Annotated in this window: 23 protein-coding genes (2 of these 23 only partly in view); 12 read left to right on the top strand and 11 right to left on the bottom strand. The window is 71.6% G+C overall.

Features of this window, described 5'->3' with window-relative positions:
* From ACFYWJ_RS09400 to ACFYWJ_RS09385, 4 genes are all read right to left on the bottom strand, one after another.
* Positions 1-31647, bottom strand: partial view of a non-ribosomal peptide synthase/polyketide synthase gene (locus ACFYWJ_RS09400; protein WP_355273621.1) — the 5' portion only. Its footprint begins 11961 nt before the window's first position; only the first 31647 of its 43608 coding nucleotides appear in the window; the start codon lies at positions 31645-31647; the stop codon falls past the left edge of the window.
* A 388-nt stretch (positions 31648-32035) separates the two neighbouring features.
* Positions 32036-32806, bottom strand: coding sequence for a precorrin-4 C(11)-methyltransferase (gene cobM / locus ACFYWJ_RS09395; RefSeq protein WP_355273624.1), 771 nt, complete (start codon positions 32804-32806; stop codon positions 32036-32038).
* A gap of 57 nt (positions 32807-32863) precedes the next feature.
* Entirely contained in the window at positions 32864-34315 is a 1452-nt protein-coding gene (locus ACFYWJ_RS09390; protein ID WP_355274627.1) for a DUF1254 domain-containing protein, read from the bottom strand.
* Positions 34316-34454: 139 nt separating this feature from the next.
* A complete protein-coding gene (locus tag ACFYWJ_RS09385) occupies positions 34455-37922 on the bottom strand; it encodes an Ig-like domain repeat protein (protein ID WP_355273625.1) in 3468 nt (1155 codons plus the stop codon).
* A 209-nt stretch (positions 37923-38131) separates the two neighbouring features.
* Here ACFYWJ_RS09385 and ACFYWJ_RS09380 point away from each other — a divergent pair, with 209 nt between their 5' ends.
* A complete protein-coding gene (locus ACFYWJ_RS09380; protein ID WP_355273628.1) occupies positions 38132-38863 on the top strand; it encodes a DUF3105 domain-containing protein in 732 nt (243 codons plus the stop codon).
* Here ACFYWJ_RS09380 and ACFYWJ_RS09375 read toward each other — a convergent pair.
* From ACFYWJ_RS09375 to ACFYWJ_RS09365, 3 genes are read right to left on the bottom strand one after another with little or no spacing between them, the layout of a single operon-like run.
* The gene (locus ACFYWJ_RS09375) at positions 38835-39260 is read right to left on the bottom strand and encodes a PPOX class F420-dependent oxidoreductase (protein ID WP_355273630.1); all 426 of its coding nucleotides are present in this window, start codon (positions 39258-39260) and stop codon (positions 38835-38837) included. The genes ACFYWJ_RS09380 and ACFYWJ_RS09375 overlap by 29 nt on opposite strands.
* A 51-nt stretch (positions 39261-39311) precedes the next feature.
* Entirely contained in the window at positions 39312-39929 is a 618-nt protein-coding gene (locus ACFYWJ_RS09370) for a response regulator transcription factor (RefSeq protein WP_355273633.1), read from the bottom strand.
* Positions 39926-41155, bottom strand: a complete 1230-nt coding sequence (locus tag ACFYWJ_RS09365; protein ID WP_355273635.1) for a sensor histidine kinase — start codon at positions 41153-41155, stop codon at positions 39926-39928. The genes ACFYWJ_RS09370 and ACFYWJ_RS09365 overlap by 4 nt, the downstream gene beginning before the upstream one ends.
* A gap of 129 nt (positions 41156-41284) precedes the next feature.
* Here ACFYWJ_RS09365 and ACFYWJ_RS09360 point away from each other — a divergent pair, with 129 nt between their 5' ends.
* Genes ACFYWJ_RS09360 through ACFYWJ_RS09350 form a run of 3 tightly spaced genes read left to right on the top strand, consistent with a single transcriptional unit; the run spans position 41285 to position 43502 of the window.
* Positions 41285-42337, top strand: coding sequence for an ABC transporter permease (locus ACFYWJ_RS09360; RefSeq protein WP_355273637.1), 1053 nt, complete (start codon positions 41285-41287; stop codon positions 42335-42337).
* Positions 42338-42348: 11 nt separating this feature from the next.
* Positions 42349-43059, top strand: a complete 711-nt coding sequence (locus ACFYWJ_RS09355) for an ABC transporter ATP-binding protein (RefSeq protein WP_355273638.1) — start codon at positions 42349-42351, stop codon at positions 43057-43059.
* A 50-nt stretch (positions 43060-43109) separates the two neighbouring features.
* Positions 43110-43502, top strand: a complete 393-nt coding sequence (locus ACFYWJ_RS09350) for an NYN domain-containing protein (protein WP_355273640.1) — start codon at positions 43110-43112, stop codon at positions 43500-43502.
* 20 nt (positions 43503-43522) lie between these two features.
* Here ACFYWJ_RS09350 and ACFYWJ_RS09345 read toward each other — a convergent pair whose 3' ends face one another.
* A complete protein-coding gene (locus ACFYWJ_RS09345; RefSeq protein WP_355274630.1) occupies positions 43523-44086 on the bottom strand; it encodes a helix-turn-helix domain-containing protein in 564 nt (187 codons plus the stop codon).
* 137 nt (positions 44087-44223) lie between these two features.
* Between ACFYWJ_RS09345 and ACFYWJ_RS09340 the strand changes: the two genes are divergently transcribed.
* From ACFYWJ_RS09340 to ACFYWJ_RS09305, 8 genes are all read left to right on the top strand, one after another.
* Entirely contained in the window at positions 44224-45831 is a 1608-nt protein-coding gene (locus ACFYWJ_RS09340) for a carboxyl transferase domain-containing protein (RefSeq protein ID WP_355273643.1), read from the top strand.
* A 5-nt stretch (positions 45832-45836) separates the two neighbouring features.
* Positions 45837-47876 (top strand): acetyl/propionyl/methylcrotonyl-CoA carboxylase subunit alpha, encoded by a 2040-nt coding sequence (locus tag ACFYWJ_RS09335; protein ID WP_355273645.1) that lies wholly within the window; start codon positions 45837-45839, stop codon positions 47874-47876.
* Complete coding sequence (locus ACFYWJ_RS09330; protein ID WP_355273648.1) at positions 47873-49033, top strand: acyl-CoA dehydrogenase family protein; 1161 nt, start codon at positions 47873-47875, stop codon at positions 49031-49033. The genes ACFYWJ_RS09335 and ACFYWJ_RS09330 overlap by 4 nt, the downstream gene beginning before the upstream one ends.
* Positions 49030-49509 carry a MaoC family dehydratase gene (locus tag ACFYWJ_RS09325; RefSeq protein ID WP_355273651.1) on the top strand — a complete coding sequence of 160 codons (480 nt, stop codon included), beginning with the start codon at positions 49030-49032 and terminating at the stop codon, positions 49507-49509. Before ACFYWJ_RS09330 ends, ACFYWJ_RS09325 begins: the two co-directional genes overlap by 4 nt.
* A gap of 71 nt (positions 49510-49580) precedes the next feature.
* Complete coding sequence (locus ACFYWJ_RS09320) at positions 49581-50420, top strand: CoA ester lyase (RefSeq protein ID WP_355273654.1); 840 nt, start codon at positions 49581-49583, stop codon at positions 50418-50420.
* Between the two features lie 97 nt (positions 50421-50517).
* Positions 50518-52461, top strand: a complete 1944-nt coding sequence (locus tag ACFYWJ_RS09315) for an acetoacetate--CoA ligase (RefSeq protein ID WP_355273657.1) — start codon at positions 50518-50520, stop codon at positions 52459-52461.
* A 12-nt stretch (positions 52462-52473) separates the two neighbouring features.
* Positions 52474-53700 (top strand): TetR/AcrR family transcriptional regulator, encoded by a 1227-nt coding sequence (locus tag ACFYWJ_RS09310; protein WP_355273659.1) that lies wholly within the window; start codon positions 52474-52476, stop codon positions 53698-53700.
* 114 nt (positions 53701-53814) lie between these two features.
* Positions 53815-55212, top strand: coding sequence for a DUF1254 domain-containing protein (locus tag ACFYWJ_RS09305; RefSeq protein WP_355273662.1), 1398 nt, complete (start codon positions 53815-53817; stop codon positions 55210-55212).
* A gap of 9 nt (positions 55213-55221) precedes the next feature.
* On the opposite strand, the gene ACFYWJ_RS09300 is transcribed toward ACFYWJ_RS09305, so the two are convergent.
* The 3 genes in view from ACFYWJ_RS09300 to ACFYWJ_RS09290 are tightly spaced (at most 27 nt apart) and all read right to left on the bottom strand, a layout consistent with a single transcriptional unit that may run on beyond the window.
* Complete coding sequence (locus ACFYWJ_RS09300) at positions 55222-56085, bottom strand: hypothetical protein (RefSeq protein WP_355273664.1); 864 nt, start codon at positions 56083-56085, stop codon at positions 55222-55224.
* Between the two features lie 24 nt (positions 56086-56109).
* Positions 56110-56325 carry an MbtH family protein gene (locus ACFYWJ_RS09295; protein ID WP_218719668.1) on the bottom strand — a complete coding sequence of 72 codons (216 nt, stop codon included), beginning with the start codon at positions 56323-56325 and terminating at the stop codon, positions 56110-56112.
* A gap of 27 nt (positions 56326-56352) precedes the next feature.
* Positions 56353-57671, bottom strand: the 3' end of a protein-coding gene (locus tag ACFYWJ_RS09290) for an AMP-binding protein (RefSeq protein WP_355273667.1). The gene runs 1780 nt beyond the window's last position; the window shows 1319 of its 3099 coding nt (coding positions 1781-3099); the start codon falls outside the window, past its right edge; the stop codon is at positions 56353-56355.

The following is a 57671-nucleotide window of genomic DNA, read 5'->3' as shown; positions in this document are numbered from 1 at the left end:
CTGGACCGTCGCCTCGTCGAACAGGTCGATGGCGTAACCGAATTCGGTGACCAGCTGGGCCGGTGCGCCGTCGTCGGTGTAGCGGTCGTAGAGGGTGACGTGCAGGTCGGTCTTGGCCAGCTGCGAGTCGTAGTCGACCGCGCTGACGGTCAGGCCGGGCAGTTCGAAGGTGGTGTCGGCCAGGTTCTGGAACGACAGGCCCACCTGGAACAGCGGGTTGCGCGCGGTCGAGCGCACCGGGTTGAGCACCTCGACCAGGCGCTCGAACGGCACGTCGGCGTTGGCGAAGGCCTCCAGGTCGCGTTCGCGCACGTCGGCGAGCAGTTCGGCGAAGGTGGCGCCGGAGTCGACGGCGGTCCGGAACACCAGGGTGTTGACGAACATGCCGATCAGGTCGTCGAGTTCGCGCTCGCCACGGCCCGCGATCGGCGTGCCGACGGCGATGTCGTCGGTGCCGGACAGGCGCGCGAGCAGCACCGCGAGGGCGGCGTGCACGACCATGAACAGCGAGGCGTTGTTGGCCCTGGCCAGTTCGTGCAGCGCGGCGTGGCGCTGCGGGTCGATCTCGAAGCGGATCGCCTTGCCCTGGAACGACTGCGCGGGCGGGCGCGGCCGGTCGGCGGGCAGTTCGAGCTGGTCGGGCAGGCCGGCCAGCGCCTTGCTCCAGTACGCGACCTGCTTGGCGGCCAGCGATTCCGGATCGCTCTCGTCGCCGAGGACCTCGCGCTGCCACAGCGCGTAGTCGGCGTACTGCACCGGCAGCGGCGCCCACTGCGGGGCCTCACCCTGCACGCGGGCCACGTAGGCGGCCATGATGTCGCGGGCCAGCGGGCCCATCGACGAGCCGTCGGCGGAGACGTGGTGCACGGTGAACGCGAGCACGTGGTCGGTGGCGTTCAGTTCGAACAGCGCGACCTTGAGCGGCACCTCTTCGGTGACGTCGAAGGTGGTCATCGCGAAGTCGATGACGGTGCCGAGCAGGTCTGCCTCGGCGACGGCGATGTGGTGCACGACGGCGCGGCTCTGCGCGATCGGCAGGATCACCTGGTGCGGGCCGTCGGCCGAGCGCGGGTAGGTGGTGCGCAGCATCTCGTGCCGGGCGAACACGTCGCCGATGGCCTGCTCGAGCGCGGGCACGTCGAGCTCGCCGGTGAGGCGGACGGCCAGCGGGATGTTGTCCACGGCCGAGGTCGAGGTGTCGAACTGGTTGAGGAACCAGTAGCGCTGCTGGGCGGGCGAGAGCGGGATGATCGCGGGCCGCTCCCCCGCCGTCAGGCGCGGGCGGGCGCGGCCGGAGCCCGCGTTGTGCTCGGCGCGGGCGGCGAGCGCGGACACGGTCGACGCCTCGAACAGGTCGCGCACCGAGAGCTGGGTGTCCAGGGCCGCGCCGATGCGGGCGGTGACCTGGGTGGCCAGCAGCGAGTTGCCGCCGAGTTCGAAGAAGTCGTCGTCGGCGCCGACCCGGGTCACCCCGAGCACGTCGCCGAAGGTGCCCGCCACGATCTCCTCGATCGGGGTCGAGGGCGCGCGGAACACCTTGGCCTCGAACACCGGCGCGGGCAGCGCCTTGCGATCGAGCTTGCCGGAGGCGTTGAGCGGGAAGGCGTCCAGGATCACGTACGCGGTCGGCACCATGTAGCCCGGCAGCGCGCCGCCGAGTTCGGTGCGCACGGCGTCGAGGTCGACGCTCGCCCCCGCGGCCGGGATCACATAGCCGACCAGCTGGTCGCCCAGCCGCTCGTCGGAACGGACAACGACCACCGACTGGGCGATCTGCGGCAGCGCGGTCAGCGCCGACTCGATCTCACCGAGTTCGATGCGCAGACCACGCAGCTTCACCTGGAAATCGGTGCGGCCCAGGTACTCCAGCTCGCCGTCGGCGGTCCAGGTCACGAGGTCACCCGTGCGGTACATGCGGGTGCCCTCGGCGCCGAACGGGTCGGCGACGAAGCGGTCCGCGGTCAGGTCGGGGCGGGCAACATAGCCGCGCGCCAGCTGGACACCGGCCAGGTACAGCTCGCCGGGCACGCCGACGGGCACCGGGTGCAGGCGCGAATCCAGCACGTACACCTGGGTGTTGAAGACCGGGGCGCCGATCGGCACCGAGGTGGTGTCGGCGTCGGTGACCTCGTGGAAGGTGACGTCGACCGCGGCCTCGGTGGGACCGTACAGGTTGTGCAGGGCCGCGCCGGTGAGCGCGCGCAGGCGCTGGGCGGTCGGCGCGGGCAGCGCCTCACCGGAGGCGAACACCAGGCGCAGGCTGCTCGCGGTGGCGGTGCCGTCGGCCAGTGCCACGGCGGCGGTCTCGGCCAGCTCGGCCACGAACACCGACATCATCGACGGCACGAAGTGCGCGGTGGTGACGCCCTCGGCATCGATGATCGCGGCCAGGTAGGCCGGGTCACGATGACCGTCGGGCTTGGCGACGACCAGACGCGCGCCGATCTGCAAGGGCCAGAAGAACTCCCACACCGACACGTCGAAGGTGGCAGGCGTCTTCTGCAGGACGACATCGGCCTCGGTCAGGCCGTACGCCGACTGCATCCACACCAGGCGGTTGACGATCGCGCCGTGACTGACCGCCACACCCTTCGGGCGACCGGTCGACCCCGACGTGAAGATCACGTACGCGGTGTTCTCCGGCCGCAGCGGCGCGCTGCGCTCGGCATCGGTGACCGGAGCGGCGGAGTAACCCGCCAGGTCCAGGCTCTCGATGTGCAGCGCGGTGGTGGTACCCGCGTCGAATTCGTCGGCGGCCGTGGTCAGCACGCACACCGGGGCGGCGGTCTCGAGCACGTAGTGGGTGCGCTCGGCCGGGTGGTCGGGGTCGAGCGGCACGTACGCGCCACCGGCCACGCTCACCGCGTACATGCCGATCACCAGGTCGAGCGAGCGGCGCATGCCGAGCGCGACCATGGTGTCCGGGCCGACGCCCTGGGCGATCAGGTGCCGGGCCAGGCGGTTCACCTTCGCGGCGAACTCGCCGTAGGACAGACTCGTCCCCTCGAAGGTGAGGGCGATCTCGTTCGGGCTGGTCAGGGCCCGCGCCTCGAACATCGACACCAGCGTCGCGGCCTGGTCGACCGGGTGCGCGGTGGCGTTCCAGCCGGTGACCACCTGGCGGTATTCGGCCGGGGCCAGCAGGTCGACCTCGCCGATGGCGCGCTCGGGCGCCGCGACGACCGCGGTCAGCATCCGCACCAGGCGCTGCGCGAGCGCGGCGATGGTGTCGGCGTCGAACATGTCGGTGGCGTAGGCGAATTCGGCGAGCATGCCGTCGGCGGAACCGTCCGCGCGATGCCGGTCGGCCAGGTTCAGGTGCAGATCGAACTTGGCGGTGACCACGTCCAGCGGCACGCCGGCGACCTCGAGGCCGGGCAGCTCGAAGGCCGCCTCACCGGTGTTCTGGAACGACAGCATCACCTGGAACAGCGGGTGCCGCGCCTGCGAGCGGGCCGGGTTGAGGATCTCCACCAGGCGCTCGAACGGCAGGTCGGCGTGGCCGAAGGCGGCCAGGTCGCTCTCCCTGGTCTGCGCGAGCAGGGCGGTGAACGGCTGGGCCGGGTCGACCGCGCTGCGCAGCACCAGCGTGTTGACGAACATGCCGATCGCGTCGTCGAGGACCGCTTCACCACGGCCCGCGACGGCGGTGCCGATGGCGATGTCGTCGTTGCCGGACAGGCGGGCCAGCAGCGCCGCGAAGGCGGCGTGCACGACCATGAAGAGGCTGGCGCCGTGTTCGCGGGCCAGCACGTTCAGGCTCGCCGCCAGCGCCGGATCGATCGAGAACTCGTGCACGCCACCGCGGTTGGAGGCCACGGCCGGACGCGGCCGGTCGGCAGGCAGGTCGAGCTGATCGGGCAGGCCGGCCAGGTGCTGCGACCAGTACGCGACCTGCTGGGCGATCATCGAGGACGCGTCGTCCTCGGCGCCGAGGGTCTCGCGCTGCCACAGCGCGAAGTCGGCGTACTGCACCGGCAGCGGCGCCCAGCCCGGCGCCTCACCGCGCGAGCGCGCGGCGTAGGCGATCATCACGTCGCGGGCCAGCGGGCGCACCGACCAGCCGTCGCCGGAGATGTGGTGCACGACGAAGACGAGCACGTGGGTGTCGGGGTGCGAGCCGTCCATGGACCCGGCGACGCGCAGCAGCGCGGCGCGCACCGGCACCTCGGCGGTGACGTCGAACCCGGCCAGCACCAGTTCGCTGATCCGGTCGCGGATCTCGTCCTCGCCGACCGTGATCGGGGTGAGCGCGATCGGCACCTGGCCCGCGGGCAGCACGACCTGCACGCCCTGGCCCTCGGCGGTCTCGGGGTAGACGGTGCGCAGCACCTCGTGCCGGTCGACCACGTCGGCGACGGCCTGGCGCAGGGCGTCGATGTCGAGGTCGCCGGTCAGGCGGACGGCGAGCGGGATGTTGTTGACCCCGGTCGCGCTGTCGAAGCGGTTGAGGAACCACATGCGCTGCTGGGCCAGCGAGAGCGGGATCTGCTCCGGCCGCGGCCCGGCGACGAGCTCGCGGCGGCTGCCGCTGCCCGCGTGCGATTCCACCTTGGCGGCCAGCGCGGCGACCGACGGCGCCTCGAACAGCACGCGCACGGGGACGCGGGTGTCGAGCGCGGCGCCGAGGCGGGCGACCACCTGGGTGGCGATCAGCGAGTTGCCGCCCAGGTCGAAGAAGTCGTCGTCCAGGCCGACGGCGCGGTCCCCGGACAGGCCGAGCACCTCGGCGAAGGTGGCGGCGACGATCTCCTCGATCGGCGTGCTCGGCGCGCGGAACTCGCGCGCCTCGAACACCGGATCGGGCAGCGCCCGGCGATCCAGCTTGCCGTTGGCGCTCAGCGGCATCTCGTCGAGCACGACGAACGCGGCCGGGACCATGTACGACGGCAGCTGCGCGGCCAGATGCGCACGCAGCGCGTCGATCTCGGTGGTAGCACCGGCGGCGGGCACGACGTAGCCGACGAGCTGATCACCCGTGCGGGCATCCGAGCGGACGACCACGACCGACTGCCCGACGCTCTCGTGCGCGGTGAGCGCGGCTTCGATCTCGCCGAGCTCGATGCGCAGACCGCGCAGCTTGACCTGGAAGTCGGTGCGGCCGAGGTAGGTGATGACACCCTGCTCGTCGCGGCGCACCAGGTCACCGGTTCGGTACATGCGCTGACCGTCGGTGCCGAACGGGTCGGCGACGAAGCGGTCGGCGGTCAGATCGGCGCGGCCGAAGTAACCGCGCGCCAGCTGCGCGCCGGCCAGGTACAGCTCACCGGCGACCCCGGCGGCGACCGGGTGCAGCCGCGAATCCAGCACGTAGGCCTGCGAATTCCAGACCGGCGCGCCGATCGGGACGGCGCCGTCGACCCGATCGGCGACCGGGCCGTGCGTCGCGTGGACGGTGAACTCGGTGGGGCCGTACAGGTTGAACAGGGCCGCGTCGCTCACCTTGCGCAGCGCGGCGACCGCGTCTCCGGTGAAGGCCTCACCGGCGATCAGCAGCGCGCGCAGCGAGGACAGAGCTCCGCCCGCGAGAGCGGTGGCATCGACGCTGCCTGCGAAAACGGTGAGCATCGAGGGCACGAACGAGGTCATCGTGACGCGCTGCGCCGCGATGACATCGGCGAGGTACTGCGGGTCGCGGTGACCGTCCGGGCTCGCCACGACGAGCCGGCCGCCGGTGCTGAGCGGGCCGAACAGCTCCCACACCGACACGTCGAAGGTGGCCGGGGTCTTGAACAGCACCACGTCGTCGGCGCCGATGCCGTATTCGCCGGTGATCCAGCGGATCTGGTTGACGACGGCGGCGTGCGACACCGCGACGCCCTTGGGCCGACCGGTCGAACCGGAGGTGAAGATGACGTAGGCCGGATGCTGCGGACGCAGCGGCGCGATGCGCTCGGCATCGGTGACCGGGGCGTCGGCGTAGGCCGCCAGCTCGATGCTGTCGATGGCCAGCGTCGGCAGCTCACCCGCGTCGAAACCGTCGCGCGCCGTGGTGAGGACGACCACCGGGGCGGCCGTCTCCAGCACGTAGGCGATGCGGTCGGCGGGCTGGTCGAGGTCGAGCGGCACGTAGCCACCGCCCGCTTCCTGCACCGCGTAGGCGGCGACGACCAGGTCGATGCTGCGGCGCAGGCCGAGCGCGACCAGGGTCTCCGGGCCGACGCCCGCCTCGATCAGGCGACGCGCCAACCGGTGCACGCGCGCGGCGAATTCGGCGTAGGTCAGGCTCGCGCCGGTGGCCGGGTCGACGATCGCGACCGCGGTCGGGGTGGCGGCGGCCTGGCGGGCGAACTCGTCGACCAGGGTGCCCGCGCCGGGCAGCGCGCGCTCGGTGTCGTTCCAGCCGAGCACCGCCAGCGCGTTCTCGGTGGCGTCGAGCAGTTCGAGGTCACCGACGGCCCGGTCCGGCGTCGCCGCGATCGCGGCCAGCAGGCGGGCGAAGCGGGTGCCGAAGCGGTCCATGGTGGCCGCGTCGAACAGGTCGGTGGCGTAGATCAGCTCGGCGACGATGCCCGAAGGCGAGTCGGCAGGCTTCTCGGTGAGCACCACGTTCAGGTCGAACTTGGCCACGTCGATCGGCAGCTCGACGCCGCTGACCGTCAGGCCGGGCAGCTCCAGGCTCGCCTGGGCGGTGTTCTGGAAGGCCAGCATGACCTGGAACAGCGGGTGCCGCGCCTGCGAGCGGGCCGGGTTGATGATCTCGACCAGGCGCTCGAAGGGCAGATCGGCGTGACCGAAGGCCGCGATGTCGCTCGCGCGGACCTCGCCGAGCAGGTCGGTGAAGCTCGCGTCGCCGTCGACCTCGGTGCGCAGCACCAGGGTGTTGACGAACATGCCGATCAGGTCGTCGAGGGCGCGCTCGCCACGGCCCGCGATCGGGGTGCCGATGGCGATGTCGTGCTCGCCGGACAGGCGCGAGAGCAGCAGTGCCAGCGCCGCGTGGGCGACCATGAACAGCGTCGCGCCCCGGCTGCGGGCCAGCTCGGCCAGCGCCGCGTGGGTGTCGGCGTCGATCTCGAAGGTGTGCGTGGCGCCGCGACCGCTGGCGACCGCGGGGCGCGGCCGGTCGGCGGGCAGGTCCAGCTGCTCGGGCAGGCCGCGCAGGCTCTCGCCCCAGAACGAGATCTGCTGGGCGATCACGGACTCGGCGTCGTCCTCGTCGCCGAGCACGGCGCGCTGCCAGAGCGCGAAGTCGGCGTACTGCACCTCGAGCGGACGCCAGGCCGGCTCCGCGCCTTCGACGCGGGCGCTGTAGGCGGTCATCACGTCGCGGGTCAGCGGGCCCATGGAGAAGCCGTCGGCCGAGATGTGGTGCACGACCAGGGCGAGCACGTGTTCGGTGGGGCTGATCTCGAACAGGGCGGCGCGGAACGGCACCTCGGCGGTGACGTCGAAGGCGGTCAGCACCAACGCCGAAAGGCGCTGCGGCAGTTCGGCACCCGTGGTCTCGATCGGCGCGAGGTCGGGGATGACCTTGCCGGTCGGCACGATCACCTGGTGGGCAGCGCCCGCGACCTCCGGGTAGTAGGTGCGCAGCGACTCGTGGCGGGCGAGCACGTCGGCCACGGCCACCTGCAGCGCCTGCCGGTCGAGCAGACCCGACAGCCGCACGGCGGCCGGGATGTTGTCCACCGCGGACTCGGGGTCGAAACGGTTGAGGAACCACATGCGCTGCTGGGCCAGCGACAGCGGCACCCGCTCGGGGCGCTGCTGCGGGACCAGGGCGGCGCGGCGGTCCGTGCCGGAGTGCGTCTCGGCGCGCGCGGCCAGGGCGACGACGGTCGAGGCCTCGAACAGCTCACGCACGCCGAGGTCGGTCTCCAGCGCGGCCGACAGGCGGGCGGCGACCTGGGTCGCGGTCAGCGAGTTGCCGCCGAGGGCGAAGAAGTCGTCGTCGAGGCCGACCCGCTCCAGGCCGAGCACGTCGGCGAAGGTGGCGGCGACGATCTCCTCGACCGGGGTGGTCGGGGCGCGGAACACCGCGGCCTCGAACACCGGCGCGGGCAGCGCCTTGCGGTCGAGCTTGCCGGAGGCGTTGAGCGGGAACTCGTCGAGCACGATGAGCACCGCGGGCACCATGTAGGCGGGCAGGTTGTTGCCCAGTTCCTCGCGGGCGTCCTCGATGTCGACGGTGCGGCCCGGCGCGGCGATGACGTAGGCCACCAGCTGATCGCCGGTGTGCTGGTCACCGCGGACCACGACCACCGACTGGGCGACCTCGTCGAGCGCGGTCAGCGCCGACTCGATCTCGCCCAGCTCGATGCGCAGACCGCGCAGCTTCACCTGGAAGTCGGTGCGGCCCAGGTACTCCAGCTCGCCGTGCTCGGTCCAGGCGACGAGGTCGCCGGTGCGGTACATGCGGGCGCCGTCGTCGTCGAAGGGGTTGGCGACGAAGCGGTCGGCGGTCAGGTCCGGCCGCGCGACGTAGCCGCGCGCCAGCTGGGTGCCCGCCAGGTACAGCTCACCCGCGACACCCACCGGGACCGGCCGCAGCCGCGAATCCAGCACGTAGACCTCGGTGTTGAACACCGGGGCGCCGATCGGGACGGTGTCGGTGTCGGTGTCGACGACCTCGTGGAAGGTGACGTCGACCGCGGCCTCGGTGGGGCCGTACAGGTTGTGCAGGGCCGCGCCGGTGAGCTCGCGCAGGCGATGCGCGGGCTTGGGCGGCAGCGCCTCACCGGAGGCGAACACCATCCGCAGCGACTCGCAGCGCGCGGCCGCGGCGTCGGCGACGAAGACCGCCAGCATCGAGGGCACGAAGTGGGTGACGGTGACGCCCTCGGCCCGGATGATCTCGGCCAGGTAGGCCGGATCGCGATGCCCGTCCGGCTTCGCGACGACCAGACGCGCGCCGATCTGCAAGGGCCAGAAGAACTCCCACACCGACACGTCGAAGGTGGCAGGCGTCTTCTGCAGGACGACATCGGCCTCGGTCAGGCCGTACGCCGACTGCATCCACACCAGGCGGTTGACGATCGCGCCATGGCTGACCGCGACACCCTTCGGGCGACCGGTCGACCCCGACGTGAAGATCACGTACGCGGTGTTCGACGGCCGCAGCGGCACCGTGCGCTCGGCATCGGCGATGGGGGTGTCGGAGTAGCCGACCAGGTCGAGCAGGTCGATGCGGACCTGCGCGGTGTCGATCTCCAGGTCGGTGCCCGAGGTGAGCACACACACCGGATCCGCTGTCGCCAGAATGTATTCCGTGCGCTCGGCCGGGTGATCCGGGTCCAGCGGCACGTAGGCGCCACCGGCCACGCTCACCGCGTACATGCCGACCACCAGGTCGATCGAGCGGCGCATGCCCAGGGCCACATAGGTTTCCGGGCCGACACCGCGATCGATCAGCCAGCGCGCCAGACGGTAGACGCGCTGGGCGAACTCGGCGTAGGACAGGCTCTCGCCCTCGAAGACGAGGGCGGTGGCCTGCGGAGTGCGCGCCAGCTGGGCCTCGAACATCGAGACGAGCGTGGCCTGCTGGTCCACCTCGTGCGCGGTGGCGTTCCAGTCACGCACGACCAGCTCACGCTCGGCGGCGTCGAGCAGTTCGATATCACCAACGGCCACACCGGGTTCGGTGGTGATCGCGGTGAGCACCCGGATCAGGCGCTCGGCGATGCGGTGCACGGTGGCGGCGTCGAACAGGTCGCTCAGGTAACCGGCCCGGATGCGCAGCTGGGTGTCCAGCTGCGCGATCAGCGACAGCGGGTAGTGCGTGGCGTCGGCGGCGTCCAGGCCGGTGACAGCCATGCCGTCGATATCGGCGGCCTGGGCCTTGATGCCCTCGGCGTCGACCGGGTAGGACTCGAAGACCACCAGCGAGTCGAACAGACCACCGATGCCGGCCGCCGACTGGATCTCGGCCAGGCCCACGTAGTGGTGGTCGAGCAGGTCGGCCTGCTCGCCCTGGGTGCGGGTGAGCACGGCGCGCACCGATTCGGCGGCGTCGAAGCGCACCCGGACCGGGACGGTGTTGATGAACAGGCCGACCATGGACTCCACGCCGGACAGCTGTGCCGGACGGCCCGAGACGGTGGTGCCGAACAGCACGTCGTCGCGACCGGTCATCCGGCCGAGCACGATCGACCAGGCGACCTGCAGCACCGTGTTCGGGGTGACGCCGAGGTCGGCGGCCAGCGCGACCAGGCGGGCCGTGGTCGGCTCGTCCAGGTCGAACAGGTACTCCTCCGACAGGGCCGCGATCTCGCGGCCCGCGTCGGCCCGAGCCAGCAGGGTGGGCTCGGTGACGCCGCGCAGCGCGCCGGACCAGGCCGCCACCGACACCGAGTGATCCTGCTGGGCGACCCATTCCAGGAAGTGCCGGTAGGACCGGACGGCGGGCAGCGCGCTCGCGTCGCCGTGCAGGGCGTAGAGCGCGAGCAGGTCGCGCATGACCAGCGGCGTCGACCAGCCGTCGAGCAGGATGTGGTGGTTGGACACCACGAAGCGCCACTCGTCCTCGGCGATCCGGATCAGCGTGAAGCGGATCAGCGGCGGCGCGGCCAGGTCGAAGCGGGCGTTGCGGTCGGCCTCGACCAGATCGGCGAATTCACCGTTCTCGGTGCGATCGTGCTCGGCCCAGGCCACCTGGGCGTGGTCGAGGACGATCTGCACGGCGTTGCCGTCGTGGTCGGTGACGAACGCGGTGCGCAGGGTCTCGTGCCGGTCCAGCAGGGCCTGGGCGGCGGCGCGCAGACGGGTGGCGTCGACGCGGCCGGTGAGCGTCAGGACCGCCTGCGCGGTGTAGACGTCGACCGAGCCCGCGGCCAGGCGGGCGTGGAAGAACAGGCCCGACTGCAGGGCGGCCAGCGGCCACACCTGGGTCAGCTCGGGGTACCGCTTCTCCCAGACCTCGATATCGCCCTGAGTCGAGCGCACCAGCGCGAAGTCGGACGGCGTGTGGCCGCCCGCGTCGGCCGAGTTGGCGTGCCGGGCAACGGCTTCCAGCGCGGTGACCCACAGGTCGGCGAACTCGCGCACCTCGGCGGCCGCGAGCAGGGTGCTCGGGTAGCCGATATTGGCGCTGAGCTTGTCGCCGACGACGATCGCGTTGACGTCCAGCGGCGCCATCGCGGGCATGTCGGCGTCGTAGGCGCCACCGAGGGCGGCCAGCTCGGGCGCGGGAATCCAGCCGAAGCCGCGCAGCGCGTCGGGGACGTCGCTGTCGGCAACGCGGCCCAGGTAGTTGAAGCTGATCTGACCGGGCAGCTGGGTGGGCAGTTCCGCCGCAGTCTCGGCGTTCATGTACCGCAGCAGGCCGTAGCCGATGCCCTTGTCGGGCACGGCGAGCAGCTGCTCCTTGACCGCCTTGACGGCCTGCCCGAGTGCGGGGCCACCGGCGAGCGCGGCGTCGATGTCGATGCCGGCCAGGTCGAGGCGGACCGGGAAGATCGCGGTGAACCAGCCGACGGTGCGGGACAGGTCGGCGCCGGGCGCGACCTCTTCCTCACGGCCGTGGCCTTCGAGGCGGACCAGCAGCTGATCGCCGGTGGCGGCGGCGCGGGCGGCCCGCCACTTGGCGGCGGCCAGGGCCAGCGCCGTGAGCAGACCGTCGTTGACGCCGCCGTGGAACAGCGCGGGCACGGTGGTCAGCAGGGCCTTGGTGACCTCGGCGGACACCTCGACCGGCAGCTTCTCGATGACGCCGGAGACGTCGACGGCCGGGTTCATCGGCCGCTCGGTGAGCAGCGGATCGGGGGTGGCCACGACCTCGCGCCAGAAGTCCAGCTCGGCGGCGCGTTCGGGGGTGCGCGCCTCGTCGGCGAGCGCGTGCGCCCAGGCCCGCATGGAGGTGGCCGGCGCGACCAGTTCCGGCTGCTGACCAGCGGAGAGCTGGCCCCAGGCGGCAACGAAATCGGGCACCAGGATGCGCCAGGAGACGCCGTCGACCACGAGGTGGTGCGCGACGACGATCAGGCGTCCGGCGCGGGTGACCTTCGCCGGAGGCGCGACGTCATCGGTCGCGGGCAGCGAAACCACGGGCGCCGACGCGCTCACGGTCGGCTCCAGCCACACGAACCGGACGACCACACCGGTGGCCGGGTCCAGCCGGTCCAGGCTGGCATCCAGTGCGGCGGAAGCGATCTCGACCAGCTGGTCGTCGGTGGCATCGGCCGGGAAGGTGCTGTGATCGATCAGCGCGTCGGCGTCGACCGCGCCGACCGGCGCGGTGTCGACCACCCAGCGGCCGTCGACCTGGTGCAGCCGCGAGCGCAGCATGTCGTGGCGATCGATGACCGCGCCGACGGTGGCGGCGATACCGGCGCGGTCGATGCCGACCGGCAGTTCCAGCGCCATGGTCTGGTTGAACCGGTCGAACGAGCCGGACCGCTCGGCCATGAACCGCACGACCGGGGTCAGCGGCATCTCGCCGACGCCACCACCGGGCAGCTCGGCCAGCGTGACCGCGGCGGCCGAGGCCACATCGGCGGTCTCGGCGACCGAGGCCAGACCGGCGACGGTGCGCTGCTCGAAGACGTGGCGCGGGGTGAACAGCACGCCGCGGGCCTTGGCCCGGGAGACGAGCTGGATGGAGACGATCGAGTCACCGCCGAGGGCGAAGAACGAGTCGTCCACGCCGACCCGCTCGACGCCGAGCACCTCGGCGAAGACCTCGGCGATGGTCTGCTCGATGGAGTTGCGCGCGGCGCGGAAGGTGACCTCGGTGGCGAACACCGGCTCCGGCAGCGCCTTGCGGTCGAGCTTGCCGACCGGGGTCAGCGGCACGTGGTCGATCACCATGATCGACGAGGGCACCATGTACGCGGGCAGGCGATCCTCGACGTGCGCGGTCAGCGCCGCGACATCGATCGACTTCCCCTGCGCGGCAACCACATACGCGACCAGCGAGACCGCGCCCGCGGTGCTCTTGTGGCCGACGGTGGTGGCGAAGTCGACGGTCTCGTGCGAGGCGAGCGCGGAGTCGATCTCGCCCAGTTCGATGCGGAAACCGCGGATCTTGACCTGGAAGTCGGAGCGGCCGACGTACTCGACGGTGCCGTCGGCGGTCCAGCGCACGACGTCACCGGTGCGGTACATCCGCTCCCCCGGCACGAACGGATCGGCGACGAACCGGTCGGCGGTCAGCCCGGCGCGGGCGTGGTAGCCGCGCGCCAGCTGGATGCCCGACAGATACAGCTCACCCGCGACACCCACCGGAACGGGCTGGAGCTGGGCGTCCAGGATCAGCGAGCGCATGCCCCGGGTCGGGCCACCGATGGTGACCAGCTCGCCCGGCGTCAGCGCGGCACTGATGTTGGTCATGATCGTGGTCTCGGTGGGGCCGTACCCGTTGTGGAAGGCACGTGTCGTGCCGTCCGCCAGCGGAACCGCCCACTTGCTCACCAGATCGGCGGGCACCGCCTCACCACCGGCGACGAGGACCCGCAGCGAGTCCAGCCCGCTCGGGTCGAAGGTCGCCAGCGCGGCGGGGGTGATGAAGGCGTGGGTGACCCGCTCGGCGCGGATCAGCTCGGACAGTTCGTCACCGCCGTAGACCCCCGGCGGGACGACGACCAGCGCACCGCCGCGGGCCAGCGCCAGCAGCAGTTCCAGGATCGAGGCGTCGAACGAGGGCGACGCGAAATGCAGTGCGCGGCTGCCGGAATCGAGGGCGTAGCGCTGCGCCTGCTCCTCGCCGAAGTTCGCCAGACCGGCGTGGGTGACCACGACGCCCTTGGGCACACCGGTCGAGCCGGAGGTGTAGATGACGTAGGCGGGCTGCTCGGGCGTGGTCGCGCGGACCAGCTCGGCGTCGTCGATCGGGCCGCCGTCGAAGGCGTCCAGATCCAGCTCGTCGAGCACCAGCCAGCGTGCCGATTCCGGCAGACCGTCCCGCACGGACGCGACGGTCAGGCCCAGCGGTGAACCGGAGTCGGTGACCATGTGGGCGATGCGGTCGGCCGGGTAGGTCGGGTCGACCGGCACGAAGGCGGCGCCGGTCTTGGCGACGGCCCAGGCGGCGAACACCGAGTCGGCCGAGCGCGGCACACCGACGGCGACGAGGTCTTCGGCGCCGATGCCCTCGGCGATCAGCAAGCGCGCCAGGCGGTTCGAGCGCTCGTCCAGCTCGGCGTAGGACAGAGCTGTCCCCTGGAACACGACGGCATCGCCGGTCGGGTTCAGGGCGACGGCCTCGGCCAGCAGGCTGCGCAGGGTACGCGCGGGCACCGGCGGCTCGCCGACGCGGAACACCAGGTCGGTCCGCTCGGCGGCGTCGAGCACGTCGATCGCGCCGACGGTCACCGACGCGTCGGCGGCGACGGCCGCGAGCACGCGCTCCCAGCGGGTCGCGATGGTGTCGACGGTGGCCTCGTCGAACAGTTCGGTGGCGTAGTTCAGGGCCAGCGCCATGCCGCCGCTGCCCGGCTCACCGAGCTCGGACAGGGTGAACTGCAGGTCGAAGCGGGCGACGCTCTCGTCGAGATCGAGCGCGGAGACCGCGAGTCCGGGCAGTTCCAGGGTGGTGCGATCCAGGTTCTGGAAGGCCAGCATCACCTGGAACAGCGGGTTGCGCGACTGCGAGCGCTCCGGCGCCAGCAGTTCCACCAGCCGCTCGAACGGCACGTCGGCATTGCCGTAGGCGTCGAGGTCGGCCTTGCGGGCCTGCTCGAGCAGGTCGGTGAAGGACTCGGCCGGGCGCACGCCGGTGCGCAGCACCAGGGTGTTGACGAACATGCCGACCAGGTCGTCGAGTGCCTGCTCACCACGGCCCGCGATGGGCGTGCCGATGGCGATGTCGTCGGAGCCGGACAGGCGCGCGAGCAGCACCGCGAGCGCGGTGTGCATGACCATGAACAGCGACGCGCCCTGGCGACGGGCCACCTCGTCGAGCTTCGCGATCAGTTCCGGCGCGAGCTCGCGGTGCACGGTGGCGCCGCGATGCGAGGCGATGGCCGGGCGGGCCCGGTCGAACGGCAGGGTCAGCTCGTCGGGAACGCCGGCGAGCTGGCGCTGCCAGTACCCGACCTGGCGCGCCATCAGCGAGTCGGCGTCGTCCTCGGTGCCGAGCACCGCACGCTGCCAGATCGCGAAGTCGGCGTACTGCACCGGCAGCGGCGCCCAGCCGGGCGCGGTGCCCTGGGCGCGGGCGGTGTAGGCCAGCATCACGTCGCGGGTCAGCGGCGCGATGGAGAAACCGTCGGCGGCGATGTGGTGCACGACCACGACCAGGACATGCTCGTGCTCGCTCGCCTTGAACAGCCGGGCGCGCAGCGGAACCTGTTCGGCCACATCGAAACCGGTGGAGACGAACTCGGTGACCGTGTCGAACAGCCGGTCCTGGGCGACCGTGACCGGGCGCAGGTCCAGCGAGATGCGTTCGGCGGCCACGATCTGCTGCACCGGGGTGCCGCCGTGCTCGGGGTAGCGGGTGCGCAGCGATTCGTGCCTGCGCACCAGGTCGGCCAGTGCCAGCGCCAGCGCCTCGGTGTCGAGCGCGCCGGTGAGGCGGATGGCCACGGGCAGGTTGTAGGCCGCCGAGGTGGTGTCGTACTTGTTGAGGAACCACATGCGCTGCTGCGCGAACGACAGCGGCACCAGTTCACCCTCGGTGCGCTCGCGGGCGACCAGCGCCGCGCGGGCGGTGCCGCCGGTGTGCGATTCCACCCGGGCCGCGAGGGCTTCCACGGTGGAGGCCTCGAACAGCGCGCGCACCGGCACGGTGGCGCCGAGCGCGGCGCCGATGCGGGCGACCACGCGGGTGGCGATGAGCGAGTTGCCGCCGAGGTCGAAGAAGTCGTCGTCGACGCCGACCCGGTCCAGGCCGAGCACGTCGGCGAAGACCGCGGCGACGGTCTCCTGCACCGGGGTGGCCGGGGCGCGGAAGGCCCTGGCCTGCACCGCGGGAGCGGGCAGGGCACGGCGGTCCAGCTTGCCGTTGACGGTCAGCGGGATCCACTCGAGCCGCACCAGCGCGGCCGGAACCATGTAGGCGGGCAGCTGTTCGGCGGCGCCGCTGCGCACGACGTCGAGGTCGGGCTGGGCGTCGCCGTCGGCGACCACGTAGGCGACGATGCGCTGGTCGCCCGGCTGGTCCTCGCGGACGATGACCGCGGCCTGGGCGATGCCCGGCTGGGCCAGGACGGCGGCCTCGATCTCACCGAGCTCGATGCGGAAGCCGCGGACCTTCACCTGATCGTCGGCGCGGCCGAGGTATTCGAGTTCGCCGAAGCGGTTCCAACGCGCGAGGTCACCGGAGCGGTACAGGCGCGAGCCCGCCTGGTTCGGACCGGCGAGGGGGTTGGCGACGAAGCGGGTGGCGGTCAGGTCGGGGCGGCCGAGGTAGCCACGCGCCAACTGCGGTCCGGCGACATACATTTCACCCGCGACGCCCACCGGCACCGGACGGAGCCGGTTGTCGAGCACGTACACGCCCAGGCCCGCGATGGCCCGGCCGACGACCGAACCAGCTGCGGCGGCTATGGTTTTCGCGTCGAGCGCGCGGTACGACACGTGCACCGTGGTCTCGGTGATGCCGTACATGTTGACCAGCGTCGGCGCGCTGTCACCGTGGCGGGCCACCCAGTCGGAGAGCCGGCGCAGTTCCAGCGCCTCGCCACCGAAGACGACATAGCGCAGGGCCAGCGGCGCCAGGCCCGGTCCGGCGATCCGGTCGGCCTCGGCGAGCTGGTAGAACGCCGAGGGCGTCTGGTTGAGCACCGTGACCTGCTCGACCCGCAGCAGTTCCAGGAACTGCTCGGGCGAGCGCGAGGTGTAGTAGTCGACGACGATCAGCGAGCCGCCGAACAGCAGCGGACCCCACAGCTCCCACACCGAGAAGTCGAAGGCGTAGGAGTGGAACAGCGTCCACACATCGCGCGGGCCGAAGCCGAAGTCGCGATCGGTGTTGGCGAACAGGCGCACCACGTTCCGGTGCGCGACCGCGACGCCCTTGGGGCGGCCGGTCGAGCCGGAGGTGTAGATGACGTAGGCGACGTTGTCCGGCGAGAGCGGCGCGATCCGGTCCGCGTCGGTGATCGGCTGATCGTCGGCGTCCTCGATATTGCCGGTCTCCACGGCGAAGCCGTCGAGCACCACCGAGGGCAGGTGCGCGGGCACCGTCACCTGGACGGTGGAGTCGAGGACCACGCTGGTGGGGCGGGAATCCTCGAGCACGTAGGCGATGCGCTCGGCCGGGTAGGTCGGGTCGACCGGCACGTACCCCGCGCCGGTCTTGACGACGGCCAGCAGCGCGACGACGAGATCGAGCGAGCGCGGCAGGATCACCGCGACCAGCGACTCCGGGCCCGCGCCGTCGTCGATCAGCCTGCGCGCCAGCACATTCGCGCGGCGGTCGAGCTCGGCGTAGGTGAGCGACTCGACGCCGAACTTGGCGGCGATGCGGTCCGGGTAGGCCGCGGCGGCCGCGTCGAACAGGTCGACCAGCGTGGTGTGCTTGTTGCCGAACAGGCCGCGACGGTGACCCGCCGGCGTGCTGGCGTCGTGGATCACCGGCAGGGCGATGGCGTCGGCGCCGGAGGACACCCAGCGCTGCGCGACGTCGCGCTGTTCGGCCTCGCCGAGCAGGTCGATGTCGCCGACGATCACGTCGGGGTTCTCGGCGACGCTGCGCAGGATGCGCACCAGGCGGTCGCCGAAGGCGGCGACGGTCTCGGCGTCGAACAGATCGGTGGCGTAGTTCCAGGACATGGCCAGCGAGCCGTCGGCGGCCTCGCCCACGGTCAGCTGCACGTCGAATTTCGCGGTGCCCGGGTCGAAGTCGACGACGTCGAGGTCCAGGCCGGGCAGCGCGACGGTGCCGGTGTCGGCGGCGGTGGCCGCCTCGAAGGTCAGCGCCACCTGGAACAGCGGGTGGTGGGCCTGCGAGCGGGTGGGGCTGAGCACGTCGACGAGCCGCTCGAACGGCACGTCGGCGTTGGCGAAGGCCGACAGGTCGACCTTGCGGACCTGGTCGAGCAGATCACCGAAGGTGCCGCCGAGGTTCACCTCGCTGCGCAGCACCAGGGTGTTGACGAACATGCCGACGAGGTCGTCGAGGGTGCGCTCGCCACGGCCCGCGATGGGGGTGCCGATGGCGATGTCGGTGCTGTTGGACAGGCGCGCCGCCCAGGTGGCCAGCGCCGCGTGCATCACCATGAACAGGGTGACGCCGTGCGCGCGGGCGATCTCGGTCAGCGCCTGGTGCAGCCGGGCGTCGACCGAGAAGCGGTACAGGTCACCGGCATTGGTGGCGATCTCGGGACGCGGGCGGTCGGCGGGCAGCTCGATCTGGTCGGGCAGGTCGCGCAGTTGCTCGGTCCAGTAGGCGATCTGGCTCGCGGCGACCGACTCGGGATCGGACTCCTCGCCGAGCACCTCACGCTGCCACAGCGTGTAGTCGGCGTACTGCACCTCGAGCGGCGCCCACGCGGGGACCTCGCCCCGGACGCGCTCGGTGTAGGCGACCACGACATCGCGCAGCAGCGGGCGCAGCGAGAAGCCGTCACCGCTGATGTGGTGCATGACCAGCACGGCGACATGGTTGCGCTCGTCGACGCGCAGCAGGCTGGCGCGGAACGGCACCTCGCGGGTGACGTCGAAGTGCACGCCCGCCAGTTCCACGACGCGGGCGACGACCTCGTTCGCGGTGACCGGCTGGGCGGGCAGCGCGAAGCGGACCTCGTCGGCGGGCAGGACCTGCTGGTACCCGGCGCCCTCGAGCTCGGGGTAGAAGGTGCGCAGCGACTCGTGCCGCGCGGTCACATCGGCGATGGCCGCTTCCAGCGCGGCGACGTCGAGATCACCGGTCAGGCGGATCGCCACCGGGATGTTGTTGACGGCGGTGCGGTTGTCGAAGCGGTTGAGGAACCACATCCGCTGCTGGGCCTGCGACAGCGGCACCAGTTCGGGACGCGGCTGCGGCACCAGCGGGATGCGCCCGCCGCGGCCGGTGGCGGTCTCCACGCGGGCCGCCAGCGAGGCCACGGTCGAGGCCTCGAACAGCGCGCGCAGCGGCACCTGGGTGTCGAGCGCCTCGGACAGGCGCGCGGCGACCCTGGTGGCGACCAGCGAGTTGCCGCCGAGCTCGAAGAAGTCGTCGTCGAGGCCGACCTGGCCGGCGCCGAGGACCTCGGCGAAGGTGGCGGCGACGATCTGCTGCACCGGGGTGACCGGCGCCTGGAAGGTGCGGGCGGCGAACACCGGCGCGGGCAGCGCCTTGCGGTCCAGCTTGCCGGAGGCGTTGAGCGGGAAGGCGTTCAGCACCACGTAGGCGGCCGGGACCATGTACACCGGCAGCTCGGCGCCGAGGGCGTCCTTGACCGCGTCGGTGTCGACGATCGAGCCCTGCTGCGGGATGACGTAGGCGACCAGCTGATCACCGGTGCGCTCGTCGGCGCGAACCACGACCACCGACTGGGCGATCTGCGGCAGCGCGGTGAGCGCCGACTCGATCTCGCCGAGTTCGATGCGCAGGCCGCGCAGCTTCACCTGGAAGTCGGTGCGGCCCAGGTATTCCAGCTCGCCGTCCGGGGTCCAGGTGACGAGGTCACCGGTGCGGTACATGCGCTCGCCGGGCGCGAACGGATCGGCGACGAAGCGGTCCATGGTGAGGTCGGGGCGACCCACATAGCCGTGCGCCAGCTGCACGCCCGCGAGATAGAGCTCACCCGCGACACCCACCGGAACGGGCTTGAGCCGCGAATCCAGCACGTAGAGACGGGTGTTGAACACCGGGGCGCCGATCGGCACGGTGTCGGTGTCGGCGTCGGTGACCTCGTGATAGGTCACGTCGACCGCGGCCTCGGTGGGGCCGTACAGGTTGTGCAGCGCGGCGCCGGTCAGCTCGCGCAGGCGCTGCGCGGTCGGCGACGGTAGCGCCTCACCGGAGGCGAACACGTTGCGCAGCGAGACACAGTCCGCGGCAAGGGGTTCGGTGACGAACACGGCCATCATCGACGGCACGAAGTGCACCGTGGTGACCTGCTCGGCGGCGATCAGGCGGGCCAGGTAGGCCGGGTCGCGATGCCCGTCCGGCTTGGCCACCACCAGGCGCGCGCCGACCTGCAGGGGCCAGAAGAACTCCCACACCGACACGTCGAAGGTGGCCGGGGTCTTCTGCAGCACCACGTCGTCGGCGGCCAGGCCGTAGGCGGCGTGCATCCAGACCAGGCGGTTGACGATCGCGGCGTGGCTGACCGCCACGCCCTTGGGGCGACCGGTCGAGCCGGAGGTGAAGATGACGTAGGCGGTGTTGTCCGAGCGCAGCGGACGATGCCGGTCGGCGTCGGTGACCGGCTCGGCCGACTGGCCGGACAGGTCGAGCTGGTCGATGCGCACCTCGCGCCCGGCCACGCCGGGCAGGCTCTCGCCGGAGGTCAGCACGCAGACCGGCTGCGCGGTCTCGAGGATGTGCTCGATGCGCTCGGCCGGGTGATCGGGGTCCAGCGGCACGTACGCGCCACCGGCGGCGGACACGGCGTACATGCCGACCAGCAGGTCGATCGAGCGCCGCATGCCAAGGGCCACATACGATTCCGGGCCGACACCGGCGTCCTTGAGCCAGCGCGCCAGCTGCCGCACGCGCACCGCGAACTCGGCATAGGACAGACTCGTCCCCTCGAACGTGAGCGCGGTCGCGTCGGGCGTGCGCGCGACCTGCGCCTCGAACAGGGCGTTGAGGGTGGCCGGGTCGTCGTCGCTGGGGGTGCTCAGCGCGGCGTCGACGGCGAATTCGGTGTCGTTCCAGCGGTCGAGCACCAGGGTGCGCTCGGCGGCGTCGAGCAGTTCGATGTCACCGACGGCGACCGCCGGGTCGGCGACGACGCCCTCGAGCACGCGCAGCAGTCGCGCGCCGAAGGTGGCGGCGAAGCCGGCGTCGAAGAGGTCGGTGGCGTAGACGAGTTCGGCCTCCATGTGGCTGTCGTCGTCGGCGGGCACCTCGCTGAGCGCCAGCTGCAGATCGAACTTGGCCACGTGCTGGTCGATGCCCAGCTCGGACACGGTCAGGCCGGGCAGTTCCAGGGTGGTGCGGCCCAGGTTCTGGAACGAGAGCATCACCTGGAACAGCGGGTGCCGCGCCTGCGAGCGGGCCGGGTTGAGCACCTCGACCAGGCGCTCGAACGGCACGTCGGCGTGCGCGAAGGCGGCCAGGTCGTGCTCGCGGACCCGGGCCAGCAGCTCGGTGAACGAGGCGGCCGGGTCGACCTGCGCGCGCAGCACCAGGGTGTTGACGAACATGCCGACCAGGTCGTCGAGCGCCTGCTCGCCACGACCGGCGACGGGGATGCCGACGGCGATGTCCTCGGTGCCGGACAGGCGCGACAGCAGCACCGCGAAGGCACTGTGCACCACCATGAACAGCGTGGTGCCGTGCTCGTGGGCGACCCGGTTCAGCGCGTCGACGAGCTCGCCCGGCACCTCGAAGCGGTGCGTGCCCGCCTGGTAGGTGGCCTGCGCGGGCCGCGACTTGTGGCCGAGGCGCAGCTCGTCGGGCAGATCGGCGAGCGCGCCGCGCCAGTAGTCGAGCTGCTCGGAGATCAGCGAGGTGGGATCGGTCTCCTCGCCGAGGGTCTCGCGCTGCCACAGCGCGTAGTCGACGTACTGCACCGCCAGCGGCGGCCAGCCCGGCTCGGCGTTGGCCGTGCGCGCCACGTAGGCGGTCATCAGGTCGCGCACCAGCGGGCGCAGCGAGAAGCCGTCGGAGGCGATGTGGTGGACCACCATCACCAGCACGTGCTCGCGCTCGCCCAGCTCGTAGACCCGCAGGCGGACCGGGGCGTGCGCGGTGACATCGAAACCGCGCCGAGCGAACTCGTAGAGCGAGATCGCCATATCGGTCTCGTCGGCCTCGACCAGTTCCAGCTCGGGGATGGAAACGGCGGCGGCGAGCACCTTCTGGTAGGCGGTGCCGTCGTGCGAGGGGTAGACGGTGCGCAGCGACTCGTGCCGGGCGATGACGTCGGCCACCGCGCCGCGCAGCGCGGGCAGATCGAGCAGGCCCTGCAGGCGCACGGCGACCGGGATGTTGTAGGTGCCGGCGTCGCCGGTGTCGCCGAGATCGAAGCGGTTGAGGAACCACATCCGCTGCTGTGCCAGCGACAGCGGCGGGTGCTCGGGGCGCGGCCGCGCGGTGAGCTCGGCGCGCACGCCGGTGCCCGCGTGCGACTCCACCCTGGCCGCGAGCGCGCCGACGGTCGGCGCCTCGAACAGGGTGCGGACGCCGACCTCGGCGTCGAGGGCCTTGCTCAGGCGGGCCGCGACCTGGGTCGCGACCAGCGAGTTGCCGCCGAGGGCGAAGAAGTCGTCGTCCACGCCGACGCGATCGGCGCCGAGCAGGTCGGCGAAGATCTCCGCGACGATCTCCTCGATCGGGGTCGACGGCGCGCGGAACACCTTGGCCTCGAACACCGGCGCCGGCAGCGCCTTGCGATCGAGCTTGCCCGAGGCGTTGAGCGGGAACTCGTCGAGCACGACGAGCGCGGCGGGGACCATGTACGCGGGCAGCTCGGCGGTGACGCCCGCTTTCACGGCCGCCACGTCGATGCCCGAATCCGCTTCGGGCACCACATAACCCACGAGCTGATCGCCCGCGTGCGCGTCGGCGCGCACGACCACGACCGACTGCGCGACGCCCGGCTGCGCGAGCAGGGTCGCCTCGATCTCGCCGAGCTCGATCCGCAGACCGCGCAGCTTCACCTGGAAGTCGGTGCGGCCCAGGTAGTTCAGTTCCCCGTCGCGGGTCCAGGTGACGAGGTCACCGGTGCGGTACATGCGCGAACCGGCCGCGCCGTACGGGTTGGCGACGAAGCGGTCGGCGGTGAGATCGGCCCGGTTGAGATAGCCGACGGCGAGCTGATCGCCCGCCAGATACAGCTCACCCGCGACACCGGGGGCCACCGGATGCAGCCGCGAATCCAGCACGAACACCTTGGTGTTCCACACCGGACGGCCGATCGGCACCGACTCCACGTCGGTGTCGACGACCTCGTGATAGGTGACGTCGACCGCGGCCTCGGTGGGGCCGTACAGGTTGTGCAGGCGGGCGCCGGTCAGCTCGCGCAGGCGCTGCGCGGTCGGCGCTGGCAGCGCCTCACCGGAGGCGAACACCTGACGCAGACGGACCGCGTTGCCGTTGCCGTTGCTGCCGAGGGTGGACACGAACACCGACAGCATCGACGGCACGAAGTGCGCCGTGGTGATGCCGTGTTCGGCGATGACCTGGGCCAGGTACACCGGGTCGCGGTGGCCGTCGGGCTTGGCGACGACCAGGCGCGCGCCGGTCTGCAAGGGCCAGAAGAACTCCCAGACCGACACGTCGAAGGTGGCGGGCGTCTTCTGCAGCACCGCGTCGGCGCCGTCGATCGGGTACTCGTGCTGCATCCACAGCAGGCGGTTGACGATCGCGGCGTGGTCGACCGCGACGCCCTTGGGGCGGCCGGTCGAACCCGACGTGAAGATCACGTAGGCGGTGTTGGTGGCGCGCAGCGGCTGCGTGCGCTCGGCGTCGGTGATCGGCGCCGAGCCGAAATCGGCGGGCGATTCGATGTTCTCGACGGCGAGCACGGTGACGCCGTCGGCCTCGAACGCGTCGCGGCGGCTGGTGAGCACCAGTTCCGGCCGGGCGGTCTCGAGGATGTGGCCGATGCGGTCGGCGGGCTGATCCGGGTCAAGCGGCACGTACGCCGCACCCGCCTGCAGCACCGCGTACATGGCGACGACGAGTTCGGTGGACCGCCGGATGGCCAGTGCCACATGCGCGCCAGGGCCGACACCGTCCGCGATCAGCCTGCGGGCGATGCGGTTGGCGCGCTCCTGCAGCTCGCGGTAGCTCAGCCGCTCGTTCTCGAAGACCAGCGCGACCGCGTCGGGGGTCCGCTCGACCTGGGCGTCGAACAGCGAGACCAGGGTGCCCGCCGGCACCGGGCGCGCGGTGTCGTTCCAGTCGACGAGGACCTGCGCGTGCTCCTCGGGCGCGAGCAGATCGATGTCGCCGACGGCGACCTCGGGATCGGCCACGATCGCGGCGAAGATGTTGTCGAGCCTGCGCGCGAACGCGGCGACCGTCGACTCCTCGAAAAGGTCGAGGGCGTAGGAGAACTCGGCCGACATGCCGCCGGCCTCACCGTCGGTGTCCTGCACCTCGGTCAGGGTCAGCTGGAGGTCGAACTTGGCCAGCTGGGAGTCGTAGTCGATGCCGCTGACCGACAGGCCGGGCAGCTGCAGCGAGGCCTGCTTGTTGTTCTGGAACGACAGCATCACCTGGAACAGGGGATGGCGCGCCTGCGACCGCGGCGGGTTGAGCACCTCGACGAGCCGCTCGAACGGCACGTCGGCGTGCGCGAACGCCTGCAGGTCGGTCTCGCGGGCCTGGTCGAGCAGGGCCGCGAAGGAGGTCGCGCCCTCGACCTGGCTGCGCAGCACCAGGGTGTTGACGAACATGCCGACCAGGTCGTCGAGGGCCTGGTCACCACGGCCCGCCACCGGCGTGCCGATGGCGATGTCGCTGGTGCCGCTGGCGCGGGCCAGCAGCACGGCCAGCGCGCTGTGCATGACCATGAACAGCGAGGCGTTGTAGCGGCGGCCCAGTTCCACCAGGGCGCGCTGGGTGTCGCCGGAGATGACGAAGCTGTAGGTGCCACCGCGGTAGCTGGCCACCGGCGGGCGCGGGTGGTCGGCCGGGAGCACGAGCTCGTCGGGCAGATCGGCGAGTTCGCGGGCCCAGTAGTCGATCTCGGAGGAGATCAGCGACTGCGCGTCGTCCTCGGAGCCGAGGACCTCGCGCTGCCAGAGCGCGTAATCGGCGTACTGGACCGGCAATTCGGCCCAGGTCGGCGCCTCCCAGGAGGTGCGGGCGGCGTAGGCGACGATGACATCGCGCGACAGCGGCGCCATCGACCAGCCGTCGGCGGAGATGTGGTGCACCACCATGCCGAGCACGTACTCGGTCTCGCTGATCTCGAAGAGCCGGGCGTGCAGCGGCACTTCGCTGGTCACGTCGAAGGCCATCGAGGCCAGGTCGATCAGGTGATCGATGAGGTTGTCCTCGGTGACCCGGTACGGGGTCAGGTCGGGGACGATCTGCGCGGCGTCGAGCACCACCTGCACCGGGCCGTTGCCCGACTCGGGGAACACGGTGCGCAGCGACTCGTGCCGGTCGATCACGTCGATGACGGCGACCTGCAGCGCGGCCACGTCCAGCTCGCCGGACAGGCGGATCGCGACCGGGATGTTGTTGACCGCCGAGGCGGTGTCGAAGCGGTTGAGGAACCACATGCGCTGCTGCGCCAGCGACAGCGGCACCAGGTCGGGACGCTCGCGGGCGACCAGCGCCTTGCGGGCACCGTCACCGGCCTGGGACTCCACCCGCGCGGCCAGCGCCGCCACGGTGGGTGCCTCGAACAGCATGCGCACGGGCACCCTGGTGTCCAGGGCGATGCCGATGCGGGAGGCGACCTGGGTGGCGATCAGCGAGTTGCCGCCCAGCTCGAAGAAGTCGTCCTCGACACCGACCCGGGACAGCTCGAGCACGTCGGCGAAGACCTGCGCGACGATCTGCTCGATCGGGGTGGTCGGCGCGCGGAACTCCCGCACCTCGAACACCGGCGCGGGCAGCGCGCGGCGGTCGAGCTTGCCGTTGACCGTCAGCGGGACCGCGGCCAGCACCATGATCGAGGACGGCACCATGTAGGCGGGCAGGCGCTGCGCGACATGCTCGGTCAGCGCGGGCACATCGATCGAGCTGCCGGGCACCGCGACGACATAGGACACCAGCGAGGTGCTGCCGCCCTTGTTCTTGTGGCCGATGCTGACCGCGAAGTCGACGGTCTCGTGCGAGGCCAGCGCGGAGTCGATCTCGCCCAGCTCGATCCGGAAACCGCGGACCTTCACCTGGAAGTCGGAGCGGCCGACGTACTCGACATTGCGGTCGGCGGTCCAGCGCACCACGTCACCGGTGCGGTACATCCGCAGGCCGGGCGCGTAGGGGTTGGCGACGAAGCGGTCGGCGGTCAGCGCGGCGCGCGCGTGGTACCCACGCGCCATGCCGATGCCGCCGATGTAGAGCTCACCGGCCACGCCCACCGGCACGGGGCGCAGGCGGTCGTCGAGGATCAGGGTGTGGACGCCGCGGATGGGTCCACCGATGACGACCCGCTCCCCCGGGATCAGGCCCTCGGAGAGGTTGGAGGCGATGGTGGTCTCGGTCGGGCCGTAGACATTGCCCAGCATGCGGCGCGAACCGTCGGGCAGGCGCACCGCCCACTTGGTGACCAGCTCCGGCGGGACCGCCTCACCACCGGCGGCCAGCACCCGCAGGTGGTCCAGGCCGCGCGCGTCGAAGGTGGCCAGCGCGGCCGGGGTGACGAACGCGTGGGTGACCTCCTCGGTGATGAGGATGTCGCGCAGTTCCTCACCGCCGTAGACGCCCGGCGGGACCACGACGAGCGTGCCGCCACGACCCAGCGCCAGCAGCAGCTCGAGCACCGACGCGTCGAACGACGGCGAGGCGAAATGCAGTGCGCGGGTGTCGGAGTCGAGCGAGTACAGGTCGATCTGCTCGGCGCAGAAGTTGGCCACGCTGGCGTGGGTGACCACCACGCCCTTGGGCACACCGGTGGAACCGGAGGTGTAGATCAGGTACGCGGGCTGGGCCGGATCGGTCGGGCGGACCAGCTCGCGCGGGGCCAGCGGCGCGTCGGAGATGTCGTCGAGATCGATGTCGTCGACCTCGAGCCAGCGCACCGATTCCGGCAGTTCGTCGGCCTCGGAGGTGACCGTGATACCCACGGACACACCGGCATCGGTGATCATGTGCGCGATGCGGTCGGCCGGGTAGTTCGGGTCGACGGGCACGAACGCGGCACCGGTCTTGGCGACCGACCACACCGCCAGCACCGACTCCAGCGAGCGCGGTACCGCGACGGCGACGAAGTCCTCGGCACCGAGACCCTGCTGGATCAGCAAGCGCGCCAACTGGTTCGAGCGGCGATCCAGTTCGCCATAGGACACAGTGGTCCCCTCGAACACCACGGCGGTGGCCTCGGTATCGAGGGCGGCCTGCGCCATCAGCTGCGGCAGGGTGCGCGCCACCGCGGCGGGCGCGCCGTAGCGGGTGATCAGGTCGGTGCGCTCGGCGTCGTCGAGCACGTCGATGGCGCCGACGGTGACCGCCGGGTCGGCCAGGATCGCGTCGAGCACGCGCCGCCAGCGCAGCAGCAGCTCTTCCACGGTCGACTGGTCGAACAGGTCGACGGCGTAGGTGAGCACACCGGTCATGCCCGACAGCGATCCGGTGACGGTGTGTTCCTCGGTCAGCGTCCACTGCAGGTCGAACTTGGCCATGTCGACCTCGACCTCGTCGGCGTCGACCGACAGGCCGGGCAGCTCCAGGGTGCCGTGCGACATCTCCTGGAACGACAGCACCACCTGGAACAGCGGATGCCGCGCTTGGGAGCGCGACGGGTTGAGCACGTCGACGAGCCGCTCGAACGGCACATCGGCGTTGGCGAACGCGCTCAGGTCGGTCTCGCGGGTGCGGGCGAGGAACTCGCTGAACGGCTGGGTCGGGTCGACGTCGGAGCGCAACACCAGGGTGTTGACGAACATGCCGATCAGGTCGTCGAGCGCCTGCTCACCACGGCCGGCGATGGGCGTGCCGACCGCGATGTCGGTGGTGCCCGACAACCGCGCCAGCAGCACCGCCAGCGAGGCGTGCATGACCATGAACAGGGTGACGCCGTTGGCGCGGGCCAGCGCGGCCAGCTGCTCGTGGGTCTGCGCGTCGATCTCGAAACCGACCCGGGCGCCACGGAAGCTCTGCTGCTGCGGACGCGGGCGGTCGCTGGGCAGGTCGAGCTGGTCGGGCAGGCCGTCCAGCGCCCGCTGCCAGTAGTCGAGCTGGCGCGCGGCCATCGACGTGGGATCGCTCTCGGCGCCGAGCAGTTCGCGCTGCCACAGGGTGTAGTCGCGGTACTGCACCGGCAGCGGCGCCCAGCCGGGCGCCTCGCCCGCCGAGCGGGCCAGGTAGGCGGTGGCGACGTCGCGGGCCAGCGGGCCGAAGGAGAAGCCGTCGGCCGCGATGTGGTGGACCACGAAGGCGACCGCGAATTCCGGTGTGCCATTGGTCGTTCCGCCGGTCACCTGGTAGATCCGCACGCGGATCGGCAGTTCCAGGGTGACGTCGAAACCGGTGGAGGCGAACAGGATCAGCTCGTCGTGCAGCAGCGACTGATCGATCGGGGTCACCGTGATGCCCAGATCGAACTGGTCGGCGCCGAGCACCTGCTGGAAGCCGCCGTCGGCGTCCGGGAAGATCGTGCGCAGCGATTCCTGGCGCACCACGACGTCATCGAGCGCCGAGATCAGCGCGTCGACATCGACGCGGCCCTTCATCCGCACCACGAAGGGCAGGTTGTACGTCGGTGCGGCGGGGTCGAACTGGTTGATGAACCACATCCGCTGCTGGGCCAGCGACAGCGGCACCTGCTCCGGATGCGGCAGCGCCACCAGCGGCGGGCGCGCCGCGGAAATGTCGGCGGGCGTCGCCGATTCGGCCCGCGCGGCCAGCCCGGCCACGGTCGGGGTCTCGAACAGCGCGCGCACACCCAGCTGGATGCCGAACGCGGCGCCGATGCGGGCCACGACCTGGGTCGCGACCAGCGAGTTGCCGCCGAGCTCGAAGAAGTTGTCGTCGGCGCCGACCCGCTCCTGGGACAGCACATCGGCGAAGATGCCCGCCACGATCTGCTCGGCCGGGGTGCGCGGCGCGCGGAAATCGCCTGCGGCGGCGGTGAAGACGGGCTCGGGCAGGGCCTTGCGGTCCAGCTTGCCGGAGGTGTTGAGCGGGAACGCGTCGAGCACCATGATCGACGCGGGCACCATGTAGCTGGGCAGCTTCTCGGACACGAACCTGGTCAGCGTCGCCGGGTCGGCGGACTGGCCGGGCGCGGACACGATGTAGGCCACCAGCTGCTGACCGGTCGCGGTGTCGACCACGAGCACCGCGGCCTGGCTGACGGTCGGGTGCGCGAGCAGGTCGGTCTCGATCTCGCCGAGCTCGATGCGCTGACCACGGAACTTCACCTGGAAGTCGGTGCGGCCGATGTACTCGAGCACGCCGTCGGCGTTCCAGCGCACCAGGTCACCGGTGCGGTACATGCGCTCGCCGGGCGCGCCGACCGGGTTGGCGACGAAGCGATCCGAGGTCAGGTCCGGGCGGCCGCGATAGCAGCGGGCCAGCTGACGACCCGCCAGATACAGCTCACCCGGGGCGCCGATCGCGGCCGGGCGCAGCCGCGAATCCAGCACGTACACTTCGACATTCCACTCGGGGATACCGATCGGCACCGTGACGGTGTCGGCCTCGGTGGCCTCCCAGTAGGTGACCGAGACCGCGGCCTCGGTCGGGCCGTACAGGTTGTGCAGACCGGCGGTGGAGATCGCGCGCAGACCGGCGGCGGTCTCCGGCGGCAGCGCCTCACCGATGACGAAAACCGCACGCAGCGTTTCGCATTGGGCCCGGGTGGCGTGCGAGACGAACACCGTCAGCATGGACGGCACGAAGTCGGTCACGGTGACGCCGTGGCGTTCGATCATGTCCGCGACGTAGAGCGGGTCGCGATGGCCGTCGGGCGAGGCGATGACCAGCTCGGCGCCGACCATCAGCGGCAGGAAGTAACCCCACAGCGACACGTCGAAGGTGGTGGCGGTCTTCTGCAGGTAGACGTCGTCGGCGGTCAACCGGTACTCGTCGAGCATCCACAGCTCTTGGTTGACGATCGCGTGGTGGGTGACCGCGACGCCCTTGGGGCGGCCGGTCGAACCCGAGGTGTAGATGACGTAGGCCGTGTTGTCCGGGCGCAGCGGCGCCAGGCGCTCGGCGTCGGTGATCGGGGTGTCGGCGAACGCGGCGGTGTCGAGGGTGTCGAGTTCCACCCTGGCCACCGTGCTCGGTAGGTCCAGGTCGTCGCCGGTGGTGGTCAGCACGCAGACCGGTGCCGCGGACTCGAGGATGTAGGCGGTGCGGTCGGCCGGGTGATCCGGATCGATCGGCACGTACGCGCCACCGGCGCGCAGCACCGCGTGCATACCGATCACCAGGTCAAGCGAGCGGCGCATGCCGAGCGCGACCAGCGACTCCGGGCCGACGCCGTCGGCGATCAGGATCCGGGCCAGGCGGTTGACCCGCGCGCCGAACTCGGCGTAGGTCAGGGTCTCGCCCTCGAAGTTCAGGGCGATGCTGTCGGGGGTCAGCGGGATCTGCGCGTCCAGGAGCGCGGGCAGCGTGGTCGCGGGGACCTCGTGCGCCGAGTCGTTCCACTCGGTCAGCGAGCGTTCCAGCTCGGCGGCGCCGGTGACCGGCAGCGACCACACGGCCGCGGCCGCGTCGGCGGCCAGGAAGCGGTCGAAGAACTCCAGGAAGCGGGCGTGATGCGTCGCCGCGTCGGCCGCGGAGTACAGGTTCGGGTTGGTCTCGAAGTCGATGTGCGAGCGGGTGCCGCCGTGCGACTGGTAGAAGTTGACGCCCAGGTCTTCGATCGAGCCGGTGGAGAGCACGTTGAGGGTGCCGTCCATGTCGCCGAAGCGCAGCTCGTTGTCGAACAGCATGATGTTGACCCACGGGCCGAAGAACTCCGTGGCGACCATGCCATCGCCCGCCGAATCACGGCGGATGTCCTCGTGCCGGTACCGCTGGTGGCGCAGCGCGCCGGAGACCTCGGTGGTCACCGCGCGCAGCAGCTCGGCCACGGTGGTGTCGTGGCCGACGCGCAGGCGCAGCGGCACGATGTTCGAGGTGACACCGCCGGAGCGGCGCATCACGGCGGTGGTGCGGCCGGTCACCGGGAGGCTCAGGATCACATCGGAGGTGCCGGTGATCTGCGCCAGGTACGCCGCGAAACCGGCGATCAGCAGCGGCGCCGAGGTGGTGTCGTGGCGGGCGATGGCCTCACCGAACAGCTCGTCCTGGGCGGGGCTCAGGGCGGCGCTGGTGACGTCGTTGACCGGCGAGGGCGGCGCGGAGCGCCCGGTCAGGCTGCTGCCCTCTTCCAGCCCGGCGACGCGCTGGGCCCAGTGCGCCTTGTCGGACTCGAAGCGGGAGCTGTCGCGGTAGGCGATCTCCGACTCGTAGAGCGCGCGCAGATCGGTGGCCTTGTTGGCCGGCGCGTCGACGCCGGTGACGGCCGCGGTGTAGAGCTGTGCCGTGCGGGTGACGAAGTTGTTGGCGCCGAAACCGTCGAGCACGATGTGGTGGACGCGGGCGTACCAGTACCAGCGCTCGTCCTCGAGCTGCAGCGCGGCGGCCTGGACCAGGCGGTCGGCGACGATGTCGAGCGGGCGGCTGTACTCGGCGCGCATCCACGCCGCCGCGGCGGCCTCCGGGTCGGCCTCGTCGCGCAGGTCGACGTAGATCAGCGTGTCGTCGAGGGTGAGGTCGACGGTCTGCATCGGCTCGCCGTCGATCTCGACGATGCGCAGGAAGCCCGACTGCTGCTCCGCGGCGGCCTGCGAGCTGACCTGCTCGAGCACCGCGACGTCGAGCCGGCCACGCAGGTCGACGAACTGCGCGATGTTGATCGGCACCTGCGGGTCGACGTGCTGCGCGTACCAGATACCCAGCTGTGCGGGCGAGAGCGGGAAGTACTCCGCAGAGACTCCACGTCCGTCACCAGTTTCGCCGTTTCCGCCGAAATCCAGCCGGTCCAACCCAAACCTCGCTTCCGGAACACCTGCGCAGGCGCTCCCCGACGACACCGGAACGCAGGCGCCTCACCTGTAGAACTAGCGTGGCGCCTGCGTCTCGGGTTCAGTTCTCGAAATCAATCAGGCAAAAAATGTCCATTGGCACTATCTGTCGGCCCGTCCGATCGGTTACATGGCCGAGACCATGCCCACGTCCGTCGGACCGGCAGCGCCGGTGTGCTCGTCGCAAACCATCGCACCAATCTACCGGTGCGCTCCCCCGGCAACCAACCACGTCCATAGCGACGCGGCATAGACCCAGGTAGACCGTCGCCACCCCGTTAGCTGACGCTTGTCTGCGTCCTCACATCGTCGTGAGAGCCCTTCTGCGCCGCGGGGAATGAGGCGTGGATCACACCAACCGGTCTGTCTCGACGGGCGCGCGGAGCCGGGCCGGGTCGTAGAGGTGGGACTGGGCGCAGTCGATCGCGGGGGTGAGGGCTCGGCCGACCAGGATGACGGCGGCTTGGCGGAGGTCGGCGGCTTCCACCTGGTCGGCGATGTCGGTGAGGGTGCCGCGCAGGATCAGCTGTTCGGGCTGGCTGGCGCGGTAGACGACGGCGACCGGGCAGTCGGGGCCGTACTCGTCGATCAGTTCCTTCGCGAGGACGCGGACGCGGGTGATCGCGAGGTGCAGGACCAGGGTGGCGCCGGTGGCGGCGAAGGCGGCCAGGGCCTCGCCCTCGGGCATCGCGGTCGAGCGGGCCTGGGTGCGGGTGAGGACGACCGATTGGACGACCTCGGGGACCGTCAGCTCGGTGCCCAGCGCGGCCGCGGCGGCGGCGTAGGCGGGGACGCCGGGGGTGATGTCCCACGGGACGCCGACGGCGTCGAGGCGGCGGATCTGCTCGGTGAGGGCCGAGTAGATCGACGGGTCGCCCGAGCAGAGCCGGGCGACGTCGTGCCCCGCCCGGTGGGCGCGCACGAGGTGGCCGGTGATCTCGTCCAGGTCAAGGCGCTGGGTGTCGATCAGCTCGGTGCCGGGCGCGCAGTGCGCCAGCACCTCGGGGTCGAGGTAGGTGCCCGCGTACAGGCAGACCGGGCTGTCGCGCAGCAGGCTCACCGCGCGCACCGTGAGCAGGTCGGCCGCGCCGGGGCCCGCCCCGATGAAGTGCACCGTCATGCCAGCAGCGTAGATCGCGGGCCGCCGGTTCCCGCCCGCGGTACCGGGCCCCGCGCTTCACTCGATTCTGACGAAGTCGCCGGGCTTGTAGCGACGCTCGAAGAACTCCTGTTTGGGTCCGTACCAGCGCAGCAGACCGAACCAGCCACGCCCGGGGACCGATTCGAGCCAGTTCTTCGCCTGCGCGGGCCTGCGCGGGCCGACGAAGACCGTGTAGCTGCCGGTGTCGTCGGCCACGATGGGGTCCATCGAGTTCAGCGACGGGTAGGTCTGGCCCGTCGCGTCGACACCGGAGGCCGTTTCGGCGTCGTAGACCGTGAGCGACCACAGGATGTCGGCGGGTGGATGGGCGGGCAGGTCGATGCGGTAGGTGTGCTCACCGCGCAGGTACGCCCCGTCGCTGTCCTTGTAGGCGTTGCAGTATTTGGCGCCCTTGCCGGGGGTGACGCTCATCATTCCGGTCGAGATCGAGAAGTGGTTGACGAACATGTGCGCCTTCGCGTCGACATCGGTGTGGCCGGTTTCCCGGTCACGGAAGCACTCGTCGAGCAGGGTGCGGGTGAAGTCGTCGGTCTTCGTGCGGGCGTGCGCGACCCAGTGACGATCGGACCACCACAGCGCGTCCTCGGTGCGGTCGAAGTCGGCGGCGATGCCCTTGGCCATCCGCCAGGCGGTCCGCGCCGCGAGGTCGAGCAGCTCGCGCTGTTCGTCCGACGGCGCGAACCGCCGACCCCGGCGAATGCCGAGGGCGGCGAGCACGCCGTGCATATACGGGTCGACCCGGTCGTCGCGCTCGCCCTGGATCATCCGGTCGAGCATCTCGAAGTAGGAGAAGTCGTGCGCGAACAGCGCGTTCGCGGTGACCTCGGAGGCGTGGGCGTACACCATCGGCCGGGCGGGACCGTGCGCGGGACGCAGCGTGATGCCCTCGATGTGCGCCACGCCGGGCGCGAGGTCGTCGACCGAGCGGAAGAATCCACGCAGCAGCAGGTAGATCCCGTTGGTCGGACTCGTGTAGACGAAGTGGTCGCTGGCGTCGACGCCTGGGTCTTCGCCCTCGCGCACGATCAGGTACTTGCCGCCCCTGCCCTGGTCGGGGCCCGGGATGCCGATATCGGCGAGGTACTGCACGCCATCGATGACCGGGCCGACCAGCGGGCGATGCCAGGCGTCGTCCACCAGACCCTGCACCATCGGCGGCGCCTCGATGACCAGGGGCCCGGTCTCCGACAGGTCGACGAAACACAGCCCGTAGATGACATCGGAATTCGGCGTGGTGATCACGGTGTTCGGCTCGAGCCGCTTCTCGTAGACCGCCATCACGTGGTACCCGTGCCCGAAATCGGCCCCGATGCTCTCCCGCATGGCGAACAGATTCACCGCGGGCAGTGCCCACAGGTAGACCTGCACCGCGCGCTGGAAGTACAGCTCCGTGGCCATGGCCGCGGCCCCCGCCGCCGGGTACCCGCCGTCCATCGGCGCCTGCGCCAACTCCCGGTATCGGTTCATGCTGTCCACGAGCACCGTCCTTCCGGCCTGCGTTCGTCGCCACGCGGCCCGGTACACCGCCACCGGCCCGCCCCGTGGCCAACGGTAGGCGGCCGATGCGGTCGCCCGGTTCACCCGAATCGGATGAACCGCGGCACGCTCAGCGCGCCCCCGGGCGCACGAAGGTTGACGCGAGCTGCAGATTGTTCCTCGGGTTCAGGTCGGTGCCGGTGCTCGACACGTGCAGGAACGAGGTGATCAGCGCCAGCCGCCGTGGTGCCTCCAGCACGACGGTGAAGGTCCTGGTCTCGCCCGCCTCCAGGGTGGCGAGGCGGAACCGGACGTGGGTCGGCTGCGCCTCGCCGCCGCCGGGATCGATCAACCTGCTCCAGCCCTGGGTCGACAATCTGGCCTCGACGCCGGTCGCCTGCCGACCGCCGACATTGCTGACGGTGACCGTCGCCGCCACCCGCTCGCCCGGGTCGGCGGTGCGCGGTATGTCGAGGCGCACGCCGACATCGCCGGGATGGTCGCCCGGTGACTGGCCCGCTCGCAGCACCCACAGCGTCGTCGTGCCGCGGCTCGGCGCGACGCCGGTGGCCGCGTCGCCGGAGTAGTCGGCGGTGACCAGGTGGGTGCCGAAGCCGAGGTGCGAGACGTCGACATCGCGGGCGATCGCGCGGCCGTTGTCGACGGGCACCGGCACGCCGAGCGGTGTTCCGTCGGCGGCGAACTGGACGGTGCCGGTGTCGACCTCGCCCGCGGGGTCACGGGCGACGGTGGCGGTGAGGTCGAGCTGTTCGAAGAAGGTGACCGGGTTGTGGTTCGCGGTCACCGTGGTCGTCGAGGTCGCGGTGTAGACGGTGAGATCGGCCTCGGTCCGCGACTGGTCGTAGACGTCGTCGCCGAGATAGTGCGCCCCGACCGTGCCCGCGCCGGCGCGCAGCGGCGGTGAACCCGCCGTACCGTCGGCGGCGAGGGTGACCGGGTCACCGAGCGGCACGCCGTTCTGGGCGAACTGGATGGCGCCGGTGGGGGTCGGCGCGTCCGGCTGCGGCGTCGGCACGGTGACCGTCGCGCCGACGACCGCACCCGCCAGCACCGGTGACGGCGGCAGCGTCAGATGGATCTCGGTGGGTACCTTCACCGACTGCACCAGCAGGCCGACGCTGCCGAACACCGGCGCGAAGACCCGGGTCGGGTCGTCGGCCAGGTAGGTCGCCAGCACGTGGTGGGTGCCCGGCGACAAGCCGCTGATCGCGGGCAGCGTCGCCACCCCGTCGACCAGCTCGATCGGTCCCGGTGTCGCGACACCGTCGATCTCGAAGCGCACGTGCCCGGCCGGTGTGCCGAAGGCCGGTGTGGTGCCCGGCCGCTGGCCGACCTTCGCACTGAAGCTCACCGGCTGACCGACCTGCGAGATCTGGTCGGGCGCACTGGTGGTCACCTCGATCTCGGTCGGCACCTGGTCGTCGTGCAAGCGGAACACGGTGCCGCCGATCAGGTGGGCCGGGTCGTCGGTGGCCGCGGCCTGGACCAGGAAGCCGCCGGCCAGTTCGCCCTGCTGGGCGGCGGGCAGCGCGGTCAGGTTCACCTCGGCGAAGCCGTCGGCGTCGGTGCTCACCCGGGTGCTCTCGCCGCCGTCGGCGAAGACCGCCGCGCGCGGTTGCCCGGCGGGCATCGAGAAGGTGATCGACTTGCCCGCCTGCGGTCCGTGGATCGCGTCGACGAACCGCACCCGCAGCGGCTCGGCGAACGGCTGCCCCGAATACGCGCTCTGGCTGTTGCCCGAGATCAGTTCCACCCGGCTGCGTTTCGACGGGATCGGGACGATCAGCTGCACCTTGCCGTCGTTGAGCCGGTCGCGATTGCCGTAGCTGCCGTCGGGACCGTTGTAGAAGTGCGGCCGCTGCCCGGCGACCGGGACGACCATCGACTGGCCACCCCCGCCACCACCGCCACCGCCGTCGTTCCCGTCCTGGGCGCCGTGCCCCTTGCCGCCGCCGTGGCTGCCGCCACCGCCGCCACCACCGCCACCACCGGTGGAACTCCCGGTCGCGTGGCCGCCGTCGACACCGCGTTCACTGCCGCCCTCGCCACCGAAACCGCCACCGAAGCCGCCGCTGGTGCCGTCACCGGGGCGCGGACCGCCGCTGCCACCGTCACCGCCGCCTGCGCTGAAGCCGTTGCCGCCGCCACCGCCGCCGCCACCCGCGACGACGACTGGCTCGCTGTCGCGCGACGGCCTGGTCCCGCACTCGGCCGCGTTCTGGCTCACCGCGGACGCACCGCCGCCGCCCGCGCCGCTGTAGGAGGCGCTGGAGTCGGCGGTGCCGCGCGCGCCGCCCTTGCCGTAGCCCCAGCCGCCGCCCGATCCGCCGTAGCGACCGACGTCGATCTTCAGTTGCTTGCGTTCCTGTACTGCGATGACCGCTTGCACGCCGCTGCCCGCGCCGCCGGTACCGACATCGCCGTAGTCGTGGCCGCCACCCGCGCCCGCCGCACCGAGCACGTCGGCGAAGATCTCGTCGACGCCGTCACCGACGCAGTAGTACTGCGCGGCATCGCCGTGCACACCGAAGGTCGTCGTCCGGACGCCGTCGGCGGAGGTGAGGAACAGGACGTAGCCGTCGCCGGAGACCGAGGCCGTGGTCACGCTCGCCTTCGACAGGCTCGACGACGCGTAGGACGTCCCGCCACCACCGCCCGCGCCACCCGCACCCGGCGCCGCGTGCGGGCCGTGCGAGATCGGGGTCTGCGGCCCCGCGGCACCACCGCAGCCGCCACCCTGACCTTCGCCACCCTGGTAGCCGCCACCGCCACCACCGCCGCCCCCACCGCCGCCGGTCGTGTCGAAGGTGCGGCCCGCCCCGCCCGCGCGGGGACCGCCGCAGGTGAGGCCGCTCGGTGTCGTGCCCGCCGGATTGTTCTCGCCCGCACCGCCGGTCCACGGCGGCCCTTCCTGCCAGCCGACCGCCGCGCTGCCGTCGCCGCCGTTCCCGCCGTCGCGCCGGGAGCCGCCACCGCAGTAGAAGAAGGTCGAATCCTGCACCGGCGACACCGAATAGCAGTCGGGCGCGTTGCCGCCGGCGCCGCCGCCACCGCCCGCGACCAGCACCGGTGTGTTGTCGGCGCCGAGCACCGCCGAGGCGCCACCGCCACCGCCGCCGTCCCAGCCGCTCGAGTACACCGTCCCGAAGTTGGTGACCTGATCGACCGCCTCGCCCCTGGCCCCACCCGAGGCGTACGGCGAGAACCCGCCGTTCGCCCCACCCGCGCACCCGACCTGGACCTGGAACTCCTGCTCCGGCGTCACCCGCAGACCACCGCTGACCTGACCGCCGAGCCCACCGATCCCGGTGAAATTCGGGTTCGGCGTCTGCCCCTGACCGCCGACCGCCTCGATATAGAGGCTCGTCGTCCCGGCGGGCACCCGGTAGGTCTGCGACCGCGCGCTGCAATAGAACACGTCGATCGCGAGTCCGGACTCGGGATCGTCGAAGTGCTCGGACGCGCGCTCGACGGGCGGACCGGGCGGCTGCGACTGCGCGAGTGTCGCGGTGCCGGCGACCAGCACCGCGCCGAGGGACGCGGCCAGCCAGGCCCGTGTCGCAGTTCGTCCGGCCATGCCAGAGCTCCGTTCGCCAGCGCCGTTGCCTACGAAACTTGACGAAACGGTAGCGGTGGTTCCGGCCTCGACCCGGCAGCGACGCGCGTTTTTCCGCTGGTCATCGGGGTTGTCGACGGCGTGATCGGGCGGGCGGGCGGTGCCGCGGGCGGCGGGCAAGTAAGTTCGGACCCGACGGCGACGGCCGACACGACGACAGGGGAACCGCGGTGCGGAATTCGGACACGACCACCGGCGCGCGCCGCGCCGCCACGGCGGGCATCGCGGTCGCCGCGCTCCTCGTCGCCGGCTGCGCGACCGGCGACAAACTCGACGGCACCGCCGTCGCCTCGACGGATGCCTTCGTGCCGAGCGCGGACAACCAGGATCCGTCCCGCGAGATCCCCGGTGTCGAGATCACCGAGTTCCCGCCCGGGCTGCACGTGACCAGCGCGCAGCGAGTCGCGTACCCCGTGATCCCGCCGCTGGGCGGACCGCACGACAGCCGGTGGGCGGCCTGCGACGGCGTCGTCTACGCGACGGGCGTGCGCACCGAGAACGTGGTGCACTCGCTGGAGCACGGCGCGGTGTGGATCGCCTACAACCCGGACAAGGTGAGCGCCGAGGACCGCGCCGCGCTCGCCGCGCGGGTGACCGGCAAGCCGTACACCCTGATGTCCCCGATCCCCGGCATGGCCCATCCGATCTCGCTGCAATCGTGGGGCCATCAGCTGAAGCCCGACAGCGCCGCCGATCGCCGGATCGACCAGTTCATCCTCGCCCTGCGCGAGAACCCCTACACCACCCCGGAACCGGGCGCGACCTGTTCCTCCCCGCTGTTCGACCGCACCAACCCGCCGCCGTTCGACCCCACCGCGCCCGGCCCCGACGCCGTCGACCCGAACAGCGACGGCGGCACGGCCCCCGGCCTGCCTACGCCGTCACCTGGAAGTGGGCGATGATCTTGGTCGGCCGCACCCGCACGACCAGCTCCCCCGCCACCCCGTTCCGCTTGCCGAACTCTTCGGCCTGATCCGGACCCATGTAGCGCGCCGCGATCTCGGTCGCGGTCCGCACCAGCTCGTCGAGGTCCTCGGACAATGTCACCGTCCCCTGCACCTCCACCAGCGCGTACGGCGGTTCCTCCAGATCCACGCACAGCGCCACCCGCGGATCCCGCGCGAACGCCCGCCCCTTGGCCGTGTTCTTCCCGGTGTTGAAGACCAGCTCGTCCCCCTCGACGATGAACCACACCGGCGTCACCAGCGGCCGCCCGTCGGCACCGGTGAACGCCACCTTGCCGGTTCGTGTGCCCTGGGAAAGGAATTCGCGTACCTGAGGATCAGCGAGTGAGGCCATGCGATCAGGGTAGGCGGATGTCCGGGCGAACTCGGGCTGCGACCGCGCGTGTCAGATGGCGCCCTGTTCGCGGGCCGTGGCGACGGCCGAGGTGCGGGACTTGACGCCGAGTTTGGCGTAGATGTGGACCAGGTGGGATTTGACCGTGGTCTCGCTGAGGAAGAGTTGTTTGGCGATGTCGCGGTTGGACAGGCCCGCGGCGACCAGGCGCAGGACCTCGACCTCGCGGGGGCTCAGGGTGGTGTCGGCGCGGCGGACGCGGGTCATCAGGCGGGAGGCGACCGTCGGGGACAGGACGCTCTCGCCCGCGGCGGCCGCGCGGACGGCGGCGAGCAACTCGGTGGGCGGGGTGTCCTTGAGGAGGTAGCCGACGGCGCCCGCTTCGATGGCGCCGAGGATGTCGGCGTCGGTGTCGTAGTTGGTGACCACCAGGACGTTCGGCGGGGTGGGCAGGGCGCGCAGATCGGCGGTGGCGGCGGCGCCGGAGCGGCCGTCGCCGAAGCGCAGGTCCATCAGGACCAGGTCGACGGGGTCGGCCGCGCAGAACGCCACGGCCGCCTCCGCGTCGGCGACATCGCCGACGACGGTGATGTCGTCGGCCGACTCGAGCAGGGCGCGCAGCCCGGCCCGCACGATCGCGTGGTCGTCGGCGAGCAGCAGCCGGATCACGCGACCGCTCCCAGCGGGAAGGACACGGTGACCGCGGTGTGACCCGGCTCGGATTCGATCGTCATCCGGCCGCCCTGCTGCTCGACGCGGCTGCGCATGGCCGCCAGGCCGAACGCCCCGGCGCGGGGCGCGGCCAGCACGGCGGGGTCGATGCCGACGCCGTCGTCGACGATGTCGAGGTGCACGTCGGTGTCGTCGTAGGTGAGGGTGACCCGCATGCGCCCTGCCCCGGCGTGCTGGACGACGTTGGCGACGGCGCTTTGCGCGATCCGCACCAGCGCCGCCTCCACCGGCATCGGCAGCCGCTCCGGCTCGCCCTCGACGAGCAGCTGGGTCGACAGCGCGGCCGACCGCGCGCGCTCGCAGATCCGGTCCAGCGCTTCGGCCAGCGACTGCCCGTCCAGCGCGGCGGGCGACAATTCGTCGATGAGCCTGCGGGTTTCGGCCAGGTCCTCGGCGGCGGTCTCGCGCGCGAGCCGGATCCGGTCCAGCGCTGGATGATCCGGCGCCGCCTGCTCGGCCGCGTGCAGCAGCAGCTGGATACTGCTGAGCCCCTGCGCGACGGTGTCGTGGATCTCCTTGGCCAGCCGTTCGCGTTCGGCCAGTTTGCCCGCGGTACGTTCCTGTTCGGCGAGAATCGCTCTGGTGCCGAGCAATTCGTCGATCAGCCGCTCGCGCTCCACCGCTTCGCGATACAGCGCCTGATAGCCGAGCCCGATGCCGATGGCGACCAGCGCGCCGAGCACCGGCCCGACCACCGCGCCCACCGACCAGCCCCGGTGCGCCGCGAATCCGACGACGCCGACCGCCGTCGCCAGCACCACCGCGAGCAGATTCCACGGCCGCGGCAGCAGATGCAGGTAGAGGAAGAACAGGCCGAAGGCGAGATACACCGCGTCCGGCGTGAGCCCGAGCAGCGCCAGCCACAGCACGGTCAGCGCGGCCAGCCACACCCCCACCACCCGCGAGTCCCAGCCGGTCGCGTCGGCGGCGCGGACCGAGGCGGGGACGCCGGCGGCGGCCCGATCCCCCGAACGCCGGGGCAGCTCGGTGCCCGCGAAGTAGACGGCCAGCCAGACCACGGTCAGCACGACGACTCCCACACCGTGCCCACCCCCGCCGGGTAGCAGCGCCCGCACCGCCACCACCACACCCAGCACCGTCACCAGCACATGCAGGCCGAGCCGCAGCGTGGTGACCACCGGGGTCAGGGGGGACGAGTGCACCCGACCAGCTTATGTGCGGCTACCGGACCGGCATCCATCGAAAGGTGTAAACGCGGACAGACCTTGGGTGGAGCGCGGTTCGTGCGCCGGTGCGATGGCGGGGCGGCCGTCGACGGCGAGAGTGGAGGCATGTTCGTCGCACTCCGAGACCTGCGCGCCGCCCGCGGCCGCTTCCTGCTGATCACCACCGTCGTCCTGCTGGTGGCGGTGCTGGTCAGTTTCCTGAGTGGGCTCACCGCCGGGCTGGCGCACCAGAACATCTCCGCGGTGCAGGGCCTGCGCGCCGACCAGGTGGTCTTCGCCGAGACCGGCACCGATCCCTCCTTCGATTCCTCGGTGCTCACCGAGGAGCAGATCGCGCAATGGCGCGCGCTGGGCGGGATCGAGGTCACCCCGGTGGGCATCTCCCGGGCCCGCGCCGAGCACGCGGGCGCGAGCCCGGAGCAGGTCGCGCTGTTCGGCGGCGACCCATCGGCGTTCAGCAATCACCCTGCTACCGCACCGGGCGCGGTGGTGCTGAGTTCCGGCGCCGCCCGCGAACTCGCCGCGGGCACCGGCGACACCGTGGTGCTGGCCGGGCACGAGTTCACCGTCGCCGACGTCGCGGGCGACGAGTGGTACAGCCACACCCCGGTGATCTGGACGAGCATGGCCGACTGGCAAGCCGCCAGCCCCCGGGCCGGCGCGGCGACCGTGCTCGCCGTGCTCGGCAACGACCCGCGCAACGGCATCGACGCCGAAGCCGGGACGCACACGGTGCCCGCGGCGAACGCGGTCGAGGCGATCGGTTCCTACCAGGCCGAGAACAGCTCGCTGACCCTGATGACCGTGCTGCTGTTCGCCATCTCCGCGCTGGTGATCGGCGCCTTCTTCACCGTGTGGACGGTGCAGCGCCAACCCGACATCGCGACCTTGAAGGCGCTCGGCGCGACCACCGGGTCACTGGCCCGCGACGCGCTGGCCCAGGCGGCGATCGTGCTCGTCACCGGGGTCGCGCTCGGCCTCGGCATCACCACGGTGGCCTCGCTGTTCCTCGGTGACGCCATGCCGTTCGTGCTGTCGCTGTCGACGACCCTGGTGCCCGCGGCGGCCCTGATCGCGCTCGGCCTCGTCGGAGCCGCGGTCGCGCTGCGCTTCCTGTTCACCACCGATCCGCTGACCGCGCTCGGCGCGACCCGCTGAAGGACCTCCCCATGGCACTCACCCTCACCGACGTCACCCTCACCTACCCCGACGGCGCGGGCAGGCTCACCGCCCTCGACCGGGTGAACCTGCACGTCCCCGGCGGCACCATCGCCGCCGTCACCGGCCCGTCCGGCTCGGGCAAGTCGAGCCTGCTGGCGGTGGCGGCGACGCTGATCCGGCCCGACGCGGGCGCCGTCGTCCTCGACACCGACACGGGCAGTACCGATCTCGCGACGCTGAGCAGGCGCGCCGCGTCGACGGTCCGCCGCACCGCGATGGGCATCGTCTTCCAGCAGCCGAACCTCATTCCCGCGCTGACCGCCCTCGAACAGCTGGAGGTCACCGCGCACCTGGGCGGCAAGCGGCGGACCAGCCGGGCCGAAACCAGAACGCGCGCCACCGAACTGCTCGCCGCGGTCGGTCTCGCCGAGCACGCGGGCAAGCGGCCCGCCCAGCTCTCCGGTGGCCAGCGCCAGCGCGTCAACATCGCCCGCGCCCTGATGAACGACCCGGCTCTGCTCGTCGTCGACGAACCGACCAGCGCCCTGGACACCGAACGCGGCGCCTCCGTCCTCGACCTGATCACCACCATCGCCCGCGCGCACCGGGCCGCGACCATCCTGGTCACCCACGACCCCACCCACCTGCACCGGATGGACGCGGTCTACCGGATGACCGACGGACGCCTGCGCCCGGTCGAGGTGCCCGCCGCCGCCTGATCCGGCGCGCCCGGCGAGCGCCGATCGCCCGCCGGGGGCAGACTGGACCGATGAGCGATCCGACCCAGCTGATCGTGGTCGACGCGGCCAATGTCATCGGCGCCAACGCCGACGGTTGGTGGCGCGACCGCGCGGGCGCCGCCCGGCGGCTGCTGTCGAGCATCACTGACCTGACCACCCGGCTCCCGGCGTCGACCGCGGTGACCGTCGTCCTCGAGGGCGCCGCCAAGGCCGCCGCCGACGGCGCCGAACCGACCGCCCCGCGGCTGAGGGTCGTCCTGGCCGACCGCTCCGGCGACGACAAGATCGTCGACGTGGTCGCCGAGGCCACCGGCTACGACCGGGTCACCGTGGTCACCGCCGATCGGGAACTGCGCCGCCGGGCCGACGCCTACGGCGCGGATTCGGTCGGCCCGCACTGGCTGCTGCGCCAATTCGACTGACCGGCGGGCTGTTCCACCGATCAGACCGGTGACGGCGCCAGCGCGGCCAGCGCCATCTGCCGCAGCACCGGCCTGGCCTTGCTCGCCCGCGCCGGCGCGGCGCTGTGCGGGGTGGAGTTGATCAGCCCGAAGGCCGCGTGGGCCTGCACGCGGGCGGTGTCCTCGGCCAGGCCGGGATGCACCTCGCGCAGCACCTGCACCCACACCTCGACGTACTGCCGCTGCGTGCGGCGCAGGGTGCGGCGGTCGGTGGCGGGGACGTTGTCGAGGTCGCGGTCCTGGATGCGGATGAGCTCGGGATCGTCGAAGGCGAAGTCGAGGTGGAAGTCGACCAGCCCGACCAGCGCTTCGGCGGGCGATGCCGCCGCGGCCACGACCGCGCGCCCACCGGCGAGCAGCCGCTCGCTGACTCCGACCAGCAGCTCGACCAGCAGCGCTTCCTTGTTGGCGAAGTGCCGGTAGACGGCGGGTCCGCTGATCCCGACGGCCGCGCCGAGATCGTCGAGGCGCACGCCGAAGAAACCGCGATCGGCGATCAACCGGGCGCCCGCGTCGAGCAACTGCTCGCGACGCTGGGCTTTCATCAGTTCGCGCCGGGTCACCGGGGCGGGCTCGACCGTGGCCAACCTCGACTCCCTTCCACCGGGTCTGGACAACTTGGTTAGTCAAGATTAACCTGAATTTCAGTTATTGGCGATTAACCGGATGGCAGGATGGCGGGATGACGGTTACGCACGACCTCGACAACGGCCCCACGACCGCGACGAGCAACCGGGACGCGCACCGCGCCCTGGTCGACGAGCTGCGCGAGCGGCTGGCGACGACGGCGCTCGGCGGCCCGCAGAAGTCGCGCGAGCGGCACGTGGCCAGGGGCAAGCTGCTCCCCCGCGAGCGGGTCGACCAGCTGCTCGACCCGGGCAGCCCGTTCCTCGAGCTGTCCCCGCTGGCGGGCAACGGCATGTACGGCGACGAGTGCCCCGGCGCGGGCGTGATCGCCGGCATCGGCCGCATCGCGGGCCGCGAGTGCCTGGTGCTGGCCAACGACGCGACGGTCAAGGGCGGCACCTACTACCCGATCTCGGTGAAGAAGCACCTGCGCGCGCAGGAGGTGGCCGCGCAGAACAACCTGCCGTGCGTGTACCTGGTGGACTCCGGCGGCGCCTTCCTGCCGCGCCAGGACGAGGTGTTCCCCGACCGCGAGCACTTCGGCCGCATCTTCTACAACCAGGCCAACATGAGCGCCAAGGGCATCGCCCAGATCGCGGCGGTGATGGGCTCGTGCACCGCCGGCGGCGCCTACGTGCCGGCGATGGCCGACGAGGCCGTCATCGTGCGCGACCAGGGCACCATCTTCCTCGGCGGCCCGCCGCTGGTGAAGGCGGCGACCGGCGAGGTCGTCACGGCCGAGGAGCTCGGCGGCGGCCTGCTGCATTCGCGCACCTCCGGCGTCACCGACCATCTGGCCGACGACGACCGCGACGCGCTGCGCATCGTCCGCAAGATCGTCGGCACGCTCGGCCCGAAGCCCGAGGCGCCGTGGGAGGTGCTGCCGAGCACCCCGCCCGCCAAGCCGGAGGACGAGCTCTACGACGTGGTCCCGGTCGACCCGCGCACCCCCTACGACGTGCGCGAGGTGATCGACCGGATCGTCGACGGCGAGGCAGGCTTCCACGAGTTCAAGGCCGAATACGGCAAGACCCTGGTCACCGGGTTCGCCCGGATCCACGGCCACCCGGTCGGCATCGTCGCCAACAACGGCGTGCTGTTCGCCGAATCCGCCATGAAGGGCGCGCATTTCATCGAGCTGTGCGACAAGCGCAAGATCCCGCTGCTGTTCCTGCAGAACATCACCGGCTTCATGGTCGGCCGCGACTACGAGGCGGGCGGCATCGCCAAGCACGGCGCGAAGATGGTCACCGCGGTGGCGTGCGCGCGGGTGCCGAAGCTGACGGTGGTGATCGGCGGCTCCTACGGCGCGGGCAACTACTCCATGTGCGGGCGCGCGTATTCGCCGCGCTTCCTGTGGATGTGGCCGAACGCGCGGATCTCGGTGATGGGTGGCGAGCAGGCCGCCTCGGTGCTGTCGACCGTGCGCGGCGAGCAGCTCGACAGCGCGGGCAAGCCGTGGTCGGACGAGGACCAGGAGGCCTTCAAGGCCCCGATCCGGGAGCAGTACGAGACCCAGGGCAACCCGTACTACGCGACGGCGCGGATCTGGGACGACGGCGTCATCGCGCCCACCGACACCAGAACCGCGCTCGGCCTTGCCCTCTCGGTGTGCGCGCAGGCGCCGCTCGAGCCCGTTTCCTACGGCGTCTTCCGGATGTGAGCGACATGCTGAACAAATCCCACCCCGTCGACTTCGACACCGTCCTGGTCGCCAATCGCGGCGAGATCGCGGTGCGCGTCATCAAGACCTTGCGCGCCATGGGTATTCGCTCGGTCGCGGTGTACAGCGACGCCGACGCGGGCGCCCGCCACGTGCGCGAGGCCGATGTGGCGGTGCGCCTCGGGCCCGCCCCGGCCCGCGAGAGCTACCTGTCGATCGAGAAGGTCGTCGACGCCGCGATCCGCTCGGGCGCCCAGGCCGTGCACCCCGGTTACGGCTTCCTGTCGGAGAATTCGGCGTTCGCCGCCGCGCTGGCCGACGCGGGCATCGTGTTCCTCGGCCCGCCCGCCAAGGCGATCGAGGTGATGGGCGACAAGATCACCGCCAAGAACACCGTCACCGCGTTCGGTGTCCCGGTGGTCCCCGGCGTCGCCGAGCCCGGCCTGACCGACGAGCAGTTGATCGCCGCCGCGGCCGAGGTCGGCTACCCGGTGCTGGTGAAGCCGTCCGCCGGTGGTGGCGGCAAGGGCATGCGCCGGGTCGACCGGGCCGAGGACCTGCCCGCGGCGCTGGTCAGCGCGCGGCGCGAGGCGGGCGCCGCCTTCGGCGACGACACCCTGTTCCTGGAGCGCTTCGTCACCCGTCCCCGGCACATCGAGGTGCAGGTCCTGGCCGACAAGTTCGGCAATGTGGTGCACCTGGGCGAGCGCGAGTGCAGCTTGCAGCGCAGGCATCAGAAGGTCATCGAGGAGGCGCCCTCGCCGCTGCTCGACGCCGTGACCAGGGCCAGGATCGGCACCGCGGCCTGCAATACGGCGCGCAGTGTCGACTATGTCGGCGCGGGCACCGTGGAGTTCATCGTCTCCGCCGACCGGCCCGACGAGTTCTTCTTCATGGAGATGAACACCCGCCTGCAGGTGGAGCATCCGGTGACCGAGCTGGTCACCGGGGTCGACCTGGTGGAATGCCAGGTCCGGGTGGCCGCTGGCCAGAAGCTGAGCCGGAGCCAGGACGAGATCCACCTGGTCGGGCACGCGATCGAGGCGCGCGTCTACGCCGAGGATCCGGGCCGCGGCTTCCTGCCCACCGGCGGCACCGTGCTCGCCCTCGCCGAGCCGAGCGGCCCCGGCGTTCGGGTCGACTCGGGTCTGTCCGAGGGCACCGTGGTCGGCAGCGACTACGACCCGATGCTGTCGAAGGTGATCGCCCGCGGCACCACCCGCGCCGACGCCCTCGGCGCGCTGGACCGCGCGCTGGAACAGACCGTGCTGCTCGGCGTGACGAGCAATATCGAGTTCCTGCGGTTCCTGCTCGCCGACGAGGACGTGCAGGCGGGCCGCCTCGACACCGCCCTGCTGGACCGCCGGGTGAGCGATTTCCGGCCCGCCGCGGTGACCGACGACGAGTTCGCCGCCGCCGCGGCCCATCACTGGCTGCGCCGCTGGCCCGCGTCCGGCGGCGACCCGTGGTCGACCCCGTCGGGCTGGCGGCTCGGCGCGCAGGCCCCGACCTCGATCCGGCTCGCGGCCGGTGACCAGGTGCGCCACGTCTTCCTCACCGGCACACCGGAATCGGCGACGGTCCAGATCGACGACGACGAGCCGCGGTCGCTGTCGGCCGCGCCGAGCCCCGACGGCCTCGTCCTCACCCTGGACGGGTTGCGCCGCGAGTTCCGCGTGGCCGAGGCCGACGACCAGCTGTGGGTCGGCCACGCGGGCAGCGTCGCCGTGCTGCGGGAAGTCGCCGAGGCGAGTGTGCGCGGTGACGCCGCCCATGTCGGTGACGCCGAGATCCGCAGTCCCATGCCGGGTTCGGTGATCGCGGCCCCGGTCGCCGACGGCGCGACCGTCGAGGTCGGTGATCCGGTGATCGTCATCGAGGCCATGAAGATGGAGCACGCGCTCACCGCCCCCGTCGCGGGCACCGTCGAGGTGCTGGTGGCGCCGGGCGCCCAGGTGAAGCTGGACCAGGTGCTGGTCCGCGTCGTCGCCCACCCTGTCGAAACCGCTGTCGAAGAGACCGAGCGCGAAGGAACCAACGCATGACCGACTACCTGTCCACCGGCTCGCTGCCGGACGAATACCGCCAGCTCGCCCTGACCGTGCGCGACTTCGCCCAGCAGGTCGTCGCGCCCGTCTCGGCGAAACACGATGCCGAGCACAGCTTCCCGTACGAGGTCGTCGCGGGCATGGCCGACATGGGCCTGTTCGGCCTGCCGTTCCCCGAGGAGTTCGGCGGCATGGGCGGCGACTACTTCGCCCTGTGCCTGGCGCTCGAGGAACTCGGCAAGGTCGACCAGAGCGTGGCCATCACCCTCGAGGCCGGTGTCTCGCTGGGCGCGATGCCGATCTATCGCTTCGGCGACGACAAGCAGAAGAACGAGTGGCTGCCCCAGCTCACCAGCGGCCGCGCGCTGGCCGGCTTCGGCCTCACCGAACCCGACGCGGGCAGCGACGCGGGCGGCACCCGCACCACCGCCGTCGAGGACGGCGAGAGCTGGGTGATCAACGGCGCCAAGCAGTTCATCACCAACTCCGGCACCGACATCACCCGGCTGGTCACCGTCACCGCGGTGACCGGGCAGACCGGCGGCAAGAAGGAGATCTCCACCATCCTGGTGCCGACCTCCACCCCCGGCTTCGTCGCCGAACCGGCCTACAACAAGGTCGGCTGGAACGCCTCCGACACCCACCCGCTGAGCTTCACCGATGTGCGGGTGCCCACCGAGAACCTGCTCGGCGAGCGCGGCCGCGGCTACGCCAACTTCCTGCGCATCCTCGACGAGGGCCGCATCGCCATCGCCGCGCTGGCGGTCGGCGCCGCGCAGGGCTGCGTGGACGAGAGCGTGCGCTACGCCGGTGAGCGGCAGGCGTTCGGGCAGGCCATCGGCCGCAACCAGGCCATCGCGTTCAAGATCGCCCGGATGGAGGCGCGCGCCCACGTCGCCCGGACCGCCTACTACGACGCGGCCGCGCTGATGCTGGCGGGCAAGCCGTTCAAGAAGGCCGCCTCGATCGCCAAGATGGTCGCCAGCGAGGCCGCGATGGACAACGCGCGCGACGCCACCCAGATCTTCGGCGGCAACGGCTTCATGAACGAATACCCGGTGTCCAGGCACTACCGTGACAGCAAGATCCTGGAAATCGGTGAGGGCACGACGGAGGTGCAGCTGATGCTGATCGCTCGGGAGCTGGGTCTGTGACCGAACGCAGAGTCGTCCAGCGGGGGCTGTGGTTCGAGGAGTTCGAGATCGGCACGATCTACGAGCACCGGCCCGGCCGCACCATCACCGAGGCCGACAACGTCCTGTTCACCACGCTGACGATGAACACCCAGGCGCTGCACCTGGACGCGCACTTCGCCGACGCGCAGCCGCCGTTCAACCAGCGGCTGGTGAACTCGATGTTCACCCTGTCGACGCTGGTCGGTCTCTCGGTCGCCCAGCTCACCCAGGGCACCCTGGTGGCCAATCTCGGTTTCTCCGAGATGTCGCTGCCGGCCCCGCTGTTCCACGGCGACACCATGTACGCCGAAACGCTGGTCACCGACAAGCGCGAATCCAAGAGCCGCCCGGGTGAGGGCATCGTCGGCCTCACCCACACCGCGCGCAACCAGGACGGCGTGATCGTGGCGAAGGCCGTGCGGCAGACCCTGGTCCGGAAGGCACCGACGGCATGAGCGGTCGGCGCCCGGAGGAACTGCCGTGCCGCACCATCCCCGGGCGCCCCGGCCCACCGGAAGGACACAGCATGACGATGACCGGAGACAGCGTGAAGCCCTGGGAGCCGACCGGACCGGCCTGGCTGTTCTGTCCGGCCGACCGGCCCGAACGCTTCGCCAAGGCCGCCGCGGTGGCCGATGTGGTGATCCTCGATCTCGAGGACGGCGTCGCCGCGGGTGACAAGGCCGCCGCCAGAAAGGCGCTGATCGAGACCCCACTCGACCCGCGGCACACCGTGATTCGCGTCAACGCGGTCGAGACCGAGGAGTACGCGGCCGACCTGGCCGCCCTCGCGCAGACCGCCTACCGGCGGATCATGCTGCCCAAATGCGAGTCGGCCGAGCAGGTCAGGAGCCTGGCGGGCTACGAGGTGATCGTGCTGATCGAGTCGCCGCTTGGCGCGGTGCGGGTGGCCGAGTCGGTCGCCGCCGAGAACGCCATCGGCGTGATGTGGGGCGCCGAGGACCTGGTGGCCGGACTCGGCGGCAATTCGAGCAGGCACGCCGACGGCAGCTACCGCGACATCGCCCGGCACGTGCGTTCGACGAGCCTGCTGGCGGCCAAGGCCTTCGGCCGGTTCGCCCTGGATTCGGTGTTCCTCGACATCAAGGATCTGGAAGGGCTCGCGGTGGAGACGCTGGACGCGGTGGCCGTCGGCTTCGACGCCAAGGTGGCCATCCATCCCAGCCAGGTGGCGGTGATCCGCGAGGGCTACGCGCCCGATCCCGAGGAGATCGGCTGGGCGCGCCGCGTGCTCGCCGAGGTGCCGAACCACCGCGGGGTCTTCGCCTTCGAGGGCCGCATGGTCGACGCACCGGTGCTGCGGCACGCGGAGCGGATCGTCCGCCGGGCCGAACTGCCCGGCTGAGCAGCACCCGGCGCGCGGGACGAATATCGCCCGACGCGCCGGGGTAATCATCGGCCGGACCGCCCCCGGCCCGCGCCAATCCACAGGAGGACCTCCGATGCAACCGCAATGGGAACCGACCGCCCAGGACATCGCGTCGGCACGGATCACCGACTTCGCCGCGTTCGTCAGCGGCCGGACCGGCGAGCAGTACCCCGACTACCAGGCGCTGTGGCAGTGGTCGGTCGACGACATCGCCGGCTTCTGGCAGGCGCTGTGGGACTACTTCGAGCTCGGCCCGATCGCCGACGGCGTGCTCGGCGATCGGGAGATGCCCGGCGCGCGGTGGTTCCCGGGGACGCGGCTGAACTATGTCGACCAGGTCGTCCGGCAGGCGCGGTTCGACCGGCCCGCCGTGCTCGCCCTGAGCGAGGACGCCGAGCCGCGCGAGATCTCGTGGAGCGAGCTGATCGAGCAGGTCACCGCGTTCGCGGCCACCCTGCGGGCCCAGGGCGTCGAGGCGGGCGACCGGGTGATCGGCTACCTGCCGAACATCCCGGAGGCCATCGTCGCCTTCCTCGCCACCGCGAGCATCGGCGCGGTGTGGAGCGCGTGCGGCCAGGACTACTCGGCCAAGGCGGCGCTGGATCGGCTGGGCCAGCTCGAGCCGACCGTGCTGGTCACCGCCGACGGCTACCGGTTCGGCGGCAAGCAGCACGACAAGCGCGCCGACATCGCCGCCCTGCGGGACGGGCTGCCCGGGTTGCGCGCGACGATCGCGGTGTCGCAGCTCGGACTCGAGGTGCCCGGCGCGGTCGCGTGGTCGGACGCGGTCGCCGATCCCGGGCAGGGCGTGATCGAGACGACCGCGGTCGACTTCGATCATCCGCTGTGGATCGTGTTCTCCTCCGGCACCACCGGCCTGCCCAAGGGCATCGTGCACGGACACGGCGGCGTGCTGCTGGAACACCTGAAAGCCGTTGCCCTGCAATCCGATATCGGACCCGACGACACCTTCTTCTGGTACACCAGCCCCAGCTGGATGATGTGGAACTTCCAGATCGCCGGCCTGCTCACCGGCGCGACCGTGGTCACCTACGACGGCAGCCCGACCGCGGGTGGCCCGGACGCGCTGTGGCGCCTGGCCGCCCAGGTCAGCGCCACCGTGCTCGGGACCAGTCCCGGGTATGTCCTCGGGTGTATCAAGGCGGGGTCGGTGCCGCGGACCGACCACGATCTGTCGGCGCTGCGCAGTGTCGGGATCACCGGCTCGGCGCTGCCGGAGTCGAGCGCGCTGTGGCTGAACGAGAACGCGGGCGAGCACGTCCAGGTGAACTCGATCAGCGGCGGCACCGACGTGGTGTCGGCGTTCATCGGCGGCGTGCCCACCGTGCCGGTGTGGCCGGGCGAGCTGTCGGCGCCGTATCTCGGGGTCGCGCTGGACGCCTTCGACGAGGCGGGCGCGCCGGTGCGCGGTGCGGTCGGTGAGCTGGTGGTGACCGAGCCGATGCCGTCGATGCCGGTGCGCTTCTGGCGTGACGAGGACGGAAAGCGCTACCACGACGCCTATTTCGACACCTACCCCGGCGTGTGGCGGCACGGCGACTGGATCACCCTGACCGAGCGCGGCAGCGTCGTCGTGCACGGCCGCTCCGACTCCACCCTCAACCGGCACGGCATCCGGATGGGCAGCGCCGACATCTACCAGGTCGTCGAGCAGTTCCCGGAGATCGCCGAGGCCCTGGTGATCGGCGCCGAACAGCCCGACGGCGGCTACTGGATGCCACTGTTCGTCGTCCTCGCCCCCGGCGCCGCCCTCACCGACGACCTGAAGACCAGGATCGGCACCGCGATTCGCACCGAGGTCTCGCCCCGCCACGTCCCCGACGAGATCCGCGAGGCCCCCGGCATCCCGCACACCCGCACCGGCAAGAAGCTGGAAGTCCCGATCAAGAAGCTCTTCCAGGGCGCTGACGCGGCCCGCGTCGTCGAACGCAGCGCCGTCGACGACCCGTCCCTGCTCGACTGGTATGCCCGGATCACCCCACCCCACAAGGCCTAATACACTTCTGGCATGAATGTCGGCGAGTCTCGTGGTGCGCGTGGATCGGTAGTCGGCGGAGCGAAGGACGGTGTGCGACGGCGGCCGAAGAATCGGCGCGCGCAGATCGCGGCGACCTCGGCGATGGCGTTCGGCGCGGCCGGCTATCACGGGGTGAGCATGGAGGACATCGCCGCCGGGCTGGGGATCAGTTCGGCGGCGCTGTACCGGCACTACCCCAGTAAATACGCGCTGTTCCGGGAGGAGCTGCTGCGGGTCGGGGAGGCGTTCACCGCCTCGATCACGGTGTCCGATGACGGGTCACCGATCGCGGCGGAACGGTTGCGGCACATGCTGACCGGGCTCATCGGCGCGACGGTGGAGAACCGCGGCACGGTCACCCTGGTGCGCTGGGAGAGCCGCTATCTCGAGCCCGCCGACCGGCTGGTGCTCGACGAGCAGCGGGCCTCGGTGCTGGTCGCCCTCGACGAGCAGCTGGCGGTGCTGCGGCCGGAACTGACCGCACCGGATCTGCGGATGCTGTCCACCGCCATGTTCGGCGTGATCACCAGCATCGCCGACCATCACGCCGCGCTGCCCGCCCGCACGCTGAACCGGCTGCTGAGCGCGGCCTGTCTCGCGCTGGCCGGGGACGAATTGCCGCCAGCGGCAGCGGTTTCCGAGCAGGCGACCCAGGTCGAGATCCCGGAGTCGTTCAAACACGAACTGCTGCTGCGCAAAGCGGTCGAGCTGTTCCACGAGCGCGGCTATCCGAACGTGAGCGTCGAGGACATCGCCTCGGCCGCCGGCCTGTCCGCGGCCTCGGCGGTGTACCGGTTCTACCGCGGCAAGAGCGACATCCTCGCCGCCGCGTTCCGCCGCGCGGCCGACCGGGTCTCCGGCGCGATCGGCCCCGCCGTCGCGGGCACTCCCGACAGCGGCGCCGCGCTGGACGTGCTGATCGCCCAGTTCGTCTCCGACACCTTCGACGAGCGCGCGCTGGCGGTCGTCTACTACGCCGAGTTCGGCCACGTCCCCGCCGAGGAACGCGCGGTCCTGCGCAATATCCAGCGCCTCAGCGTCCAGGAGTGGGCCCGCCTGGTCCGCGAGGTGCGCCCCGAACTCTCCGCCGCCGAAGCCCGCTTCCTGGTCCACGCCGCCTTCGCCCTCGTCATCGACCTCAGCCAGATCTACGGCCCCGACCCCATCGCCTGCCGAGCCCGCGTAGCCCACCTCATGCACCGAACCCTCCTCGGCTGACCTGCGGAATTCACCCGTTGTGTGTGAGGGCGGGGGGTGGTGGGGTGTTTACGGTGGGCGTTCGAGGTGTCGGACGGAGCGTGTATGGGTGGTCGGGCAGGTGGCGAGGGTGGGGTGAGTCGGCGGCGCTTGCTGGGGTTGGGGGCGGCGGTGGGGGTGGCGGCCGTGGTGCCCGGGTGCGGGGGTGGGGAGCCGGTGCGCTCGGTGGTGACGTCGACGGGGGCGCCGGATGTGCTGGAGCTGGCGACCGAGGCGTATGTGTTCGGCTATCCGATGATCATGCTGGACATGATGCGGGCGGCGAGTGGGCCGACCAACACCTTCGATCACAGCGTGCTGCCCGATCCGCTGGATCGCGGGGTGGCCCGGCTCAGCCATGACATGGTGTATTCGCAGGCGTGGCTGAATCTGGCGGACGAGCCGCTGGTGCTGCAGATCCCGGGGATGGAACCGGACCGTTACTGGCTGTTCCAGCTGCTCGACGGGTGGGGCAACACCGTGCACGATCTGAGCAGCGAGCAGCCGCGCACGGGGGCCGACGCCGAGGGGCCGCCGTTCACCTATGTCATCGCTGGTCCGCGGTGGACCGGGTCGCTGCCGCCGCACACCACTCTGCTGCACATGCCGTCGGACCTGACGACGATCGTCGGCCGGATCCAGATCGACGGCGTCGCCGACGCGCCGCGGGTCAACCGCTGGCAGGAGCAGATCCGGCTGGTGCCCGCAGGCGCCTGGCAGCGCCGCGAGTACGACGCGACGATCAGCAGGGTGCACCCGATCGACCGCGGGCCGGAACCGCCGGTCAAGCGGATCGCCGCGCTGGACGGACGCACCTATCTCAACCGGCTGTGCCGGTTGATGGTCGCCGATCCGCCCGCGGCCGCCGACGCACCGCTGATGGATGAGCTGGCCGCGATCGGGGTGGTCCCCGGTGGCACCGTCGACAACGAACCCGTCGACGTGCTCGACGAGGCGGCCCGCCGGGCCCACCGCCGGATCGCGGGCTGGACCGATCCGAACGCGCGCCGCGTCAACGGGTGGGAGATCCCCGTCGACCTGGGCACCTTCGGCACCGACTACCTGCGCCGCGCGGCGACGACGATGCGCTCACCGGGCAAGGCACCGCTGCGCGACGTGCTCTACGCCGAACTCTGGGCCCCGGCGACCGACGACACGGGACGCCCCCGCCGCTACCGCATCCGCTTCGAGCCCGGCCGGTGGCCGCCGGTGGACGCCTTCGCCGCGATCACCGCCTACGACCCCCAGGGCTTCCTGGTCCCCAACCCGGCCGCGATCTACTCGGTCGGCCACGCCCCGCCGGTGGTGGCTGGCCCGGACGGCACGGTGGAGATCGCCGTCCAGCACGCGGACCCGCGCCCCGGCACACCCGCCGGGAACTGGCTCCCGATCCCGGACTCCGGCGAGTTCTCCCTGACGATGCGCCTGTACGCGCCCCGCGCGGCCGCGATCGACGGCGACTGGGAACCGCCACCGATGACCCCCGTGGCCTGATCACCGCTCTCAGCCGATGGTGGCCCGTACCGGGACGGAAGTGGCCGGAGCCGTGAACACCGCGACGTAGTAGTCCGGGACGCCGCAGACGACCGGCTCGGTCGCGGTCAGCACCGGACGCAACCGTTCCGCCGAAAAGGCAAGGTAGGCACCGTCGTTGTGGCATCCGGTGAGAACGAAGGCGAACGCGCGATCACGCGCGGCGCGCTGCGACACCACCGAGGTCACCCGATGGGCCACGGTGGCATCGAGCCCGGCGGTGAACGCGGCGAGCTGATCCGGCTGCGAGACTTCCTCGCCGCGCAGCGCGGCGCCGAACGTGATGCGCTCGAGATGGGCGAGGGACGCGGGACCGGGCGGATCGGGACGATCACCGCCGAGCCGGGTGTTCGCGGGCACCTCGTCCTTCGGTAGCGCGAACACCGCCAGGATGTCCCACGGCGCCGCGCATTCCGGTGGCGGATTGTCCGCGCCGGTCAGCCGGACGGAGTAGTCCGCGGTGCCCTGGGTGGTCAGCTTCGCGCCGTCACCGGGCGAACACCCCGCGCCCCACGAGAAGGCGAGCAGCGCTTCGGTGCCGAGGTCGCGGCGCGACAGCTGGTCCGCGAGCCGACCGGACCCGTCACCGGGGAACCGCCCGACGAACTGGTCGATATCGGCCTGCGACCGCAGAATCGTGTGGACATCGGGCAGTCCCCGGTCGGACTCGAACACCACCGGTTCGGCGTGCTCGACATCGCGGGCGGTGGACGTGCGCCGTGGCGGATCGGAGTCCGCCGACGACGCGAACAGCGCCCCCAGGTACCCGCCTGCCAGCAGTCCCACCAGCAGCGCCACCACGATTCCGGTCCGGTTGCTCGTCGTACTCCCCATACCCCACTGTACGTAGGGCGGCGGTCAGCCCTCGTTGGCCATCGCGGCGATGAGGGAATTGGGGCGCATGTCGAGCCAGTGGGATTCGACGTACTGGAGACAGGAGGTGCGGGTGGCGGCGCCGAAGGCGACGGTCCAGCCGCCGGGCACCGCGGCGAAGGTGGGCCAGAGGGAGTGCTCCCCCTCGGCATTGACCAGCACGTAGAACTGCGCGTTCTCGTCGTCGAACGGATTGCTCATCGGATTGCCTTCCTGAGGGGGTGGGGGTCAGCTCGCGGCGCGCTCGGCGGGGGTGCTGAGGTCGAACGAGTCGCTCGGGGCGTCGGGGTCGCCGGTGAGCAGACCCAGGGCGCGGGAGAAGCGGCGCAGCAGGGTCGCGGCGGCGCGGTCGTCGAAACGGTCTGTGCTGTATTCGAGTTCGAGGCCGAGATTGCCGTCGGGGTCGGCATGGGCGGAGACGATGAAGTGCACGCCGTCGGCCACCGTCGGCCCGTCGAAGCGCAGGGCGGTGAGTTCGAGGCCGGGAACGCCGAACGCCTCGGCACCGGTGTCGAGGTAGCTCAAGGTCACCGCGCCGAGCGGCCCGGCCAGCGCGCACGACTCGCTGGTCGCCGCGGTGGCCGAGGACACCACGGGATCCGGTTCGGCGCACAGGATCTCGGACAGCGTGGTCGCGCCCGCGACGGCCGTGCCCGCCTGCCAGGCCAGCAGCACCGTCATCGCGGCCCGGACGACCGCGAACGGCGGAACCGCGTGCCGCCGGGACAGTTCGGTGATCCGCGCGCCGATCCCGGCACCGATCCTGGCCCGCATGCTCGCACCGTGGCCGAGCAGCGATTCCAGCGCGCCCACGGTCGCCGCGCCCGCGGCGCCGAGGCGGACGAGCGCGGCGGTGGTGCCGTCGATCTCCCAGCGCGCCAGCTCCCCGGTGCGGAACATCCGCTCCCCCGGAATGCCGAACGGGTTGGCGACGAACCGGTCCGAGGTGGCGCGCGGATCGTCGCGATAGCCGCGAGCCAGCTGCGCGCCGGACAGGTACAGCTCACCGGCGACACCGGGGCTGGTCGGGCGCAGCCGCGCGTCGAGCACGTAGACCCGCCGATTCCATTCCCTGACCCGCACCGGCGGGGGCTCCGGGGTGTCCGCGCCGGGGGCGGCGGGATAGGTGAGGGTGACCGTGGCCTCGGCCCTGCCGTAGTCGTGGTGCAGCCGAGCGCCGGTCACCGCGCCGAAGGCCCGCACCTCGGCCGCGCTGAGCGGCGCGCCGAGGACGACGACGCTGCGCAGCGAGCCGATCGCGGCGCGCAGGCCCGCCCGGTGCACGTGGTCGGTGAACGCGGCCAGCCGCGGCGGCGTGAAATCGGCGGCGGTGACGCCGTAGTCGGCGACCAGGCTCGCTAACCGCACGGGGTCGGGCGGTTCGGTCAGCACGACGGTGGCACCGACCCGCAACGGCAGCACGTAGCCGTGCCATTCGGTCACCTCGCCGATGGCGGCCTGGTGCAGGTACACATCGCGCCCGGTGAACCCGTGCCTGCCCTGCATGCCGGTCAGCCGGTGCACGGCGGCGATGTGGCTGATGGTGA

It is taken from the genome of Nocardia sp. NPDC003269 (assembly GCF_042888005.1).
Lineage (GTDB): Bacteria > Actinomycetota > Actinomycetes > Mycobacteriales > Mycobacteriaceae > Nocardia.
Note: the sequence above shows the minus strand (reverse complement) of the source record. Positions and strands in the feature narration are given on the sequence as shown.

Excerpts from the sequence above, each read along its gene's own strand:
- ACFYWJ_RS09360 (WP_355273637.1), top strand. The coding sequence starts at position 41,285 with ATGTTCGTCGCACTCCGAGACCTGCGCGCCGCCCGCGGCCGCTTCCTG.
- ACFYWJ_RS09320 (WP_355273654.1), top strand. The coding sequence starts at position 49,581 with ATGACGATGACCGGAGACAGCGTGAAGCCCTGGGAGCCGACCGGACCG.
- ACFYWJ_RS09375 (WP_355273630.1), bottom strand. The coding sequence starts at position 39,260 with ATGGCCTCACTCGCTGATCCTCAGGTACGCGAATTCCTTTCCCAGGGC.
- ACFYWJ_RS09355 (WP_355273638.1), top strand. The coding sequence starts at position 42,349 with ATGGCACTCACCCTCACCGACGTCACCCTCACCTACCCCGACGGCGCG.
- ACFYWJ_RS09330 (WP_355273648.1), top strand. The coding sequence starts at position 47,873 with ATGACCGACTACCTGTCCACCGGCTCGCTGCCGGACGAATACCGCCAG.
- ACFYWJ_RS09345 (WP_355274630.1), bottom strand. The coding sequence starts at position 44,086 with ATGAAAGCCCAGCGTCGCGAGCAGTTGCTCGACGCGGGCGCCCGGTTG.
- ACFYWJ_RS09340 (WP_355273643.1), top strand. The coding sequence starts at position 44,224 with ATGACGGTTACGCACGACCTCGACAACGGCCCCACGACCGCGACGAGC.
- ACFYWJ_RS09385 (WP_355273625.1), bottom strand. The coding sequence starts at position 37,922 with ATGGCCGGACGAACTGCGACACGGGCCTGGCTGGCCGCGTCCCTCGGC.
- ACFYWJ_RS09350 (WP_355273640.1), top strand. The coding sequence starts at position 43,110 with ATGAGCGATCCGACCCAGCTGATCGTGGTCGACGCGGCCAATGTCATC.
- cobM (WP_355273624.1), bottom strand. The coding sequence starts at position 32,806 with ATGACGGTGCACTTCATCGGGGCGGGCCCCGGCGCGGCCGACCTGCTC.
- ACFYWJ_RS09315 (WP_355273657.1), top strand. The coding sequence starts at position 50,518 with ATGCAACCGCAATGGGAACCGACCGCCCAGGACATCGCGTCGGCACGG.
- ACFYWJ_RS09295 (WP_218719668.1), bottom strand. The coding sequence starts at position 56,325 with ATGAGCAATCCGTTCGACGACGAGAACGCGCAGTTCTACGTGCTGGTC.
- ACFYWJ_RS09335 (WP_355273645.1), top strand. The coding sequence starts at position 45,837 with ATGCTGAACAAATCCCACCCCGTCGACTTCGACACCGTCCTGGTCGCC.
- ACFYWJ_RS09390 (WP_355274627.1), bottom strand. The coding sequence starts at position 34,315 with ATGAACCGATACCGGGAGTTGGCGCAGGCGCCGATGGACGGCGGGTAC.
- ACFYWJ_RS09300 (WP_355273664.1), bottom strand. The coding sequence starts at position 56,085 with ATGGGGAGTACGACGAGCAACCGGACCGGAATCGTGGTGGCGCTGCTG.
- ACFYWJ_RS09310 (WP_355273659.1), top strand. The coding sequence starts at position 52,474 with ATGAATGTCGGCGAGTCTCGTGGTGCGCGTGGATCGGTAGTCGGCGGA.